Raw genomic sequence first — 57,671 nt, forward strand, 5'->3', positions numbered from 1 at the left:
TATTCGTAACATTTGACCAAAAATACTGCTATACTTGTTCACGGGATGCCTCCTTCAGGTGGTTGTTTTGTTGTTGCAAATAAATCAATTCTACCTGTTGGAGCTCCCTTCCCTTAAAACCTATTTTGGACAGATATGAGAATAAAAGCCGTGTCTTGACGGTGCGTTATTCCTGATGAAGAGTAATTTCACTAGACCTTTATGAATCAGTATATTGAAGCGGGAGGTTTTATAATGGCAAGACGAAAGAAATCACCTAAGCTTATAGATTTTAAGGTACTTATAGAACCCGATGAAACAGGTGGATATGTGGTATCTTGCCCGTCTTTATCCGGTTGTTTTAGCCAGGGCGATACACTGGAAGAAGCGCTTGAGAATATAAAAGAGGCTATTGAGCTTTGCCTTGAAGATATGAAAAAGCATGGTGAGCCCATACCGGCTACATCCCATTTACTGGTTGGTAGTGTCACAGTAGCTATATGAAATCAACTATTTCTAAGATTGAAAGACCAGAGGATTGTTCTATAGCCGTGAAATATGAAGACTCCAATTATCTCTGCCAAAGAAGCAATTAAGGTATTTGAAAAAATCGGCTATAAGGTTGTTCGTCAAAAAGGCAGTCATATTCGGATGCCCAACGAGAATAATCCATAAATACACCAGCCGTTAACGATTTCGGATCATAAAACCTTAAAACCTGGGCTTCTGAGGAAACTGATCCGTCAATCGGGTTTGACCGTTGAAAAATTCACCGAATTATTAAAAAGCTAGAAGACGCTCATAGTCGTTTGCCTCCTAAGAGTTATGAATCATTACTGATAGAATATAACTTCGCCTTTGCTCTAGTATTTAGACATAATGTTTTCGTAAAAGCTGTTATTGACTGAGCCAGGTTATTCAGTATTCCCGATGAGTTGACCTACCAGAACCTCTGCAATGTGCTTGGGTCGTCTTCCTACAAAGTGCTCGACCTGCTGGCGGCAGGAAACACCGGATACGGCGATTACCGTTTCTGGAGATGTCTGCCTAATAGCTGGGAAGAGGCGATCTTCTCCGATTCTCTTCGAGATTTCGTAGTGCTCCTTTTCATAGCCGAAGCTTCCGGCCATTCCGCAGCAACCGGCGCCGCTATCCCTGACCGAACAGCCGGAGAGACGGAGAAGCTCTAATGAGGGTTCACTGCCAATCAATGCCCTCTGATGACAGTGTCCGTGGAAGAAAACCGATTGGCTATTGGATTTCCAAGAGATATTGAGCCGCTTTTTTTTATGTAAATCGAGGAGAAACTCTTCCAATAGAAATGAGCTATCCGCCACAACTCTGACATCGTAGTCTCTAGGTAATAAATCCGGGTATTCATCCCGAAAGGTGAGGATACAGCTAGGCTCGGTACCGATGATTGGTATGCCTTTGCGAGCGTAGGTAGAGAGTAGCTCTACATTTCTGAGTGCACGGGAGCGTGCCGGTTCGACCATCCCTTTACTGAGCATCGGGCGGCCGCAGCACGCACGGTTGGGGACTAATATTACTTCAAATCCGGCGGCTTCGAGCAGCTTCACCGCGGCTTGACCGACTTCCGGATAATAAAAGCTAGTCCAGGTGTCGTGAAAATAGACTACTTTTCCACCAGCAGTTCTGGGTTTGATTGGCTGGCGATTGTAGAACCAATTAGTAAAAGTCTCACCGGCAAAGCGAGGAAATGAACGATTTGGATGAATATTCATCTGAGAAAGTAACCAGGGTGATAGGGAGTTATCTAAGATAAAGTTGGCCAGCGATGCAGAATGAGAGGAAATGCGGCTTATTTCATGAATATAGCCGAAGATACGGTCGCGGATAGTTAGTCCGCGAGCCGAGTGATAATGGGCCAAGAACTCGGTCTTCATCTTGGCTACGTCAACGCCGGAGGGGCATTCCCTCTTACACCCTTTACAGGCAAGACAGAGGTCATATACCTTATACATTTCATCGCTGGCTAATGCTTCTTTAGATAATCTTCCCGAGATAACCGCCCTAAGCGCATTGGCTCGCCCCCTGGTTGTGTCCATTTCATCGCGTGTGGCCATGTATGATGGGCACATTATGCCTTCTCCGATTTTCCTGCAGAGACCTTGACCGTTACACATCTCTACCGCCTGAGTGAATCCTTTATCCTTGGACCAATCCAGGTAAGTACTAATTTCTACTGCTCTGTAGTTTGTGGTGTATCGCAGGTTTTCATCCGGCATCGGAGCATCTACAACCTTGCCCGGATTGAGGAGTCCGCGCCGGTCAAAGGCGGTTTTCAACTCGCGCATTGCTTGATAAAGTGTAGGGCCGAAGAGTTTCTCATTGAGATAGCTTCGTTGTAAACCGTCTCCGTGCTCTCCGCTCATAACACCGCCATACCGTAGAGCTAGCTCGAAAGCCTGCTCTGTTAGCTCCTTCATGAGCGTTACACCCTGGGTTGCTTTCAGGTTGACGAGCGGTCTCACATGAAGGCATCCGGCGCTGGCGTGCCCATAGAACGCCGCTTTGGTTCCCAGCCTGTGGATCACATCAAGTATATTAGCTACATAGTTTGATAAATTTTCAACCGGCACGGACACATCTTCGATGCAGGGAATGGGCTTATAATTGTCTCGTTTACTCATCAGTAAGCCTAATCCTGCCCTCCTTACCCCCCATACATTAGCCTGATATTCCGGAGAAAGGGCGTATGCGCTGGAACATTTGACGTTCCTGCCGTTAAGATAAGAAACCAAGTCATGGGTCTTTTGTTCCACTTCCCTTTCTGTTTGACCATAGAACTCTACGGCCAAGATAGCTTCGGGGTCGCCTTCGACAAACGAGAGCATTGGGGAATATCCGGGGTGTTCTCTGGTAAGGCTGATGAGCATCCGATCGATCAATTCTATCGCCGAAGGATCTTTTTCGAGGATAACCGGCACGGCCTCCATGGCCGAGACCAGTTTGGTAAATTGTAAAAGCGTGAGCCCGGTATGAAGGGGCCTAGGAACCAAATTAAGTGTGAACTCTGTTGCTACGGCTAGCGTTCCTTCAGAGCTGGCAAGAAGTTGAGCTGGGTTGAAGGGACTCTTGAGAAGGTAAGGCAGGCTGTAGCCAGAAGCCCGCCGCCAGTGCTTGGGAAAATCTTTCTTGATGGCTTCGGCATAGCGGTTACGCAATTCAAGAAGATTCTTGTAGAGCCTTCCTTCGGCAGAATTTGTGTTGGCTTTGTTAGAAAAGCTAACCTCGTCTATAGCGTTTAGCCCTATCGTGCTGCTATCCGAGAGAACAACCTGAGCGGCTTTTAAATTATCTCCGGCCATTCCATATAGGATTGAGTGCGTGCCGGTGGCGTTATTTCCTATCACACCGCCCATAGTTGCCACTCTGGCGGTTGCCGGGTCCGGGCCAAACATAAGGTTGTGTCGTTTCAGATATCGATTAAGTTGTTCCAGGTATATACCGGGTTGTACTCGAACTGTGCCAGTCTCCGGGTTTAATTCCAGCACCTCATTCAAATACTTAGAAAAGTCGATCACCAAGGCATGACCCACGGCTTGACCGGCAAGGCTCGTTCCTCCGCCGCGTGGAAGTATAGGCACATTGTACCGGGCAGCGGTTTCTACCGTTCTTGCTACGTCCTCAACTGTTCTCGGAATGACCACACCGACAGGCTCAATCTGATAATTGCTGGCATCGGTACTGTAGAGAAACCGGCTGATGGTATCAAACCGGACTTCACCGTCTAGTTTCGTTTTAAGAGTGACTTCGAGGTCTCGGCGGAGGGAATCAGTGGGCATGATATAGAAAATCAGTATAACTGTCATGAGGAAGGTTAACTATGCTGGGAACATTGGATTCGATACGAGTTTTAGAAGGGGTAAATCAAATTTAGTTTGTGTTTTGTGCCTTATGAAAATTCAGACTAGAGTAGTGAGATTATATTTTTGTAAGGAACGCATGTATGCGTTCCCTACGCTTTATAGAAGCGTTGACCATGCTGAGCTAATATGTACAAGTATTGCAGTGCTTCTGCATTTACTTCTCGGATCAGGAAAAATGAATCGAGGGTTTAGGGTTATAAGTTTCTACGCGGTTTTGTAACCCAAGATGGAATGAGGGGAGTGCAATTGTACGCCCCTACTGCTCAATCCTCTCCTTCTTTGCTGAACGTCATGACCGTGTCATACGTGGTGGTTCTCTGAGCCGGTATGCGTCCGATCTCCCTGGTAAGGCGGCGGAATTCCTCGGGCGGAAAATACTGGCCATGATTTGCCCCGGCAGCGCGGGAGATATGCTCTTCCATCAAGGTGCCGCCGAAATCGTTGGCCCCGGCGGTTAAAGAGAACTGAGCGAACTCCGGCCCCTGTTTCACCCATGATACCTGGATGTTGTTTATCCATCCGCGAAGCATAAGCCTGGATACCCCGTACATCTTCAACTGCTCAAGGTCAGTAGGACCGGCCATTACCTTACCCTTGGATTTTCTAAAAAGCCTGGTGTTCCAGGGAATGAACCTTAGCGGAACAAACTCGGTAAATCCCCCGGTCTCTTTCTGAATATCCCTGAGTATCCCTATGTGTTTGGCCCAGTGGTGGGGCTTATCTAGATGGCCATACATTATGGTCGAGGTTGTCCTCATACCGGCCTTGTGTGCTTTTTTGACGATTCTAATCCAGTCATAGGTGGTAATCTTTCTTGGCGCTATTACCTTCCTCACCTCCTCGTCCAGGACCTCAGCGGCAGTGCCCGGGAAGGTATTGTGGCCGACATCCTTGAGCATCTCGATGAAGTCTTCTTCGGTCACGTTAAGGGTCTTTGCCCCGTAATATATCTCGAACGGGGAGAAGCAGTGTGTGTGCATGTCCGGCACGGCCTTTTTCACTGTTTTTATGAGTTCTATGTAGAATTTCCCGTCTATATCCGGGTGCATGCCTCCCTGCATGCAAACCTCGGTTGCTCCGTTTTCTCTGGCTTCTATCGTTTTTTGGGCAATCTCCTCCATGGTCAGGAAATAGGCCCGTTCATCCCCTTCCGGAGCCATAAAATTGCAAAAACCACACCAGACATCGCAAATATTGGTGAAATTAATATTGCGGTTTATGACATAAGTTATGACGTCTCCAACATCCTCTTTCCTGATTTCATCGGCGGCGATGGCTAGAAGGGAAATCTCGTCCGCATCCTGCATGTTGAAAAGATGCTCACCTTCTTCTACAGAAACCTCCTGTCCCACCAGGGCCTTGTTAACTATCTGAGCCGTTCTCCCGTTCACTCTCGACAGAAGGGAATCAAGACCGAGACTTCTATTTTCTTCTATTTTGTCCACTATCTCCTTAAGCTCTTCCATTTTCCTCTCCTTGGGTCTTAGATGAATTGGCCGGGGATACGTAGCCGTAATCATCCACAAAACCGTTCACCCGCTCCAAAACACTGTTACTCAGGAATTCCTCCCCAATAAATTCCGGATATACCGGTAACCTTTCTTTCAGGATAAAACCAAGCTCCTTAAGCTCCTTCTCCATCCTCTCTACCTGGGGCCAGGGAGCCTCCGGGTTAACGTAATCGATTGTGATAGGTGAAACTCCACCCAGGTCGTTAGCCCCGGCAAAAATAAAAAGAGAAAAGGTCCTTGAATTTAAATTGGGGGGAATCTGTACATTCATTCTTTCCCCGAATAAAAGCCGGGCAATGGCCACGGTTTTGAGCATATCCAGGAATTCCGGGGAGAGATGTCTTTCCATCAATATTCCTGGCTTAGGGCTGAAGTTCTGAATAATTATCTCCTGAATATGGCCGTATTCATCCGAAAGTTTCTTTATAGCGATTAACGAATCCACCCTCTCTTCATGCGTTTCCCCTATGCCCACCAGTATCCCGGAGGTCCAGGGAATCCTCAACTCGCCTGCATATTCGGTTGTCCTGATTCTAAGCTTGGGCACCTTATCCGGCGAACGGTAGTGTGCTTCGCCCTTCTTGAGAAGCCTGGTGCTTATTGTTTCGAGCATCAGTCCCTGGCTTGCATTCCATTCTTTGAGTGCGGCCAATTCGTCCCTATTTGCCACACCCATATTCGTATGGGGAAATATATTTTCCTTGAGACCGGCCTCGGACATCGCTACCAGGTATTCGGCAGTGGTTTTATATCCTATTTTAGATAGGGCGTCGCGATAAACCGGGTATTTAAGCTCCGGCTTGTCGCCGGTCACGAAGAGAAGCTCGGTGCATCCGAGCCTAGCTCCTTCCCTGGCAGTGTCAAGGACCTCCTCCGGAGGTATGAATAGTTCACCCTCTTCCGGTTCAATCTTGAAGGTGCAATAGCCGCAGTGGTCGCGGCAGAGCCGGGTAAGGGGAACAAACACGTTTTTGGAGAAGGTTATAGTATTCCCTTTACCCTTTTCCCTGACCCGGGATGCAGCATAGAGCAAGAAGGGGAATTCCTGGCTATCCAGTTCCAGGAGAAAAAGGGCGTCTTCTTTGTCTATTGTCTCGCCATAAACGGCTTTATCTATTATTTTTTCCAGCCGCGGGGACGGAATCTTTAACGGGTTCGGCGAAATGCCGAATGAGCCGAACGCTCCTCTTAACCTGCCTGAGCCAAGTAAGCCTTCCGTCTCACTTACATAGGTATTCATCATTTTAATTTTTTTTCTCTTCTATATGTGCACTTTAAGCGGTTTTTTTACTGCCTAGATTCACTTATATTCGCATAAGTAGATGGTCTTTGTCAAGTCTTTTGGCTGTTCCAACCTGGCCTTTTTGCCTCGGAATAAGCGTCTGGTTACTTGACATCTATACCACGCTACATTTTACTTAACCGTGGCCAACCAAATTGATTTTCGGGAGCGGTTTCACATTCTATCAAATAAAAAGCGTTTCACTAAAGGAGCAATGAATGGGGTATGAGTTAGAGCGTTCCGTAGCTATGGAGGCGGTGCTCAAGGCATCAAGGTTGTGTCAGTCGGTAAGGGCTTCGCTAGTGTCCGAGGAGACCATAGCCAAGAAGGACAAGTCCCCGGTCACCGTAGCCGATTTCGGTGCTCAGGCGGTAATAAGCCTAGAACTCAGGAGGGCTTTTCCTGACGACCCCATAATGGCGGAGGAAGACGCTGCTACCCTTCAAACGCCTCAGGCGAAGGTCATAATGGAGAAGGTTTTCGAGCATGTGGACGCGGTGATACCCGGTTTGGGGGAAGATGCGGTAGTGTCGGCAATTGACTACGGCAGTCATGCAGGCGGTTCACAGGGTCGATTTTGGACAATTGACCCTATTGACGGAACCAAAGGGTTTTTACGGGGAGAGCAATACGCGGTGGCCCTTGCCCTCATCGAAGACGGAAGGGTGATTCTCGGGGCGCTGGGATGCCCCAACTTTCCTGTAGACCCAAATAATCCGGAAGGGGATAAGGGTTGTCTGTTCATGGCCGTCAAGAATCAGGGAGCGATGATGCGTTCATTAGGTGATTCTATGGAAACTGCAATTAGGGTTACACAAATCGACGATCCCTCCATTGCTTCTTTTTGCGAGTCGGTAGAATCCGCTCACTCTTCTCATAGCGACGCGGCGCTCATCTCACGGATGCTCGGAGTCACTACTCCCCCGATTCGCATAGACAGCCAGTGCAAGTATGCCGCTTTGGCCCGGGGCGACGCATCTATTTACATGAGGCTTCCTACCAGCAATGACTACGTGGAAAAGATTTGGGACCATGCTGCCGGCTGGATTATAGTGAAGGAGGCTGGCGGAGAGGTTACGGATGTCTACGGTAAGCCGCTCGATTTTTCGTTGGGGCGAGAACTACGGCATAACACCGGTGTCCTGGGGACTAACGGCAAGCTTCACCCTAAGGTAGTGGATGCGGTCAGGCGGGTTTTGGAATCTAAGGTGTGAATAAAGTCATAGATTCAAAACTATTCCGGAATAAATTAGCTTATTTTGGAGCGTAACCATCTCTAAACAGGGTGGTCTTCATCCTTGAGTAATTCTTAATGACGTCCAGAAATCACACTTGTCCAAAATAAGGGATTGCATCGCCACAAAAAGAAAGGATAGAATTTCTTGAGGTGTTCGCCCTTCGACTCCGCTCAGGACGAACGGGTCTTTTATTCCTAATTAGCAGCGGATGCGTGCATCCGCTCATTCCTTCCCCGATTTAATCGGGGATCGACTCAGGACAGGCTCTGAGCCCCGTCGAAGGATGCCAATGTACTTATTCGGAACCCTATCCAGCTTGTCGAAGGGATAAATTTCACGACCGACGCAATCCCCCCTTTCTAGGACTAATGTTATCAGGACTTACATAACAAACATAAAGAAGGCAATTTGATTTGAAATTAGGCTTTTTATCCGTCTAAAAGTCTTATTTCACAGGGATGAGTTTTCTGATTATTTTGAACAGTGGTGTTCAAAAAGCCTAATTAAGTTGAGATGGTTTGCAATGTCGTTTATAATAACATTTGCTTAGTTCTGATTCTCCAAACGTTACTTCTCTCAAGCTAGTTCTCCGGGGAATTTCACTATCCTCGCAATAAATAGAAAAAGGAGAGAGATCATGGGTGATTTTCACCAGGCCGAAGTTATTTCCACATTACACAGGCTGAAGAAGGATAACGTCGAAAAATTAGAAGAAGAGTTGAAGGAGGATTCTGAACTCCGTCCGATTGCGCTTGTTCTTCCGTGTCTTTATTCGGAGTTACAGGGGCAGGCTTTAAAAAACATCTTAGAGGATTTGAAGAATGTAGATTATCTTAGTGAAATAGTGATAACCCTAGGAAGGGCGAGCGAGGCGGAGTTCAAGCATGCTAAGGATTTTTTCTCCATCCTTCCTCATAAGGTGAAAATAATATGGGATGACGGCGAAGGGGTACGCTCTCTTTTCCGACTATTAGAGGGAAACGGGCTTTACACCGGTGAACCGGGAAAGGGAAGGGCAGCCTGGATCGCTTATGGATATGTGCTGGCGGAAGAATCCAGTGAGGTCATAGTACTACATGACTGTGACATTATTACCTACAGTAGAGAACTCCTGGCCAGGTTGTGTTATCCGGTTGCAAACTCGAACCTGGATTTTGAATTTTGTAAAGGCTACTATTCAAGGGTAACCGACCGAATGTACGGCCGGGTAACCAGACTCTTTATCACACCGATCGTAAGAGCGTTAAAGAAAATCGTGGGGCACCTCCCATTTCTGGTGTATTTGGACAGCTTCAGATATCCGCTTGCCGGCGAATTCTCGATGAAAGCGGACCTGGCCAGGGTAAACCGTATCCCTTCCGATTGGGGATTGGAAGTGGGGATGCTCGCCGAGGTTTTCAGGAATGTTTCCCCGAAGCGCATATGTCAGGTCGATCTTTGTGACAACTACGAGCATAAACACCAGAGTTTGTCCACCGATGACCCCCAGGGCGGGCTTCTAAAGATGTGCATAGATATATCAAAATCACTTTTCAGGACGCTAGCTGCGGAGGGAGTAGTTTTCTCCGAGGGATTTTTTAACACCTTGGTTGTAACCTATCTGAGAACGGCACAGGATGCTATAAAGGTGTATAGCGACGATGCGGCGATAAACAGCCTCTATTTTGATAGACACGAAGAAGCAGTTGCCGTAGAGACCTTCGTTAAAGGAATAAGGATAGCTAGCAAGAGTTTCTTCGAAGATCCGCTTGGTGCGCCGCTCATACCAAACTGGAACAGGGTAACTTCGGCAATACCCGATTTTCTCGATCAACTAAAACAGGTAGTAGATGAGGATAATGCCCAGTGATTTTCTGGTCTTCACCGATTTGGACGGGACGCTCCTTGATTACAGCTCTTATTCTTTTGAAGCGGCGATACCGGCGCTTCGACTTATCGGCTCAAAAAACATCCCTCTCATAATATGCACCAGCAAGACCAGGGCGGAAATAGAGCTTTATAGGAGTCTACTGGACAATCAAGCACCTTTCATCTCCGAAAACGGCGGGGCTATCTTTATTCCCGACTCATACTTTCCTTACGACTTCGACTATGACAAAGAGGTGGATGGCTACAAGATTATTGAACTTGGAACCCCTCATAACACATTGATCGAGGTTTTAAACTCGATAAAAAAAGACGCGGGAGTCAATCTCAAAGGTTTATCGGAGATGACTATTGAAGAACTTTCGGAGGTCTCCGGACTAAATAAGGAGGAGGCCGGGCTGGCTCGAAAGCGTGAATACGACGAGCCCTTCATCACATACGGAGATGAGGGGGATAAGGAGCGGGTGAAGAAAGAAATAACCAGAAGGGGGTTTAGGCATACGGAGGGTGGGATATTCCAACACATCATGGGTGAGAACGATAAAGGTGGGGCCGTTAAGACTCTCATCGATATTTTCAAGGTAAAGTTCTCCGGGCTAAAAACTATTGGTATAGGGGACAGCCTTAATGACCTCCCTATGCTTGAAGCGGTCGATATTCCTGTGCTCGTCCAGAAGCCCGACGGCCAATATGACCCAAGAATAAAATTGGATAATTTGATCCTTGCAGAAGGAGTGGGACCCGAAGGATGGAACAAGGTTGTTTTAGGTTTATTGGAATGAGCCGGTGATTACTTAGGGCCGGTGACATATACCGTTACCACCAGCCAGTCTAGGTAGTTCATTTAATTAAAGTTCTTATCATTTGGATGCATGGTATTACCGCCCCAGCCAGAGCCTCATTGATTCATCAGTGGCTGATTCGGTTAAATGGGAAGATTGATTTCTTTTCCTGCTTCGGAGGATTTATAAGCCGCGACTATTATCTCCAGTGCGGCACGTGCGTCCCTTCCGGTTATCGCCGGCTCCCTACCTTCGATTATGGACATTATGAATTCATCTATCAGTCTATCCACATCTACCCTCCACCAGTTTACCGATTCGGTTTTTTCCTGGTCGAAGATCTTGAAGTCATGATAGGGTTTATCTACGATCATGGCCTTTTTTGAGCCCAGTATCTCAAACTTGGCATCTAGATGGGTGGGAAAACCCAGGGGATTTACCCAGCCTGCGGAAATCGTCCCGATGATTCCGCCCTCAAACTCAATAAATACGGTGCCGAAATCGTCTACCGGAATTTCTGTGTGGACCTTTCTTCCTATATCTGCATAAACCTTCTTTGCCGGTCTTCCAACCAGCCACATTAACCCGAAGACGGCATGTATTCCGATGTCGGCAAATCCACCAAACCCGGCCTTTTCTTGGTCCAGGAACCAAGAGGTATTGAGCCCCTTTATTACCGTGGGAATTTTACCATACTTGGTAGCGTTCAGGTGGTATATATTTCCAAACTCGCCGCTTTCTATCATCTCCTTCATCCGGATAACGCCCAGTTGATAGGGAGGGTTGAACGGGACCATCAGCTTAACATCGCTGTCTTCGGCGATGGATATTATCTCATCTGCTTCTTCGAGATTTGTGGCAATAGGCTTATCGCACAGGATATCGATACCCCTCGGCGCCACTTTCTTGACGACCTCCAGGTGTCTCGATGGTTCCGTTCCGATATAAACAGCGTTTAATCCTTCTTCCTTGGTAAGCATCTCGTCTAAGTCTTCATAGTATCTGGCCTTAAACCTTTCCGCATCTTTTTTGGATAAATCCCTGTTTATTCCGATCGCCGCTATAGAGTTTAGTGCCACTTCTTTGTGACCGGCGATGGTGGGAGCATAACGAAGGATGTGCGGATGGTCGTAGCCTATTATTCCGAACTTAAGCATGACTAATGCACCTCCATTTAGCCTCGGACTCGGTTTCTCTCTTAGGGGGATAAGAGAGAAACGCCTATAGCCGAGTCTAGTTGATCCTTACTGGCTTTCCCTTTTCTGCAGATTTCAGGGCCGATACGATTACCTTGAGCGCTTTACTGGCATCTTCATCGGTTATTCTGGGTTTTGCGCCGTTCTCTAGGCAGTCGAGAAAATGCTCGATTTCTCTCGTGAAAACGTGGGGCATCGAAGATAACATCGTGGAGAACCGAGGTATGGACACACTATCTCCGACGATTACCGCAGGACTCGAATCCTTGTCGCTGTATTGAATTTTTCCCTTCGTTCCGATTACCTCGGTTGAACAGTAAAAAGGGGCATACTCTTTGGGATGTGCCCAGCTCACTTCTATCACCGCTTGCTTGCCACCCTCAAACTTTACCAGCATGACCCCGAAGTCATAACAACCGTAAGCCCTGGCCTCCTCTCTTAAGCTTTTAAACTTGGAGAAGACCTCGACCGGTTCCTCCTCCAAAAACCACCGGGAGAGGTCGGCGACGTGTATTCCCAGGTCGACTATCACCCCGCCGTTTTCCCTTTTCCAATGCCAGTCACCCTTGGGAAAGCCCACCCAGGAACGTTCGCTTCGCCTCACGCTAATCGGTTCTCCTATTCTTCCGGCAGAAATTGCGTCTTTGATCTGCACCCACCGGTCGTCAAATCGTCTGGTGTGCCCGATGAAGAGCCCTTTTCCGTTTGCCCTAGAAGCTTCGAGCATTCTACTCGAATCGGCCAGTGTCATTGCAATCGGCTTTTCACAGATTACGTGTTTTCCGCTCTCCAGGGATTTAATAGCCATCTCTGCGTGCAGGTGGCTGGGCGTGCATATATCCACTAGGTCGATGTCGCCGTTCTTGAGGAGTTGACGAAAGTCCCGGTAATACTCGTCGGCTCCTAATTCCTCGGATGCCTTTTTGGCCCTTTCTTCGACTATATCGCACGTGGCCACTACATTTGCTCGGCGGATATTCTTCCAGGCGTGTTTATGGGCCAGGTTATAGATATTTCCATTTCCGATGATGCCGACATGAAATTCTTTTTCCATTGTTAATTGGTCCTCCTTTTGGGGGAATTACTGATAAAAATTATCCAACCGCCGTGAAAGAGGGCGTTGATTCTTAGCCGGCTCGAATCTTCCGGGCTCTACAGGTCCTCGTTTTTGGTGGCGAGAAAATCTACCTTGTTTATCCTGGTGATTTCTTCAAGGAGCGCCAACGTTGCCGGGGTAGCGTAATCTTCCTTGAGGTAGCGATAGTTACTTCCGTAGTCGAGGACGTCAACACGGTTAAATTTTTTTCCAGCGAAGTGTTTTTCCGCGATTGACCGGATCATCTCGTGAACGCCGGTGCCGTCCTGAGCTCGGGATTTCTGCCGATAGGCTATTTCTCGGGGAATGCCTTTCCGTAGCGCCAGTTCTCTATGAACAAGCTTTCTGTATTTGTCGTCCGCATCTTTTATCTTTAGATTGGGGGCTATTCTCATGGCCGTTCTGATTACTTCTCTGTCTAAGAAGGGTGCTCTTAACTCGATGGAATGGGCCATGGCCATCCGGTCTTCCCGCTCCAGCGTGTCCAGATATAGCTTTTCGATGTCGTCCCAGAGCCGGTCGTGTAGAGCCAGATGACCCTTCTCTCTCACCACATCGTTGTACCAGGAATATCCGGCGAATAGTTCATCGGCAGCCTGTCCGGTAAACATGACTTTGTGGTTATCTTCTCTGCACATCTTGGCGGCAATGTACATCGGTATGGCCGCTTCAACCTGAATTAGGCCGTTTAACTCGATTGCTTCGATGATCTCCGGTAACAGACTCTCGATGAGTTCCTCGGTAAGATATTCGAGCTTGATGTTCAATCCCAGTTCTTTTGCCGACCTTAATGCCATCTCTACATCTCCGCCCCCTTTTGCCCCGACGGAGTAACAGGTAACCTTGCAGCCGGCTAGTTGAACCGCCCTACTCACCAGTACACTGTCGATGCCGCCGGAGAATAGCACCCCTACTCGGTCAAGCCCGGCTACCCTTTTTTCGACGGCCCGGTCGAATGCCCCCTGATAAGCTTTAAGCGCTTCTTCCATATCATTAATCTCGATGGGAGGTTTCTCTATCTCGTATCCGGTTTCGATCCTTATTCTCTCCGAGACCTCCACTATTTTCCCCGGAGGCAATCTTTTTATGATTCCCGCTCCAGAGGTTATGGCTTTTCTCTCCGAGGCAAAATAGAAGGGAAGGCTGTCCGTAAAGTAGATGGGTTTCTTCCCGACCGGGTCCCTGGCCAATGCCAGGTACTTTCCGTCGGTTACGGCGAAAGCGTACATGCCGTCGAGGAGGGGCATTGCTTTCCTGACTGCATCGAGGAGATTACCCTCATAAAAATATTCTATTAGATGGAGGAGAACTTCGCTATCGCTGTCACTACCCATTTCTCGGTCAGCGAGTAGTCCTCTTAGCTCCCGGTGATTGTATATTTCACCGTTGTGAACTAGGGTGAGTTTATCTCCCTTTATCGGCTGTACGCCTTTCTCACCTCCAACTATCTCCAGCCTCGATTGGCCAAGAGATATAGGTCCTTCATCCCTAACTCCTTTAAGATCATTAATATTCTTGGCCTGCCATATGTTTTCATTGAGATAGACTCCAACTTGGTCGGGACCTCTATGTCGGATCCTGGACAGCATGTCCAATGTAACACTTATCGGTCCGTCTCTATGATCCATAAAACCGCATATGCCACACATTTTTTAATCTCCTTTCATTAGTTTTTTTATCTTATCTGTAACAAAAAAAAGTATTTTCTGAAGAAGGGTTTCTCTTCATGGTCGTGTTCAATCTAGAATATTTGGGCTTTATAAGACTTAGCGAATCTGAGATTTAAGCTATAACTACAGCCATTCTAACAAATAAGCCGAAATAAATCAAGTTTTTGTGGTAAATATCAGCAATAACATATATATAAAATATATAATTATATAAGAGAGGACTGAACAATCTGACGCTAAGCTACCGTCGATAGGTAGTTATGTTTATCTTAAGCCTAGTTCTATCTCAAGTAACTTATAGAATTGTCATTCTGAACCCCTTCGAGTTCCGGGCAGGCTCCGCTGAAGAAACTTTAAATATATTTAGATGCTTCACTCCGTTCAGCATGACAACCTAGGCCTTTTGCCAGAGTTTATTCTTATATTTTGCTTAGCACAGGGTCCGAGGTATTTAGTGACTCGGCCTAATACGAAGGCAAGAAGGATTTCAATTTTGGTTGCAACTTATCACAACAGTCTCCGACTGATCGTCTCGGCTTATACAGTTTAATCTCTTATGCATTAACAGAGGTCAAAAAATTTGTGACCGCTTGGCCCGTTTGTTATAATCTAAGACTATGGAATTAGCGAAATTGCGTAGAGATGCTATCGCTATATTCCACGCTGGTCTCAAGGCTGTAGACCCAGTTGTAGCGGTTAAGCAGCATCTTAACTACCTAGATGGCAGACTAGAAATCCAGGGCCGCACCTACAACATAAACGAATTCGAGCATGTCTATGTAGTTGGAATGGGAAAAGCCTCGGCATCGATGGCCCGGGCAATCGAAGACCTGTTGAGCGAGTGCTGTACGGACGGAATTATCAACGTCAAATATGGTCACTCCGTCCCGCTCGAGATAATCAAAATCAACGAAGCCGGACATCCTATACCCGACCGAGCGGGTTTAATGGGAACGGAACGGATTATCGAGTTGCTCGAGCAGACCGGAGAGAAAGACCTGGTTTTGTGCTTGATCTCCGGAGGAGGCTCGGCGCTTCTCCCCGCTCCGTATGAGGGTTTGACTCTAGAAGACAAACAACAGACGACCAGGGTGCTCTTGGATAGCGGGGCTAATATTCATGAGATTAACGCCTTAAGAAAACACATCTCCCGGGTCAAGGGCGGCCGGTTGGCCGGAATGGCTTATCCCTCCACTTTAATTTCATTGATTTTATCCGACGTGATCGGCGATGACCTGGACAGCATCGCCTCGGGACCGACCGTTCCGGATAGTAGCACATTTGTTGAGTGTTTACACATAATCGACAAATATGGGATAAGAGAGAAGGTTCCCCGCTCCGTGGTCGAGTTTCTGGAGAGGGGATTGCGGGGAGAGATTGAGGAGACCCCTAAAGCGGATGACCCGGTTTTCGCAAAAACCGGTAATTTCATAATTGGAAGTAACATACTCGCGGTCAGGGCGGCCAAGGAGAAGGCGGATGGGCTTGGGTACAACAGCCTCATTCTATCCAGCTTCATCGAAGGGGAGACCAGAGAAGTAGCCAAGGTACACTCGGCCATTGCCAAGGAGATAATCAGTACGGACAACCCGGTGTCCAGGCCGGCCTGTGTAATTTCCGGCGGTGAGACCACGGTTACTATTCGAGGAAAGGGATTGGGGGGACGTAATCAGGAATTTTCTCTGGCGGCAGCGATTGATATCGACGGCCTGGAGAATGTAGTGATATTGAGCGGCGGTACCGATGGAACAGACGGCCCGACTGATGCTGCTGGCGCAATTGCTGATGGAACGTCTTTACGAAGGGCTACAGAGTTAAATCTCAGGGCGGATGATCATCTCCGGGAAAACGACTCCTATCATTTTTTTGGGAAACTGGGAGACCTGCTCATTACCGGACCGACCCGTACCAACGTGATGGACCTCCGCCTGGTTTTGGTGGCTTAGGGTTCGGATATTTGTTAAGTGTAAGGAATGATAATGCCAAGGACTAAGATCGTATGCACCATAGGCCCCGCTTCCAGCTCGCCACAGATTCTAGAGCAGTTGATAAAAGCGGGGATGAACGTAGCCCGATTAAATTTCTCCCATGGAACGAGGTCTGAACATGGGAGGGTAATTCTTCACATTAGAAGGATTGCCCGGAGGCTCGGCTGCCCCGTGGCTATACTTCAAGACCTGGCCGGCCCTAAAATAAGAATCGGGGAAATCGAAAATGGGGTTGTAACACTGGAATCGGGAGGGTTATTTACCCTCACCAACCGTCGGGTGCTTGGAGATGAAAAAGTGGTTTCGATCAACTACCCCAGCCTTCCCAGAGAAATAAAGCCGGGAGACACACTCCTCCTCAGCGACGGGGCTCTGGAACTAAAGGTCTTGCAGACAAACGCCCATGATATCAAGTGCAGGGTGATCGTGGGCGGCCCTCTCAGCTCGAACAAGGGCATCAACCTGCCCACCGGCTCGATCAAAACCCCCATTCTGACCGCCAAGGATAAAGACGACTTGGCTTTCGGAATAGAGCATGAAGTCGATTTTATTGCGTTATCTTTCGTGAGAAATGCTAAAGACGTGGAAGACGTAAGGCGATTCATGAGGAGAGGGAAAGGAAGCGGCATACCGATAATCGCCAAGATAGAGAAGCATGAAGCGCTCAAGAATATAGATGAAATCATAGAGGCAGTCGACGGCGTCATGGTGGCCCGTGGTGACCTGGGGGTGGAGATTCCACTGGAGAAGGTGCCCCGGGTACAAAAGATGCTTATCGAAAAAACAAATAGGCTCGGCACCCCGGTTATTACCGCCACTCAGATGCTCCGTTCGATGGTGGATAGCCGTCGACCTACCCGGGCCGAGGTCACCGATGTGGCAAACGCCATCCTGGACGGCACTGACGCCCTTATGCTTTCCGAAGAAACGGCCATAGGGAATTACCCGGTCGAATCCGTAAGGATGATGGCAAAAATTGCCGAGGACACCGAGGCCGTTTTTCCCTTCGATGCTTGGTCTCGAAAATATCCCGAAGAGGGTCTAAAGTCCGTGCCCGAGGCGGTCAGCCGGCGGGCCTGTGAGCTAGCCGAAGATATAGGGGCAAAATTGATAATAACCTTCACCCAGTCGGGAGCCACGGCCAGGATGGTATCAAAACACCGGCCGAGTCCGGTTATCTTGGCGGCTACACCGGTAAAAGAGACCTACCGCCGTTTGGCGCTGGTGTGGGGTGTAATACCTATTTTGAGCAAGACTATGAAAAGCACAGATCAAATGATCAAAGGGGTAATCGAGGATGCATTAAGCTCGGGCATGGCCAGCCGGGGTGAAAGGGCGGTAATTACTGCAGGCCTTCCCGTCGGTATTTCCGGCAATACTAATTTGATAAAGGCAGAGGTTCTGGACGGTAAAGGAATGTAATCCTAATCATCTGGCAAACTTTCGTTTTTGTGAGCTTTTTCGGGGGAGGCGAGTGGAAGGATGAACAAACCATAGAAAAGGAGGTAATACACCATGGCAACCTTGAGAAAATACTCCTCAGCACTTAGGGAAAATGTGCACATGTGGATAGACAAGATAAAAAGCGTGGACATATTGGTGAGCATTCCCAGCTACAACTGCGAGGACAGCATAGGCTATGTGGTGGAACAGGTAGGGCAGGGATTAGCACAACATTATCCTGGTCTTAAGACTGCGGTTTTCATCAGTGACGGGGGATCTCTAGACGATACACGGGAAAAGGCTTATGGAGCTTTGATTCCCGACGGCGTGGAAAGACGCGTCACCATATACCGCGGATTACCCGGAAAAGGTACATCGCTTCGGGCGGTGTTTGAAGCGGCTACCCTGCTTAATGCCAAAGCTATTGCCATGTTCGATGCAGATCTTAGGAGCATTACCCCGGAATGGGTAAAACTGATGATAGACCCCATACTGAACCAAACGGCTGGGTTCGTAGCCCCGTTATACCGTCGGCATAAGTTTGACGGCACCATCACCAACCACATTGTATATCCCATGACCCGGGCACTTTACGGAGTGGACTTGCGTCAGCCCATCGGGGGGGATTTTGCTTTTTCTCCCGAACTGGCCGAGTTTTACATGAGAGAAGATGTGTGGGATACCGATGTGGCCAAATTTGGGATCGATATTTGGATGTCTACCTCGGCCATAAATGAGGGCTATAAAGTGGTTCAATCCTACCTGGGGACGAAGATCCATGGAGCCAAGGACCCGGGCAGCGACCTGGGACCCATGTTCCATCAGGTTATCAGCACCCTTTTTTATCTCATGGGAAGGTATGAAAACAAATGGCGTCAAGAGGCCACGCTAAAATCAATTCCCATAATCAACTTCAAAGGGGAAATTCTCCAACTGGAACCGGTCAATGTAAATTTGAAGAGGTTGAAGACCGAGTTCATAGAAGGATTTAATCACTTTAAGCCTATGTATAGACACATACTGAGCACCGAGAACATGTCCAGGCTTGAAAGCATCCACCGGAGCTGGGAGTCGGGCAAGGAAGAAGAATTGGACGCCGAGCTGTGGAGTAAGGTTCTCTACGACTTTGCGGTTATATATCAACTCTGGCAGAGAAACAGGCGTCGGCTGGTGGACATTATCACACCGCTTTATTTTGGCCGCACTAAGAGTTACTGCGAGCAGGTGATTGACATGAGCAGTGACGAAGCGGAGGCCGTAGTACAAAAACAGGCCGAAGTATTCGAAAAGAACAAACCATACCTTATAGAGAGGTTTTCCATGTGGGAATAAATAGGCAATTAACCGGATTTAGGTTGAGGCCGCTAAAATTATTGTCTATAATAAAATAACTTTTATTGATAATTATCTCATGCCGGTCCTTTCCCATAGTTAGTTTAGTGACCTTTAACAGCAAGATATATAAGCTAGGACATCCAAAATATTCTTATTCAACAAGGGGAAAATTATATGGAAATTAACCCGGTACTTCTGGTCGTAGATATGCAAAACGGTTTTTGTGGCATCGGGGGTTCATTCGACCAGTTTGGCTTCAACATACAACCCTATAGAGCGATAATACCCAAAGTCAGAAAGATGATTGATTATATGAGAGAAAAAGGAGTGCCGATTTATTACTCAAAGGCGATAAGAGAGGCCTCCGGAATAGACCTTATCGACCGGGTACACAAAATCATCCCGGATAGCCGCCGAGAGAGACTCAAAAAAATGCACCTTTGCATCAGAGATACCTGGGACAGCGAAATCATAGACGAGTTAAAGCCGGAGTCCCACGACTATATAGTGGAGAAAAGGCGGGACTCTGTATTTCAGGACACAGAATTTGAGCTATGGCTTAAGGCCCTTCGAGCGGACACCATAGTTTTCACCGGAATCGACACCTATGTTTGCGTAGAGAGCACGGTGAGGGATGCGTTTAACAAGGGCTATGACGTAATTCTATTGAAGGACTGTGTTGCTTCGAGAAATCCCAAACACCATTCAGACTCCATCGAGCAAATCACTGAGGCCTACGGCCTGGTCTTAGATTCCGATGATTTTATGAAGATGATAGAGAATAAGCAAATAATTCTAATTACGGAAAATAACCCACAATAAAATCAATGGAGGGAGTATGGCGCCTAAGAAAGGAAAAAAGACGCTCAACATTCTGGACATTGATGATGAAGCTAAGAGAAAGGTAGAAGAGATTGAGCATGCAGACATAGTGGTTGGGATTCCCAGTTTCAACAACGAAAAGACCATCGGCCATGTGGTTAAAGCCGCGGAATACGGACTGGCCAAGTATTTCCCAAACATGAAAGCGGTTTTGGTGAATTCCGACGGCGGTTCAAAGGATAAAACGAAGGATGTAGTAAGGGATACGGGGGTGTATCACAGCCTCAATACCATCCTGGTAGACCACCCGATCTCCCCGGCGGCGCAGGTAATCGCCACTTATAATGGGATTCCGGGAAAAGGGAGTGCCCTGAAGGCCATATTCGAGGTTTCGGACAGGCTGGGGGCTAAGGCCTGTGTCCTGCTAGACTCCGACTTGCGAAGCGTCACTCCGGAGTGGATAGAGCTACTGGCCAGGCCGATTATAAGAAGAGGGTACGACTACGTTTCGCCATTTTACTCGCGCCACAAATATGACGGCACCATTACGAATATGGTGGTGTATCCGCTCACCAGGGCGCTTTATGGGAAAAGGGTGAGGCAGCCGATAGGAGGCGATTTTGGCATCTCTAAAAAGTTGATTAAAAACTATCTGGATAAGGCCGTCTGGGGAACGGATGTAGCCAGATACGGTATTGACATCTGGATGACTACGGTGGCCATAAGCGAGGATTTCAAGATTTGCCAGTCTTTTTTGGGGGCCAAGATCCATGATGCAAAAGACCCTGGTAAATCGCTGGGCCCGATGTTTAGGCAGGTCGTAGCCACCGTTTTTAGGCTGATGAAAGACTATGAAGGCGATTGGAAAGAGATAAAAGAGAGCATCCCCACGGCGATGTACGGTTTTGTGTCCGAGGTCTACCCGGAACCGATAGAAGTAACCCTGGAGCCGATGATAGAAAATTTTAACTCGGGGCTTCGGGAACACGCCGAGTTTTGGAAGAAGTTCCTGCCGGATGAACGGTTGTATGAATTAAATCAAATAGCTTCACTCGGTATAAACGAGTTTCGTTTTCCTCCTGAAGTTTGGGTGAAAGCAGTCTATGATTTTGCGGCGGGATTCAACAAAGCCAAGGGTGCGGATAAGGAGAGAATCGTGGAATCGATGACCTCTCTCTATTTCGGACGGGTAGCGTCGTTTGTAATCGAGAGTAAAGACCTGAAGACCTATGATGCAGAGCTTCTCATAGAAACCCAGGCTCTCAAGTTTGAGGAGCTAAAACCCTATCTCCTGGAAAGATGGGGATAGAGATAGGCCCCAGCCAATGGTATTATAAATAAGATAGTGAATCTTATTGGAAATAACACCTCGGACTATTTAAAAGGGAATAGAAGAAAGAGGTCTATTCTTCCCTTTATAGCTTTATCCATTCTCTTTCACCTGTTTCTTGTCCTACTCTATCTCCTGCTCTATCCGCCGGACAGGCAGGCGGTAAAGCCAAAGGAAAAGCCGGAGTTTATAGAGATAACCCAGGTTCCAATACCTAAGGAAAAAGAGACCGAGCCTCCGGAAGAGACGAAACGCCTTGCGGAAAGGTCTCATCAGGCCCCTGAGGAAAAAACAAAGGATGATTTTACCAAGGAAGGGGCGGTAAGTGCACTACCTCAGCCCAAACAGCCCAGCCAAACCAAGAAGACCGAGGAGAAGACCCAACCCTCCAAACAGTCTAAAGAGGTAAAAACGGCGAAGAAGGAGCCAAGGAAAGAAGTAAGTACGGATAAGTCCCGCCAGGTTGCCTCTATCCCAAAAGTGGAAAAGGACTCGGAGTTGGCCAGAAAACAGTTGGAGGAGAGAAGACCCCCCGACCTCAGTAAAGAAGACCTTTTTAGCGCTGTTCCCCGTCAACCTTCCCAGGAACAACAGGCTTCTCAAGGGTTTCTGGGGGCCAGGAATATAGAGAAGAAAGAAGATACGGTTGATTTCAACACAACTGAATTCAAGTACATCTCGTATTTCAACAAGCTTAAAAGGCAGATAGAAGGGGTATGGAATTATCCGGAGTTGTCTCGTTTGAGGGGGGAACAGGGTGAGCTTTTTCTTATATTTACGATTAGAAGAGACGGGCAACTGGAGGATGTTAAGTTGATAAACTCTTCTGGATACGCTCGTCTTGATGATGAAGCAATCCGGGCAATCGATGTCGCCGCTCCATTTCCTCCTTTCCCCAGTCAATGGGGGAGCCTGGAGAGGCTCAATGTAAGGGCTGTATTCAGGTATCAGATAAGCTACGGATGGCAGATAAGGTAGTTGATAATAATTAATAATGTAGGGAACGCATATCCTTCGACCTTGCTCAGGACGGGTATGCGTTCCTTACCAAATTTTCGTGGACTTTTCACTTTATTATAACCTTCTCCTCTCCCCTTTTTCTCCTTCTCACCTCCCCGATAACCCTGGCCTTTTCTCCAAGCCTCCTGAGCTTTCTCAAAACGGCGTCTGCCTCTTGATCGGCCGTAACCACGGTCATTCCTATCCCGCAGTTGAATGTCCTGAACATCTCCTTTCTGTCCAGCCGGCCGGCGAGCTTGATTAATTTTATAAGAGGGGGAATTTCCCAAAGTGAGGCGTCCAGGACAACATTAAACTTTTTAGGAATTACCCGCGGTATGTTCTCTAAGAGTCCTCCGCCTGTGATATGGGCCAAGGCGTTCAGGTGGAATTCCTTTTGGAGCGAGAGTATTGTTTTTACATAAATGCGTGTTGGCTCCAGAAGCTCTTCTCCAAGTGGGCGGCTGAGCGGGCTGGGAATGTCCGAGAGACTCAATTTTAGTTTTTCAAAAAGGACCTTTCTGGCAAGAGAATATCCGTTAGAATGAAGCCCGCTTGAGGAAATGCCGATTACCAAATCCCCGGGCTTGACCTTAGAGCCGTCGATGATTTTGTCTCTATCTACGATCCCGACCACAAAGCCGGCCAGGTCAAATTCTCCCTTGTTATAAAAACCGGGCATCTCCGCCGTTTCGCCCCCCAGGAGTGCACATCCCGCTTTTTTACATCCCCGTACTATCCCCTTGATTATTTCTACCCCTTCTCCGGGTTTTAGCTTTGAAGTGGCCAGGTAGTCGAGAAAGAATAGGGGTTCTGCGCCGCAGGTGATTATGTCGTTCACGTTCATAGCCACCAGGTCAATGCCTATGGTGTCCAGTCTCCCGGCCATGAATGCTATTTTGAGCTTGGTTCCCACTCCGTCAGTAGAGGCGACGAGAATGGGTTTCCGGTATTTATCTATAGGGGGAGAGAAGCAACCGGCGAACCCTCCGATCTTTCCTATTACGCATTTATTATGGGTAGATTTGGCCAGGGGTTTTATAAGCTCGACGAAAAGATTTCCGGCACTAACATCCACACCGGCACTTTTATAAGTGATCTTTTTAGCCACGAACTTGAAGGATACCTGAGAGATGTTTCTATTAACAATACCTGTTGAATACCCGTAGTCATACTACAGGGATGAAAACGGGTTACCCGAAGGGCAGAAAAGTGTATATGACATCGATAGAATAAAGTAAGAAGAATCTTTGAACTCCTAATATAGTCGGTAGGAGCGGCTTCCAGCCGCGATATGAGAAATCACCACAAGCCTGTCCTGAGCTGGTTCCCGATTTAATTGGGGAAGGGATGGCGCTCTTATAAATAAATTGATAGGTGGGTACACAGAGTATTATAGTAAAGGGAATCAGCTTTTTATTTTAGATGCGCCGTGGTTCTAACACGGGAGTTTCACTATTTGAATGTTTGTTCTTTTAGCAAGGTACTACTTTTGCTTCCCAGCAGAGGAAGCAAAAGTAGCTTGGTTGCTTAATTGATTTTAATCTGTTTTGGTTTTGCCTGCTCGGTCTTGGGGAGGGTAAGCGTGAGCACACCGTCTTTGTAATTGGCCTTTATCCCATCGGCATCTACGGTTTGAGGAAGCGTAAAGCTGCGGACGAAGGTTCCATACGCACGCTCGATTCTCACGTAATTGTCTCTTTTTACATCCTCCACGAATTTCTTCTCCCCCTTGATGGTGAGTGTGCTATCCCTCAGGTCAATTTGTATATCCTCTTTGTTCATTCCAGGCAGGTCAGCGCTGACCACATAGCTGTTCTCAGTCTCGTAGATGTCCACCGCCGGTGCCCACATTCCTTTCTCTAAATCCTCCCTGTCTCCCGCGAAAAAACCCCTCAGGGTCTCCTCGAACAACCTGTTTATTCTGTCTTGAAGTGAACCAAAATCTCTCATTGGATCCAACCTCATGATCGCCATTTTCGCTCACCTCCTATTTGAATTTGAATTTCTTTCTGACAAAAAATAAATTAATCATTGTCTTAAAACCGTCAAGGGTGTTTTTGGCTGATAATGCTGGAGAAATCCGCTACTCCTTCGTTGCCATAATGCATCCTTACTTAAGCTAATTGGTAACGCCTAATTTTTCAAAATGAGAGATTGCCTTGCCGGAAGTCAGAGAGAAGAGTTGACATTCGCTAGGTGTCATTGCAAGGGGAAAGAAACAATTCTCTCAGGCCTGTCATTGCGAGGACACTGAGCAAAGCGAAGGGGACGAAGCAATCCATCTCAAATGTCATTCCGACCCTTGTCCCGAATCCTTCGGCTTCGCTCAGGATAAACTCCTGTGAGGGAGGTTGGGAGGAATCTTGATAGATCCTTCGCTAGTCCTTCGCTTCCGCTCAAGACATGGCTCAGGATGACACTTCGTGTCAGATTGCCACGCCGCCAAAAGACGGCGGCTCGCAATGACATGGTAGGAGGACAGGAATTCCTTCGGCAGGTTCGGAGCCTGTCCATAGCTAGTCCCCGATTTAATCGGGGAAGGGATAAATTCGATAACCGAAGCAATCCCGTCTCTAGAAGCTTATGTTAACAAGACCTTCAAATATGATTTGAGCGTATGTAATTTGGATAGCATTTACCTAACGAACATAAAAGGACAACCTGATTTAAAAAAAATATTCTTATCTGTTTAAAAAGCTTCTTTTACAGGAGCAGATTTATTATTTTCTGATTATCTTGGACAGCAAAAGCAAAAAAGGGATCCTGGTAATTGTTTCTTTACACATCGGGCGAAGTTATTTGAAAGTTAAACTATTTTTGGGTATAAATTCCAGCTTTAATAGATGATGTTGCGAACACTATACTTCTTGTCATCCCCGTCCCCCGGTTAAACCGGGGGATCGATCGGGGATCCATCTTTTTGAAAAGCTGGATTCCCACTCCCCGCCTGCGCGGGGACAAGCTTCGTGGGAATGACCAATCAGCGGATCGCCGCTTAAGCCTATGCCTGTCCTTCGGTTAAACCGTGGGATTAATAGGGTAAGTTACAGGAATAACAGCTTCGAGTTAAGTAGGATTAACGATGCGTAACATGAATCGACAGAATTTAGGGGGAAGTGAAGTATGAATTTCAATCATCTGGCTAAGGAAATATCATCTCGTTCTCGTATTAAGGTTTCAATCAAGGACGTAGAGAGGTTTTTGGGAGCGCTTCGCAAGACCAAGATGCCGTGGGAGCTGGCTGACCTATCCGATTTCCCCGTTCCGGCTGTTTTCGAGTCCATGAAGGTTTTAAAGGAGAAGGAACTGATTGCAATATCTGACGGCGGCATTCGGCTTACCGCCAAGGGAAAAAAGATTGCCAGGGATCTACACCCGGTGGAAGATATATCCTGCCCCAAGTGCGAGGGCAGGGGGATAAGTTTAGAAAAATTCAAAGAACTGGAGGAGAGGTTTCTCAAGATTCAGAGGAGACGACCCAAACCGGTAAGGCGTTACGACCAGGGATATGTAACCCCAAAAACCACGCTGTCCCGTTTTGCCCTGGCATACGAGAGGGGGGATATCGCCGGGAAAGAAATAATAGTGTTGGGCGATGACGATTTGATGAGCATAGTTTTGGGACTTTCCAGTCTTGCAAAAAGGATCACCGTCGTAGAGATCGATAAGAGGTTAACGGACTTCATCGAGGGGACGGCGGAAAAAGAGGGATTTCAAGTTAACGTACAGACCTTTGACCTGAGGCATCCACTTCCCCAGGACCACATTAAAAAATATGATGCCTTTTTCACCGACCCGCCGGAAACCTTGAAAGCGGCCGACGCCTTCATAGGGCGCGGAATATCCGCACTGCGTGCCCCCGGTTCGGCCGGGTATTTCGGGTTAACCAGGAGGGAAGCTTCTCTCACTAAGTGGTACGGTGTTCAAAAATTGCTTCTTAAATATAGAATCGTATTTACCGACATAATCCACAATTTCAACGAGTACGTAAACTGGGGCTACGAAGAGGAGACCAGGGCCTGGAGGCTGTCGCCGCTAAAGGTTAGACCCCGGAAGAACTGGTACAGGTCTGCACTCTACCGGTTCGAGACTCTCGACGGCTTCAGGGGGAACTTCAAGGATTACGGTAAAGAAAATATATATGAAGATGTGGAAAGCTCGACGACCTGAATACCGTTTCTATTTTAGCCACGAATGGGCACGAATGAACACGAAAGATTCAAAATATCTTATTCGTGTAAATTCGTGTTAATTTGTGGCAAAACCAAATAATTTTTTTAATGCCAAAGCGAACCGATATAAAAAAGATATTACTGGTAGGCTCGGGGCCGATCATAATCGGCCAGGCCTGCGAATTCGATTATTCCGGAACCCAGGCCTGCAAAGCCTTAAAGGAGGAGGGCTACCAGATCGTGCTGGTGAATAGCAACCCGGCTACAATCATGACCGACCCGGCCTTCGCCGATAAGACCTATATCGAGCCTCTCATTCCGGAGATAGTGGCAAAGGTGATCGAGAAAGAGCGCCCTCAGGCGCTTCTTCCCACACTGGGCGGACAGACCGCACTAAATATAGCCGTTTCGCTTGCCGAATCCGGGGTCCTGGATAAATTCGGGGTCGAGCTTATCGGGGCTAAGCTTCACGCCATAAAGAAAGCGGAGGACAGGAAGCTTTTTAAGGAAGCCATGCTCAGGATCGGTCTTAATGTTCCCCGGAGCGGAATTGCCCACTCCATGGAAGAGGCCTGGAAGGTTGTAGATGAAATCGGATTCCCGGTGATAATTAGGCCCGCATTCACACTCGGAGGGACCGGCGGTAGCGTAGCCTATAACCGGGAAGAATTCGAGGAGTTTGCTAAAGTAGGACTGGATTCAAGCCCGGTCAGGGAAATCCTCATAGAGGAATCGGTCTTGGGCTGGAAGGAATTCGAGCTTGAGGTGATGAGGGACGGAAAGGATAACGTGGTCATAATATGCTCCATCGAAAACTTCGACCCCATGGGTGTTCACACCGGTGACAGCATAACCGTAGCCCCGGCGCAGACCCTCACCGACAAGGAATACCAGAGGATGAGGGACGCAGCCATCGCCATAATCAGGGAGATAGGCGTCGATACCGGTGGTTCCAACATTCAGTTTGGGGTCAACCCCAAAGACGGAAAGATGGTAGTGATCGAGATGAACCCCCGGGTGTCCAGAAGCTCCGCCCTGGCCTCAAAAGCTACTGGTTTCCCGATCGCCAAAATCGCTGCAAAACTGGCCGTGGGGTATACACTTGACGAAATTCCAAACGATATCACCCGCTACACCCCTGCCTCGTTCGAGCCGACGATAGATTACGTGGTAGTAAAGATTCCCCGGTTCGCCTTCGAGAAATTCCCCCAAACCGAGCCGGTGCTCACAACCCAGATGAAATCCGTGGGCGAGGTCATGGCCATCGGGAGGACCTTCAAGGAATCACTTCAAAAGGCCATGCGCTCCCTGGAGATTGACTCCTACGGCTTTGAGCCTCGGTCTCAAGACGTGGAATTGATCCGAGAAAAGTTGAGGGTTCCTAGCCCGGAAAGGCTCTGGTATCTGGCCGACGCGTTTAGATGCGGTATGAAGATTGACGAGCTATATGCTCTTACCGGTATAGACCCCTGGTTTCTTGAGAATATAAGACAGGTCGTGAAGATGGAGGAAGAGATAAAAAGCCCGGATAAAGATGCAATGCTTCCTGACGTCATCAAGCGGGCTAAGGAGTTTGGGTTTTCGGATATGCGGCTGGCCGAGCTTTTAGAACTGGCGGACAGTCAAGTTGAGGAGAGGAGAAGGGATCAGGGCCTTCGAGCCGTTTACAAGATGGTAGATACGTGCGCCGCAGAATTTGAAGCCTATACACCTTACCTCTATTCGACATACGAGCGAGAGGACGAGGCGCTTCCCACCGCCAATAGGAAAATGGTGATCCTGGGCAGCGGCCCTAACCGGATTGGGCAGGGAATAGAATTTGACTACTGCTGTGTTCATGCCTCCTTCGCCCTCAAGGAAGAGGGCTTTGAGACGATAATGGTCAACTGTAACCCGGAGACGGTGAGCACGGATTACGACACATCTGACCGCCTCTATTTTGAACCCCTCACCCTAGAGGATACTATGTCCATAATCGAGAGGGAAAAGCCGGAGGGGGTGATAGTCCATCTGGGCGGACAAACCCCACTAAAACTGGCGATTCCGCTGGAGAAGAAGGGCGCAAAAATAATCGGCACCTCTCCGGAGAGTATTGACCTAGCCGAGGACCGGGAGAGGTTCCGTGATTTAATACTTCAGCTTGGACTTACCCAGCCTAAGAGCGGCATTGCCCGGAGCGGGGATGGGGCACTCGCCGTGGCCAAGGAAATCGGATATCCGGTCGTGGTAAGGCCTTCTTACGTGCTAGGCGGACGGGCGATGGAAATCGTTTACACCGAGGAATCCTTAAAACGCTACATCAGAGAAGCGGTAAAGGTTTCTCCCAACCATCCTATTTTAATCGACGAGTTTTTAAAGGACGCAATAGAAGTCGACGTTGATGCCGTTTCCGACGGAAAGACCGTGGTGATAGGCGGAGTTCTCGAACACATAGAAGAAGCCGGCGTACATTCCGGCGATAGCGCCATGGTTCTTCCGCCCTTTTCCATAGGTCAATATCTGATTGACGAGATAAAGCGCCAGACCCGGGAGCTTGCCCTGGCGTTAAAGGTGGTTGGGCTGGTGAACGTTCAGTTCGCCATTAAAAACAGGGATGTCTACGTGCTCGAGGTAAATCCCCGGGCCAGCCGTACCGTTCCATTTGTCAGTAAAGCTATCGGAGTTCCTCTGGCAAAGATAGGAGCCAAGGTTATGGTTGGTAAGACTCTCGGACAGCTCGGGTTCACCGATGAGATTATCCCGGAGCATATTTGCGTGAAGGAATCCGTCTTTCCCTTCATAAAATTCCCCGGTGTGGATACGATATTGGGACCGGAGATGAAATCCACGGGAGAGGTCATGGGTATTGATAACGAATTAAGACGCGCCTTTGCCAAGGCTCAGCTTGCCGCCGGTACTAATCTGCCCCTTTCCGGAACTGCATTCGTAAGCGTAAAGGACGACGACAAGCCCCGAATCGTCAGTATAGTGAGAAAGCTTCAGGAACTGGGGTTTGGACTCATGGCCACCCGGGGGACCGCTTCGTATCTAGAGAATCTCAAAATACATTGCCGGATGGTCAACAAGGTTATCGAAGGAAGACCCCACGTCGTCGACCACATGAAAAACGGAGAGGTCCAGCTAGTGATAAACACCACATTCGGAGAGAAAGAGGTTGCCCAGTCCTATTCCATTAGAAGGACGGCTCTGGTTCATAATGTTCCATACTATACTACTATCTCCGGTGCGAAGGCCGCCGTCGGGGCAATAGAGGTTTTGAAAAAAGAGGGGCTTGACGTAAGGGCCCTTCAGGATTATTACAAAGAAGGTATACTGAGTAGGTATAATTAATTTTTCGTAGACCTGTAACGTAATAATAAAGAACAACGTGACAGCGAGGCAACTAGTAGGGGCGACCCGCCGGGTCGCCCCTACAATTTCTATTCAGTTTTGGCACTGCCCGATTTAAGGAGGGAAAAATGTCAACGGAGAGAGTTCCAATTACACCCGAAGGATACAAGAGGCTTCAAGACGAGCTACAGAGGCTTAAAACAGTGGAGCGGCCTCAGGTCATAAAGATGATTGAATACGCCAGGTCCCTCGGAGACCTCTCTGAAAATGCGGAGTACGAGACGGCAAAACAGAGACAGAGCTTTGTCGAGGGAAGGATTCAAGAGCTTGAGAATAAGATTGCCCGGGCGGAGGTTATAGACCCATCAACCCTTCCTAATAAAGATAGGGTTATGTTTGGAGTGCATGTGACAATTGAAGAAATAGAAACCGGTAACACCATAACCTATCAACTGGTCGGGCCGGACGAATCCGAGCCGGAGAACGGAAAAATCTCCGTAACCTCTCCCATAGGTCGGGCGCTTCTGGGAAAGCGTGAAGACGACGAAGCCCGCGTCCAAACCCCTTCGGGGATAAGGGAGTTTGTGGTGTTGAAGATTGAGTAGGGACAACCCTTGCGGAGCCCATTCCACCATCAAGGTATATCAATTGGGCTAAGTACCGCCAGTCCTCCACACTCAGAACGTGCGTGTAAATCATTGTGGTCTTAACATCCTTGTGCCCCAATAACTCTTGCACGGTCCGAATGTCATAACCGTTTTGAAGCAGGTGCGTGGCGAAACTGTGGCGAAGTGTGTGGCTAGTAACGCGCTTGATAATACCAGGGCGTTTAGCCGCCGCTCTAACGGCTCGTTGCAGACTCGTCTCATGCAAGTAATGGCGGCGCATGATGCCCGTGCGCGGGTCTCTGGATAAGACGTCGGAAGTAAATACATATTGCCAGACCCACTCACGATCAGCATTTGGGTACTTGCGTCCAAGGGCAAAAGGCAGATAAACCGAGCCGTAACCTTTTGCCAAATCCTCTTCATGTAAGCGCTTGAACCGCCTGAGATGTTCCTGCAAGGGTTCGATAAGACTATTGGGCAGCATAGTTACGCGGTCTGTCATTCCTTTGCTGTCCCGTACCATAATTTGGTGTTGACCAAAGTCAATATCTTTCACGCGTAGTTGCACACACTCCATCAACCGCAATCCACTGCCGTAGAGCAGTTTCGCCATTAACTGATGCGTGCGCTTCATCAAGCCGATCACTTTTTGCGCTTCTTCTCTGGTCAGTACGGTTAGCAAACGCCTGGGTTTTTGCGCGCGTACGGAATTAGTTATTAGTGCCAACTCCTGCTTTAGCACCTAACGGTAGAGGAACAGCAATGCGCTGTGTGCCTGATTTTGAGTGGAGGCGGCGACATTCTCTTTCAACGCTAAATGAGTCAGACAAGCCTCGATTTCAGGTGTGCTCATATCCTTTGGGTGACGTTTATTATGAAAGAATATATATCACCTAATCCAGTAAACGTAACTCTCTCCGGTGCGGTCGGAATAGTGTTTGAGCTATACAGCGTCTCGGACCTGGTCAAGGAGCTTCTTGGACTTCTCTTCCGTATTCGAGGGATTCATCGTGATCCTTGACATCTTACTCTGTTTAGCTTAAGTTGGTTTTACTGGTAATTATACAGCGTTTCTGCTGTATAAGATGCCCAATAGAGGTGATTAGGCAGCAGAACCGTCAGTCTAATTTTGTGCTGTCTAATGTATAGTTAGCCCCCAAAGAATGTAAACCAGTACGTTTATGAATAGTCAGTTTAAATCCAAACGGCGCGTCGCCAATTACGGCGAGGTCTTCACCAGCCCAGAAATCGTGAATGCCATGCTCGACCTGGTGAAACAGGAAACCGAGCGGATTGATTCTCGCTTTTTGGAACCCGCCTGCGGAACAGGAAATTTTTTGGCGGAAATCCTGCGCCGCAAATTGGACCAGGTGGAGAAAACCTACCGGCGCAGTCAGTTGGACTTTGAGCGCAATCTGGTGCTGGCGGTATCGTCTATTTACGGCATTGACATTCTAGAAGACAATGTCATCGCCTGCCGGGAGTGGCTGTTTGAGATAGCCAACGAGCGTTATACCGCTTTGTTCAAGAGCAAAGCCAAAGAACCACCCTGCCGCCGCTCCTTGCGCTACATCCTGGGGAAAAACATCATTTGGGGCGACGCGCTCAGTTTGACCACCGTTGACGCGAACCCGCATCAGATCATCTTTGCCGAATGGTCTTTTCCCCTGCACAACAGCCTGATTAAGCGCCGCGACTTTGTTTTTGCCGAGTTACTGCCCGGCGATATAGACAAACAGCCCACTTTATTCTCGAAAAACGTTCACGTTTCCGATTTGGGCGAGCAGGTCTTCCTGCCCACGGAAACACGCAGTTATCCCTTGGTGCATTTTCTGAAGGTGGCCGAAGCCTATGACAATTAGCAATTACAACCCCGATGTGCTTTCCTGCTTGGCGAATTTGAGCAGCGACGAGGTCTTTACCCCGCCCGCCATAGTCAACCAGATGTTGGATTTGCTGCCCGCAGAAATCTGGCGTGACCCAAAGGTGACCTTTCTCGACCCGGCCTGCAAAACCGGCGTTTTCCTGCGCGAAATTGCCAAGAGGCTGCTGGTGGGACTGGAAAAAGCCATCCCCGACCGGCAAAAGCGCATCAACCATATCTTCACCAGGCAACTTTTCGGCATCGCCATCACCGAGATCACCGCCCTGCTTTCGCGGCGCAGCGTGTACTGTTCCAAGACGGCCAACGGGAAGTATTCGGTGGTGGAATGGTTTGGCGATGCGCAGGGCAACATCCGTTTCCGGCGTATAGAGCACACTTGGGAAAATGGCCGCTGCCGCTGGTGCGGCGCCAGCCAGTGCGAATACGACCGCGGCCCGGATTTGGAAACCCACGCCTATGAATTCATTCACACGGATAAACCGGAGGAGGTTTTTAAGATGCAATTCGATGTCATTATCGGCAATCCGCCGTATCAATTAAGTGATAGCGGGCATGGTGTAAGCGCAGGGCCATTGTTCCATTTTTTTGTTCAACAAGCAAAAAAAATGCAACCCACTTATCTTTTGATGATTATTCCTGCTCGTTGGTATGCTGGCGGAAAAGGTCTGGATGAATTTAGGGATGAGATGTTAAATGACAGAAGAATGAAAATTTTAGTAGATTACGAATCTAGTAAAGATTGTTTTGAAGGTGTCAATATTGCGGGGGGAATTTGCTATTTTCTATGGGAAAAAAACTATAATGGTGACTGCGAGGTCATCAATATGCGACCCACACAACAAGTAAAGGCAAGGCGAGCATTAAACCAATTTCCGATTTTTATTCGAGCAAACCAAGCAATTTCTATTGTCAATAAAGTACTTGCAATCACAATTGATACTTGGGATAAGCATAATTATCCAAGAAATCCCTTTGGCTTTAGCACAAAGGAAAGAGGCAAACCTGAACCTTTTGAAGGTTCAATTACATTATTAAGTAGTCGGGGCTTCGGGTATGTAAGTATGGATAAAGTTACAAAAAATGCAAATCTTATAGACAAATATAAAGTTATTATTGGGCGTCTAGTACCAAGTAATGGTGAGTTAGATGTAAATCCGGCTGATGGGTATCGCGTTATAACCAATACAAAAATACTAAAACCTGGTGAAATTCACACTGAGTCTTACTTGCTAATTGGTGCTTTTGACACTCTTGAAGAAGCTCTAAATTTTGATTCGTTTATAAAGTTAAAGTTTCCTCGCTTTTTACTTAGGCAAGCCATTTCATCGGTAAATGTTACAAAAGAATGTTTTAGGTTTGTCCCCAGCGAAGATTTTACGCAAAAATGGACAGATGAAAATCTCTACAAAAAATATGGTTTGAATAGAGATGAAATTGACTTTGTAGAATCAACAATCCGCCCCATGACCAACGGAGAGGAAAACGATGCCTAACGACTTCTTCCCGCCCCGCCTGACGTGGGTTGAGGCAGGGCTTGAAACCCTGTCTGGGTGCATGGAAGCCCCGCGGGCTGGTGATGCAGCTCCGGCAGAGGTTTGCAGGGAATAAGTGAAAGGAAAGGATATGACCTATTGGCGCCTCCACTATCATCTCATTTGGTCAACCTATGACCGCCAGCCAACTTTGACCGGTGAACGCGAGAAGATGTTCTATGGCGTGTTGTACCGCAAAGCAGAAGAACTGGGCTTAAAAATCCATGCTGCCGGAAATGTAGATGACCATGTGCATATAGTGGTGTCCATACCACCCAAAGTATCGGTATCAGAATGCGTGCGGCAAATTAAAGGCGCCAGCTCTTATGCCATCAATCATATGCTGGTAGTGACGGTCAATTTCAGTGGCAGAGCGGTTATGGCGCGCTGACCATTGGCGAAAGGTCGTTGGAAACCGTTATGGCCTATGCCGCAAAACAGAAAGAACATCATCGGGATAAAACATTGCTTGGCATTTACGAGATAAGCGATGACGAAGAATAAAATTGCTTTGTTTTGGCTAGTTTTGCGCAACATAGACATCCCGCCGAAATATATCGACGCAAGATTTATCCCGCCAAAACCAGGATACGGAGATACCCTCAATGCCTAACGAATTCTTCCCCCAACGTCCGGCGGCGGCGCCCAAAATCTACGCCTACGAAGATACGCACCCGCAATACGCGGGGTTGCTGAAAATCGGCTACACCACCAAAGACGTGCGCGAGCGGGTGGCAGCGCAATATCCCACCGCCCGCCCCGGCGAGCCGCCCTATCGCATCGTGGTGGAAGAATCGGCCATGCGTAGCGACGGCACGGTCTTTACCGATCACGAGGTGCATCGCTATCTGCGTAGTCGGGGCATCCCGAATCCGCAGGGCGAGTGGTTTCAATGCACCGCCCAGGATGTGCGCGCTGCCATCCTGGCCATTCAGCGGGGAGAACTGAACGAAGAGCAGCGCACCCTCGATTTTCCTATACGGCCGGAACAACAGCGGGCCGTCGAAAGGACAGCCGCCTATTTCCGGCAGTTCAACCCGAAAACCACCGGCAAGCCTTCCCATTTCTTGTGGAACGCCAAGATGCGGTTTGGCAAGACCTTTGCCGCCTATCAGTTAGCCAAGGAAATGGGCTGGAAGAAGGTGCTGGTGCTCACCTTCAAGCCCGCTGTGCAAAGCGCCTGGGAGTCGGACTTGAAAAGCCATGTGGATTTTACCGGCTGGCAGTTCATCTCCAATAGGGATTTGCCGGCAGACGGATTGCCACGCTACAACAAAAGCCGCCCCCTCGTTTGTTTTGGCTCATTTCAAGATTACCTGGGCAAGAATCCCAGCACGGGCGGCATCAAAACCAAGAATGAATGGGTGCATACCACCAACTGGGACTGCGTCATCCTGGATGAATACCACTACGGTGCCTGGCGCGAAAAAGCCAAAGACTTGTTCGAGGGCGAAGAGGAGGAAGAAATCCGCTTTGCCCAAGGCGAGGCAGCGGAATTTCTGAAAGAAGCCGATGAAGAACTGGAAGATTTTCTGCCCATCACCAGCGACCATTATCTCTATCTCTCCGGCACGCCCTTTCGCGCCATCGCCTCGGGCGAGTTCATCGAAGAGCAGATTTTCAACTGGACCTATTCAGACGAACAACAAGCGAAAGAGGGTTGGAATGGCCCAGATAACCCCTATGCTATGCTGCCGCGCATGGTGCTGCTCACCTACCAACTGCCGGATGAAATCCGCGAAATTGCCTTGCAAGGCGAGTTCGATGAGTTCGACCTCAACACCTTCTTTTCCGCCACCGGTCACGGTCCCTTTGCCCGCTTCAAATATGAAGACGAAGTCCAGAAATGGCTGGATTTAATCCGCGGTGCCTTTCTGCCTACCACAGTGGATAACCTGAAACTTGGCAAAGAACGGCGGCCGCCCCTGCCGTTTTCCGACCGGCGGCTGCTCAACGTCCTGACGCATACGTTATGGTTTTTGCCCAGTGTTGCCGCCTGTCATGCGATGAAAAACCTGTTAGAAGAGCGGCAAAACAGGTTCTATCACGACTACAAAGTCATCGTTGCCGCAGGCGCGGAGGCTGGCATCGGCGTGGCTGCCCTGGAACCAGTGCTGCGGGCGATGGGCGACCCCCTTAAGACCAAAACCATTACCCTGACGTGCGGCAAGTTGACCACTGGCGTCACGGTCAGACCCTGGACGGGCATCTTTATGCTGCGCAACTCCTCCAGCCCCGAGACCTACTTTCAGGCGGCCTTCCGCGTGCAATCACCGTGGACGATCAAAAATCCCGATGGGCAACACCCTAACCAGGAGGAGATTCTCAAACAGGAATGCTACATCTTTGACTTCGCCCCCGACCGCGCTCTGCGCCAGATCGCAGAATACGCCAGCCGCCTGAACGTGGACGAAACCGCCAGCCCGGAAGTCAAAGTGGCTGAGTTTATTCGCTTCCTGCCGGTGCTGGCGTACGACGGCAGTTCAATGAAACAGATTGACGCAGCAGGGATTCTGGACATGGCGATGAGCGGCACTACCGCTACCCTACTAGCCCGCCGCTGGGAAAGCGCCCTGCTGGTCAATGTGGACAACGAAACCCTGGCGCGCCTGATGGCAAATGAGAGGGCTATGGCTGCCTTGATGAGCATTGAAGGCTTCCGGAATCTGAATCAGGATATTGAGACCATCATCAACCGTTCCGAGGCGGTCAAAAAGGCAAAACGCGAGGCCAACGACCGGCAACTGACCAGAGAAGAAAAGCGGGAACTGAGCGGAGCCGAGAAGGAATACAAGAGCAAGCGCAAGATGATTCAGGAAAAACTCATCAAGTTTGCCACCCGTATTCCCATTTTCATGTATCTCACCGACTACCGAGAACATACCCTCCGTGATGTAATCACCAAACTCGAACCAGGGCTTTTCAAGCGCGTGACTGGCCTGAATGTCGAAGATTTTGAGCTTCTGGTTAGCCTCAATGTCTTTAACAGTGCCCTGATGAACGATGCGGTGTATAAATTCAAACGCTACGAAGATTCAAGCCTGGTCTATACCGGCGTCAACAGACACGATGAAGAATACATAGGTTTGTACGACACTGTCTTGAGCCGCCAAGAGTATGAGGCGACATTCGTCAATGAACCCTCGGAGAGTTATGAGCAAAAATAGAAAAACCTCGGGCCTAACAACATCATGCAGCGGACGGTGCTGCGCGCCGCCGCTAATGCGGAGCGTTAGGATGCGGTAGGATGCCAATTGGCTGGGCAATGATCGAGGGGGAAGCGGCCACCGGCTAGGCTCTAAAGAGAGCTTGGTTAACCTTAAAGGAGAACACCAAATGCAAAACGACAAACAACACGACATAGACGTACTCAAACAACTCGTGACTTATCAGCGTTATCGGACCGGAGCTCGCATTTCGGCGAGCCGATCGAACATCGATCGATAACCGGGCGGCTTTCCTAAAGTTATGAAACGTTTACTGTTTTCATGCCTGTTTACCAGTCTAATACAAATGCCGGTGATGGCCCAGGAATTACGAGGCTTTGCGGACATTCACAACCATCAGTTCGCGAATCTTGCATTTGGGGGCAACATCAGGAAGTCCAGGGTCAGGTCTTGGTTGTGAATTCAGGCTTGACGAAGAAAAGGTCCGCTCCCCTTTTTTGAAGAACGCTTTCCATGGGTAGTTAGTGGCCTGAGAGACAAAAATTTCTTTTTGGGCTGTTTCCGTTTTCTCTTCTTGACCCGAAACCAGGTTCTTTGTATTCTGAGTACTAATTAGATTAAGCAATGACTTGCAGTGATTTGCAGAATAACACCCCTAGTAGAGAATTATGCTGCATTTTTGCAGTCTAATTATTAGTTAGGCCGCTTCAGGAGCACATCATGCGACCCCTTCGGTATTCCATCAATATCACCTTGGACGGGTGCTGCGATCATCGTGCAGGTTTCACGGACGAAGAATTGCATCGTTACTGGGCCGAGAGCCTCGCGCGGGCCGACGCCCTCCTCTTTGGCCGGGTGACTTACGAAATGATGGAAGCAGCGTGGCGGGCGCCGGCGCGGACAGGAGTGAGGCCTGATTGGATGACACCCTGGATGGAACCCTTCGCCCGGACGATCGACGCGGCGAAGAAGTACGTCGTGTCGAGCACTCTGGAGCGGGTCGATTGGAACGCAGAGCTCGTGCGCGGGGATCTGAGACAGGCTGTTCAGCAGCTCAAGCGGGAGCCGGGCAAGTGACTGTTCACGGGAGGCGTGAAGCTCCCGCTGGCGCTGGCGGAGCTGGGATTGATCGATGAGTACGAGTTCGTCGTGCATCCCAGGCTGGCGGGCCATGGGCCGACGTTGTTCGCGGGGCTATCGAAGCATCTCGACTTGAAGCTCGTGAGTCGGCTGGAGTTTGCCTCGGGAGCGGTGGCGATGCGGTATGAGCCGAGAAGGTGGCCTTCCCTGCAGGACTCGGTCGGGTCGCAATCGTCTGACAATGGCGCGGCCTAACAAAACGCTGAGCTTGGTCGTTAGGCCGCGCGAAGAACTCTGGGGGTCAGGTCTTGGTTGTGAATTCAACTTAAAGAAGAAAAAGGTACTTCCCCTTTTTCCTTGAAGAACGCTTTCCATGGGTAATTAGCGAGTTGGGGAAGCCCAAAATTTCTTTTTAGCTTTTCCCGTTTTCTCTTCTTGACCTGAACTTGGTTTTTTCTATTCCTGCTAATCATGTTACCCTGATCAAATTTATAGGTACCGATTGACCGTTGAATACTATCAAAACATACTAAAGCATATAATAATGCATATTGCTGAAAGGAGATTCCATGAGGACAACACTAAACATAAACGATGAATTGCTTAAAAGGGCGTCGGAATTGACCGGCATTAAGGGGAAATGGTTGTTGGTTAATATGGGCTTGGAAATCTTAATCGCAAGGGAAAGTAGTAAAAAACTGGCCAAATTGGGTGGGGCGGAAAAAGAATTGACCAAGATACCTCTTAGAAGAACGAGGAACTGAGAAAATGGTCCTTTTTGACACCTGCGGTACGGTTAATAGTCGGCCACGATTTTAAGTTGTAATAATCAAGACTTAATTTGCCAAACGCCTTCTGAACAGGTTATATTCTCTCATTAAATTTATACTACTGTTGTCATTCTGAGATGCGAAGCGGCGAAGAATCTAATATTAAGATGCTTAACTTCGTTCAGCATGATAACTGGGGCCTTTGCGGAGTCTATTATGAATGTAATGAACGGCATAGAGTGACATTTAGAAAAGTAAAATCGTTCTATCAGACGCCACTTGCAAGGCGCAGTCTGTTTGATTGAACCCTGACTATTACATTTCAGTCATTATACCGCTTACATAGCTTATCAATCACGATGCATCCGATCATTCAAATTGCCGGGGTAATTGACAAGGAGGAGGCCGCTCTCCTTTGTAAAGCCGGGGTTACGCACATTGGTTTTCCTCTTCGTATTTCTGGCGGCCGTGAAGACCTGTCGGAATCAGAAGCTAAATCGATCATAAGCTCAATAGGCTCAAGCGTAGCAACTGTACTTATTACATATCTCGACGATAGCGATGAGGTCGTTGATTTCTCCGATTATCTCGGCGTGGGAGGGGTTCAACTCCATGGCCCAATATCAGAAACCAATTTAGAAAATATTCGGAATCGGAGACCACATTTGTTCATCATTAAGAGCCTTATAGTCCGGATGAATAATTTGAGTGAACTGGAGAAAGAGGTTTCCCGGTTCCATCATTTTGTTGATGCGTTTATTACCGACACCTACGACCCGAATACTGGCCGAACAGGTGCCACCGGTAAAACCCATGATTGGGCGGTAAGCCGTCGTCTGGTGGAGCTTTCCCCGAAGCCGGTCATCCTGGCCGGAGGACTGACTCCTGAGAACGTCCGGGCTGCAATCACCAAGGTTCGCCCTGCCGGTGTTGACGCACATACCGGAGTAGAGGATCCTGATGGTCGTAAAGACCTGGCACTTGTCACTAAATTCATTTCCGAGGCGCAAAAAGCATTTGGACTTATTGAGTAGGGAGTAGCGGCTTATCAAAAATAAGGGGTTAATTATCAGAGTTCGCCTGATAGTAATCAAAGATTTTCAATTGCTCATAAAGAATAAGTACCCCTCTTTAATTCTCCCCTTGTTAATGGGAGAAACACGTCCTAACACCTTAATTCCTTCCCCCCAATGTGGGGGAAGGTTAGGATGGGGGGAAAAATGAATACACCCCCACCTTAGTCCCCCATCAAGGGGGAGGAAATAAAGGGCTTTAAAAGCTATTTACACAAATAGGATTATGGCCTCGTTTTACCAGGATGGTTTTTTAGTCTCTGATTATTTTTGGAGCTGTAAGGGAACAGTATGAATCATCCAAATGAGCTTGCTTTAGCACTACAACGGGTATTACCAGGTGATTCCCCATTTCTCTGATTGACATGAAATTAGACTTGTTGTAGCATCAGGCAAAAGAGCTATTTGAGGAGGCTCACATGAGTGATGCGGAGAACCGTACTACGGTTGAGGCGCTGATAGCGGCGATAAACGGTAACGACCGCCCGGCGCTCGACAATGTATTTGCCGAAGATGCCGTGATAGAATGGCCGCAGTCCGGCGAGCGGATAAACGGCGGGCAAAACCGGCGTGAAATCTATAACCGCTTTCCCTCTCTACCCAAGGTTACACCCCGGCGTATTACCGGCAGGGGAGACCTCTGGGTGCTCGAAGCGAGCCTTGATTACGGCGACGGAGAGCCGTACCAGTGCGTGTTCATTTTCGAAATGAGAGACGGCAAGATTGCCAGGGAGGTCGGATACTGGTCAAAGCCGTTTCCGGCGCCCGATTGGCGCGCCCCTTGGGTCGAGCGAATGTAGAGATAGGATGGTTAGAAAAGAAAATGTGAAAGTCTATATTTGATCTGACGGACAATGTCAATACAAGTTAAATCGGTATACACCACGAAATAATTTCGATGCTTACCCGTAAATTTGTCAACTTGGTCGTTTGTTCAAACTCGGACTAAACTCTTTGAATAATATGGTTGTCATGCTGAACCCTTCGCCATGCTCGGAGCTTGTCCTGAGTGAAATGAAGGAATAAACTCAGTGAAGCGTCTAATAATATTCAGATTCTTCGCTGCTTTGCGGCTCCAGAATGAATGGGCATTTTTATTTCTCTTTACCAGCGGATAAACCACCGCTCATGCTTGTCGAAGCATCATACTGAGCCTGGTCGAAGTATGAATTTAGAACCTAAGGAGTTCGTCCTTCCCCCGGTTAAACCGGGGGACCAGCTCAGGACGAACGGGATTATTGACAAGCTCACCGCTCAGAACGAGGGGGTGTGTTATTGACTTAGTCATGGCATTCAGAATGACGGGCTGAGAATCACCGCTCTTTATCTACGTAACTTTTGTTGACACTATCGGTAATATCTAATGTTGGTGTCTAATGTTGGTGTTTACATTTTTTTTGACGTGGTAGGTTTGCCCCCTACACAATTATCCTCTTCCTGATCCTCACTACCGCGTAGATAAACGTCAGCATTCCAAAAACTATAAGCCAGAGTACATTTTCAACCATTCCCGGTTTTAGCTCTCCCATTACCAGCCCGCGCACAAGCTCTGTAGAGTGGTATAGAGGTGTAAACCAGGCGACCGTACTTACCCAGTCCGGCAGTGTGGAGAGTGGAAAGAAAATACCGGAAAGAAAAAAGAGCGGGGCGATAAGAAGCGTGAAATAATAACTGAAGAAATCCCAGGATTGAGAAAACGACGTGAAAAGCATGGCCATTGAGGCAAAGGCGAAGCCGGTAAGGAGAATGACAAAGGGGACGAGTATAGCGGTTGGAGAGGGGATGAGTTTGAAAAGGAAAAGTACAATTATCATAGCCAGACTTGAGAAAACCGCTTTGGTCGTAGCAAAGAGAATCTCCCCGGCAACCACTTCGTCGATATCTACCGGGGTTGATATTATGGCATCGTATGTTTTTTGAGCGACCATTCGGGCATACGCTCCGAATGTGCACTCGTAGCTAGCGGCATTCATCGCTGTGTAGGATATTAATCCCGAAGCGATGAACTGCATGTAGCTCATGCCGTTTACATCCGGGATCAACGGTGCAAACCCGTAGCCTAGGGCGATAAGATAAAGAACAGGCTCGCCGATGTTGGCAACTAGGCTAGACTTATAAAACTTGGTCCAGACGATTAGATTCCTGTACCATACCCATCGGCACCGGTAGGTAATGTTAGGAAGAACCTCAGTTATATTCATCTTTTATCCAATCAACCATCATATTCTCGCCCACACCCCCCCCACGCCCATTCTCCCATACGCTCACACACCCATACACCCTCATTCCCTAAGATACTAAAATCTTAAAACGGCTTGTCAACATTAAAATATGACCGATGGTACTGCTGTCTAAAATAACTAGAAACAAGAGGTCCATACTAGTAAAACAAGGCCTTTAGGTAGATAAAAACGTCTTTGTAAAGTCAGGTCATCCCCTTTTATGTTTGCTATGCAAGTGCCATCCTAATCCGATTTGTTGAAATAGCTTTTTAACCCTCCTCACCCTTCGCCTCCGCTCAGGGTGAAGGCATGGCATTGCCGGGAGTTTTAGACCTGCCTTCATGGTGAGCGGAGTCGAACCATGAATCCTTGGTCAAGACTAGGGCAGACTCTACCCACAATGGGGAAGGAGATAATTGCTTTTATACTATTATTGTGAGTCGCCCTCTTTTAGCGACAACCAATCTCTTATTTTGGACAAGCTCAGACCGATGCCTTTCTGGAAATGGCAAGAAATGATAAGGTATAGACCCAAACCAAAACCTGAGGGGTAAAGTTTAATGGAACAAGCACTGATAAAAACACTCTCCGACATAAGCGGCTTCGTATGGGGTTTGCCTCTTATTGTGCTCCTTCTGGGAACGGGGATATACCTGACCATAATCTTAAGGGGCATTCAGTTCCGCGCGCTGATTCCTTCATTATATATTGCATTGATAAAAAGAAAGGAAGAAAGGGAATCGGAAGGGGACATCTCTCATTTCCAGGCTTTGATGACTGCGCTTTCCGCAACGGTGGGAGTCGGGAACATCGCCGGGGTGGCAACGGCAATTGCTACCGGCGGCCCGGGGGCGGTGTTCTGGATGTGGATTACCGGCCTCTTCGGCATGGCCACAAAATATTCGGAGGCAGTACTCGCCGTTAAATATAGAGAGGTTGATAAGTTCGGTACGATGAGCGGCGGGCCCATGTACTACATCTCAAAAGGGCTCGGGTTAAAGTGGCTCGGAGTTCTATTTGCGGTATTTGCTTCCATTGCCGCATTTGGTATCGGAAACATGGTTCAGTCGAACTCCGTTGCCGATGCTATTAATTCAACCTTTGGTGTACCCCATTGGATTTCAGGAGTGGTCATGTGTATTGCCACCGGGCTTGTAATCATCGGTGGAATCAAGAGCATCGCCAAGGCCGCAAGTGTGATCGTTCCTTTCATGATAGTTTTCTATATGTTTGGTGCAACCATATCCATTATTATTCACTGGGATAATGTGTTCGATGCCTTTCGCTTGATTTTCTATCACGCATTTACGCCGACCGCTGCCGCCGGCGGATTCATGGGGGCGGCAATAAAGGAAACGGTGAGGATGGGGGTTGCCAGAGGGATCTTCTCGAATGAATCGGGCCTTGGAAGCTCGCCGATAGCCGCGGCCGCCGCACAGACCAGGAATCCGGTGAGGCAGGCACTGGTCTCTATGACTCAGACATTTATAGATACAATCGTCGTCTGCACGTTTACCGGTGTTGTTATAATAGCAAGCGGTGTGTGGACTAGCGGTCAGACCGGAGCCTCCCTATCCACGCTGGCATTCGAACAGGGAATCCCCAAGCAGATTGGTGACGATATTGTAGCTATAAGCCTAGCCTCTTTTGCCTATTCCACCATTATCGGATGGTGTTACTACGGAGAAAAAGCTATAGAGTACCTTTTCAAAGAGCCGGCGGTAAAACCCTACAGAGTTGTTTTCACTATTATGGTATTGGTTGGAGCAACAGTTGAATTGGACCTGGTGTGGACCTTTGCCGATATTATGAACGGCCTCATGGCCTTTCCGAACCTCATCGGCCTCCTCGGCCTCTCCAGGGTTGTAGTGGAGGAGACGAAGAAGTATTTGGAGATGGAGATAAAGGGGAGGTAGGTTTTTATAAAAATATATTTATCTCAGTCGCTTTCTTAATATTGGTTCCATAAGTTTTAGCATTCTCTTTGCTTGATCTTCGTCTATTTCGTCATTTATATACTTCTCATATACATTGACTACCTCTGGAGGCATAGAACTCTTTTTAATGATGCCGCATGCACCTTTGCGTTCCCACTCCATAAACTTATTAACTAGTTCCTTGACAATTCTAAAGCCTTTCTCTTGATAAGAAATAGCGTAGATTCTTCGGAAACTCCAGTAAAATGGTATATGAAGATATTAGAATCAATGAAGACTGTTTCTCCTGTTTTAATCTGGTTAAGTTTCATAAAAAGACTCTTCCTCTAAAATTGCTTTTACTACATCTGGAGATGCTGGAATTGCTCCTCTGGTCCGCTCAACCGTTTTTCCCCGCTTTCTCTGCAGGTATTGTATCAGTGCTTCTTCAATAACATCGGATAACTTCCTTTTTTCTTTTGCAGCGATTACCTTAAGTGCCGTAATAACTTTTTCATCTAAAGCGGTTCCGACCTTTCGTCTCATTTTCACGTTGCTCCTTTTGATTTATTAAATAAAGCATGGTTGTTTTCAGTAAGAAATCAAGATTTTGGTCTAGATTTCTATTTACTATTCAAAAGCTGCTGGTTCAAGATTAATATGGCTTTCTGCACTTCATATTCAGCGGATACGTATCCGCTCATTCCTTCGTGGAATTTACACTGAGTTTATCGAACGTGCTCAAGACAGGCTCGAAAGATGGAATGTATTTAAACTTAAAAGGTACGTCCTTCGGCAAGCTCGTCAAAAAAACAATGAAAAAAACTACTTGACTTAGTTTACTAAAGTTGATAGAGTGTGAAATATAGTAGACGGAATATTGGTCTCGGCGGATATGTCCGAATTTATATTCAAGATTGCAGAAAATGACAAAGAATTGGAAGAATATTTCCGTATTCGTCATGAGGTTTTTGTGAATGAGCAGAAGATATTCCCGGAAACTGACGTAGATGAGTACGACAAAGAGGCGATACATATAGTGGCGATCGAGAAATCCACGGGAAAGACGGTAGGAGCGGTGAGGTGTTACAGAAAGGAAGGCGATACCTGGATAGGAGGACGGCTAAGCGCCGCTCCTGGATTTCGAAATGGCGTGGTCGGCTCGAATCTGGTGAGATTTGCGGTGAAAACCGTAAAGTCCAGGGATTGTAAGAAGTTCCTGGCCTATGTACAGCCTCAGAACGTGAGATTCTTCGAAAGGCTTGGATGGAAGACCATTGGAGAACCGATTACCTATCATGGCCTTCCTCATCAGTTGATGGAAGCCGATCTGGATTCGGGTTAGGAAGATTTTTGGCCACGAATGAACACGAATTATCACAAATAAAATAACTTAAGATTGTTTGTTTTTTATTCGAGTTCATTTGTGTCAATTCGTGGCTAAAGATAAAGGAGATTAGATGCGAGAGCTAATTTCGGCCTTACGTTCCTCTCCCCGATTAAGCCAGAAAGGCCAACTGAGAAATCTATGGCACTTATTCCCTCAAGTTTGCAAAGTTGACGGCAATGACGTGATTCTCGGCGACGACGCCGCCGCCATAAAAACCCCGGACGGTTATCTCCTTCTTGCCGCAGAAGGCGTTTATCCACCCCTACTAAAATCCAATCCCTACCTTTCCGGGCGTACGTCGGTACTTACTAACGTAAACGACATTTACGCCATGGGGGGGAGACCTCTAGCCATACTGGATGTTCTTTTTGCTTCAGATTCTGACGAAATTAACGAGGCGCTTCGAGGAATAAATGATAACGCATCCCGTTACCGGGTTCCGGTGGTGGGAGGACACCTGACCGAAGAGAAGGATTTCTCCTCGCTATCCGTTTTTATATTGGGCAAGGCTAAAAGCTTAATCTCCGGTTTTTCGGCCAAAGAGGATGACGATTTAATATTTGCTTTTAGTCCTAATGGGAAGTTTTATTCCGGGTTTAACTTCTGGGATTCTTCGAGCAACTTGAGCGGCGAGGAAGCGTTAATGCAGTTGGAACTCCTTCCCCAAATCGCGGAGGAGGGATTAGCCGATGCCGGGAAGGATGTGAGCATGGCCGGGCTTATCGGCTCGGTCCTGATGCTTCTTGAATGTTCGGGAAAGGGTGCGGACATCTACATTGATAAAATCCCCGCCCCTTTAGAAGTGCCTTTAAAGGATTGGTTGCTCACATTTCCCAGTTTCGGATTCATCTTATCGTTGAGACCCCAGAATACCGACAAAGTAGAAGAGAGATTCAAACAATTGGGACTGGCGTTTGAGAGGATAGGAAAAGTGACTACCGATCACCAGGTTTTCCTCCTTAGTGATGCCGGTGAGAGGAATCTTTTCTGGGATTTTGGTAGAGAGCCTTTGATTGGATTTGCCGATAGTCCAACCACTAAGGCACGAAGGTCCAAAGGAGGAATATAAGTAGAGACACAAATTTTGTGTCTCTACATTATCAGGGAGATAAATGGACGAAGAAAAAAATCACGTAGACCGCATCATACTGAAACTGGGAGAAAAGATAAAAACGCTCCGCATGGAAAAAGGCTGGTCCCTGCAAGATTTAGCGGAGAAATCGGGTATCTCCGCAGCGGGGATTCATAAGATTGAATCAAACGGCATAATCCCGACCATAACCACGATGATGAAGATTGCCGATGCGCTGGGAAAGAAGGTCAGCTACTTCATAGAAGAGGAAAGGGAAGACAAGGATGTTGTCTTTGTCCCCGCTAGGAGACGGGAGGCTATTTTCACATTCAAGAAGGGACTAGATTTACAGGGTATTTCCGCCAAGAAATATGGAGATTTCATGATGACTGCCGCTTACTCGGTGGTCGAAGTAGGTGCATCGAGCGGGAGAAAACCGATGAGCCATCGCGGAGAGGAACTGGTTTATTGTCTCCAGGGAAAAATGGAATTCAAGGTGAAAGATAAAACTTATATTTTAACTCCAGGCGACAGCCTGCATTTCCGGACGCATCAGGAGCATAGCTGGAAAAACGTGGGCAATGTTCAAGCAAAGTTATTATGGGTGTTGGCTGTACCGCCGTCGTAACCTGTCTTATTTGATGTGCAGTGTACATCAAATGGAAATAAAAGGTTAGGATGGGGTAAATATAAATTAACCCCCACCTTACTCCCCCGTAAAGGGGGAAGGAGTAAAGGGTATCAAGCCAATGAAATATCTGGGTGAAAGGATAAACGAGGCCAATAAGATTGCGGTAGAGAGGATTCTTTCCGTCGAACCTGTCTTTATAGACGTTGACACCGCAATCAAGGTAATTCCGGGTATGACTCCGAATACCGTGCTTCACGCCGGACCGCCGGTTGAGTGGGAGAGGATGTGCGACCCGATGAAAAGAGCGGTAAGAGGCGCTCTTATATTTGAGGGCTTAGCGTCTGATGACCGGCAGGCTGAGGATTTGATGAGGACAAAAAAGGTAAAGCTTTCTCCTAACCATCACCACGATGCCGTAGGCCCGATGACCGGAATCATCTCTCCGTCCATGCCGGTGATCGTCACAAAAGATTTGACGTTTGGAAAAACGGCTTACTCCACCTTCAACGAGGGTGGAGGTAAGGTTCTGTGGTTTGGCGCCGTGGGGAAGGAGACTATTGACCGCCTCAAGTGGATGCGAGATGTATTCGCCCCAGCGATGAAAAAGACAGTGGCTAAAACGGGAGGCATTCCTATCTGGAATATCCTCGCCCAAGGAATTCAGATGGGGGACGAGTGTCATAATCGCCACGCCGCCTCTACTAATATTTTTCTTAAAAACATTGTCGAACCTCTCATCTCCATAGATTCGCCGACGGAAGTTTTAATTCAGACCTATCGTTTTATCGCCGGAAACAGCCATTTCTTCCTCAATTTAACCATGACCGGGTGCAAGCTGGCCATGGATGCCGCTCGCGATATAAAAGACTCTACGGTCGTAACTGCCATGTCTCGAAATGGCACTGACTTCGGGATAAGGGTAAGCGGCTTGGGAGATACCTGGTTCACGGCTTCGGCCCCATTTCTTTTGGATGCACTTTACAATCCCGGATACGGGCCGGACGACGGCGCCCCGGATATCGGAGATAGCTCGATCATAGAAACCATGGGACTGGGCGGGTTTGCCATCGCCGCTGCGCCGGCCATGGCTTCTTTTGCCGGTGGCGGTTTTCAAGAGGCGGTGGAGATAACGAAACAGATGGACCGGATAACCATTGCCAGAAACCCTAAATTTGCCATACCGGTTTTGGATTTTGAGGGAACCCGTACCGGTATTGATATTCGGAAGGTGGTAGAGACAGGCGTTCTCCCTAGCATAAATAGCGCAGTGGTTCATAAGAGTTCAGGAACGGGACAAATCGGTGCTGGGATTGTTAAGGCTCCTTATGAATGTTTTACCAAGGCAATTATGGCTTTCGGAGAAAAATACAATTTAGCAGCATAGTTTTAATTGGCCACGAATGAACACAAATGCTCACGAATTATTTATCTTCTAAATGATTTTTCATTAGTGTTAATCCGTGTTAATTCGTGGCTAAATCTAAAATGGAATAAGAAATTGGCAATAGTCAGCACGGTCAAGAAAAACTACTACCAGGATTCGATGAAGCTTATGCAGATAAGCCAGAAGCTCGGTGCCATACCCGGTGTAATAAAGGCCTCCGCCATCATGGCGACGGAAGCTAACCTGAGGATGCTTATGGACGCTGGTCTAATCAAGGAACCCCCGAACTCGGCTAACGCAAACGATATGATTGTGGCGATTGAGGCCGATTCCGAAAGCAGTGCGAAAGAGGCGATGGAGAAGCTGGATTCCCTTCTCGCTCCGGCTATGGCCGGCATCGCCGCAAAAAGAGAATACAAAAACTTTGACTCCGCTTTGAGCGCCCTGCCCCAGGCAAATCTGGCGATCATCTCCCTTCCCGGTCAATACGCAAAGCTGGAAGTGACAAAAGCAATCGAAAGAGGGCTTCATACCTTCCTCTTCAGCGATAACCTGACTGTGGAAGAGGAAATCGAACTAAAGGAAAGAGCCAGGAAGCGCGGCCTCATGGTGATGGGACCGGGGTGTGGCACGGCAATAATAAACGGAGCCGGGCTTGGGTTTGCCAATGTGGTGAGGAGAGGCCCGGTGGGAGTAATTGCAGCCGCGGGAACCGGTATGCAGGAAGTTACGAGCCTGGTGCATAACTGGGGCTCGGGCATCTCTCACGCAATCGGCTTGGGCGGAAGAGATCTATCGGAGAAGGTCGGCGGAATCATGGCAATAGAAGCTATAAAGATGCTCCAGAGTGATGAAAGCACCGAGGTTCTTCTTCTTGTGTCCAAGCCGCCGTCCGAGAGGATAGCTAAAAAGGTGCTGGATGTAGTTGGGCAAGGCGAGAAACGCGCAGTAGTTTGTTTTATTGGAGAAAAAACTAAAAGAGAGGCAGGTTCAAAAATTCTTTATGCTTCCACCCTTGAACAGGCGGCACTGGAAGCGTCGAAATTAGTGAAAGGAAACGGAAAGGGGCTTGAAATTGCTAAAGATGGAAGTTTTAAGAAGACGGCAGAAAAGCTGATGAAATCTTTAGATGCAAAACAACGCTATCTTCGCGGCCTGTTCTCCGGTGGCACTTTGTGCTATGAAGCTCAACAGGTTCTTACTCCCATACTGGGAAGGATTTACTCGAATGCCCCTCTCCATAAGGAAAACAAGCTTGAGGATTCCAATCGTAGTAAGAAACACACCTGCGTTGATTTGGGAGAAGAGGAATTTACCCAAGGGCGTCCCCATCCGATGATAGATGCTACACAGAGAAATGAGCGAATATTAAAAGAAGCATCTGACCCAAACACTGCGGTAATACTTTTGGACGTGGTGCTGGGATACGTGGCCAGCTCCGACCCGGCAGGTGACCTTCTCCCGGCTATTAAAGAGGCTAAAAAGATAGCAAGGAACAAAGGACGCTCGATAGCGTTTGTAGCCCATGTCTGCGGAACCGAAGAAGACCCACAGAATTTGAAGTCACAGGAGGAAAAACTGAAAAGTGCTGGAGTGTTGGTCTTGCCGACTAATGCTCTTGCCTCCAGGTTTGCCGGTTGGATTGTAACCAGGGGAAAGAAGGGGTTAGAGGTTTAAAAGTAGGGGCGACCCGGCCGGTCGCCCCTACAAAAGGGAGAAAATAGATGAAGGTGGCGGTAGTGGCGTTTGGCGGAAATGCTCTCATGGATTTTAGCGGCAAGAGTAGCTATGCCGAGCAGATGATGAAAGCCGACAAGATGTGCAGGGAAATCCTCAGCCTATTCAATCGGGGTTATACGGTCGTTATCACACACGGAAACGGCCCGCAAGTCGGAAATTTGCTCATGCAGCAGGAGTCCCTGGCTGACAATATTCCACCGATGCCTCTGGATGTTTGTGATGCTATGACCCAGGGGCAAATAGGCTATATGATCGAGCAGAGCCTGAGGAACATGTTCACCAAGAACGGAATAAAAAAATCGGTTGTCTCTCTGGTGACTCAGGTAGTGGTATCGGAGGATGATCCCGCTTTTAAAAATCCTACCAAGTTTATCGGACCTTTTTTTAATAAGGATGAGATAGAAGAACTGGAGAGGGGAAGAGGGTGGCAGGTAAGGGAGGACTCCGGAAGGGGCTGGAGACGGGTTGTGCCCTCCCCAAAACCGGTGGATATAGTGGAGAAAGACGAAATCAGGGAGATGATAATGAAAAATTTTGTGGTGATATCATGCGGCGGCGGCGGAATCCCGGTACTTCGGGATAAGAAGGGTGTGTTGAAAGGGGTATCCGCTGTGATCGATAAGGATTTTGCTGCGGAGAGGCTGGCCAGCTTAATTGATGCCGAGATACTCCTTTTGATCACATCGGTCAGCCAAGTTTCTATTTTTTACGGAACACCTAAACAAAAGACACTAGGTAGAATCACGCTCGATGAAGCCAAGCGATATTGGGAGGAAGGACATTTCCCTCCGGGCAGCATGGGGCCTAAAATAGAGGCGGCTATAAGGTTTCTCGATTCAGGCGGGAAGAAAACAATCATAACTTCGCTTGAGGGTATCGAAGCGGCAATAAAAGGAGAGGGAGGAACGGAGATTGTGGCGTGATGAAAACATATGGACGGGGGAGGGTATGGGCGTATGGGAGTGTGGGCGATGAACGGATAAAATGAAAAAATGTCTATTTTTAAAACAATGTGCCTAGAAATTGGGCAGGTGTTGAATGAAGCTTCAGGGAAGAGGGTTGTTAAAGTGAAACCGAGGTTTGGATTTTTCAGGCGCACGGCAAGAATTCTCGGCCTTTGGTGCACTAGTCTTTATACCGATGGGCGGGGTTTTCTAAACCTGTGTAAGAAGTCAGGTTGATTTAACACGGTATCGGCAAAGTGGTATGTAGTTTGCCGATACACATTTTAAGAAAGGGAGGTGATTAAAAGGAGAGAAATGGCAAGTACATGATTGCCCTTTCGTTGCTTTTATACTAAGATAAGAGCGACAGGGGTTACAGCAGTAAAATACGGCAGTTGGGAGGTGATACCAGTGAAAGTAAACAGAAAAGTGTTTGATGCTCATTCCCATGTTGGCGAACTGGCCGCATACAAGTTCTATGACCTTAAGGAACCAGTAAAACCTACTGTAATCGAATACCCAACTTCGAAAGAATACGTAAAACACATGGATGAATACGGGATAGACCGGGCAATGGTTATCTCCAATTACGGCGTGCCCGATTCCGCGCAACCTTTTACTCTCAATCCTCTGGTGATTGACAGTGTTCATAAGGCGGATCGTCTTGTCGGCGCCATATGGGTTTCCGGTATGGCCAAGGACAAGGAGCGAACCGAGGAGGCTTTAAAGCATGTGAAAGAAAAGGGCATTGTGGCTTTAAAAGCCACCTGCCTTCTCGGCGGGACCTACAAACCGAGCGAATGGGATGAGACGGTTAGGGGAATATGGGAAGGCATCGTCAAAGCCGCTGAGGAGAATAACCTTGTCCTGCATATTCATACCAGTCCCGGCGGGGGCTCGGATGTGGGAAATGCCTTTGAGTTTGTGAAGGAATATGGAAAGCGAATCAAGGTCCATATAGTTCACATGGGTGGCGGGGTAAGCGGCCACATAAGGCTCGTCCCAAAATTCATAGAGCTTGTCCAGGATGGCTATCAGGTTTACACGGATACCACTTGGGCTATCGGCTTCGGCTCGCGCTGGTTGCTATATGAGGTAGAACGCACCGGTATTGGCACGGATAATGTGCTTTTTGCTTCCGACACCCCCTGGGGGGATTTCCCCTCGGAGTACTGGAAGGTCGAGGGAGCGAAGATTTCGGAAGAATTAAAAAACAAGATCTTCTGGGAAAACGCCCAGAAGCTTTATTCTAGGTAAGAGGTTTTTGTTTAGCCAGTAGCCAGGAATTGACACAGATGAGCACGAATGAAAAAAGCTTGTGCAAAAAACTCATGAAGATAATGTTTTCTATTCGTGTAAATTCGTGTTCATTAGTGGCAAAATTTTGAGAAAACAAAAAAGGAGGTAATGCAAAATGGCTGTAGAGCGAGTAAAAGGAGAGAAACCCCAAAAGGGAAAGGCGATTGTTAATTATGAGGAGAAGGTATTCCCGGATTACAAAGCAAACCCGGGAGAGAAGGCATTATTTCTCGTCCATACGGTTCCGTATGAGGGATCGGTAGCCGGCATCAATATGCTTACGGCTATAAGGTGTAAGAGAAAAGGTTACGATGTGAGCGTCGTTTTCTACGGCCCGGCATCCGCTATCCCGGTTTACCGGGGCTGGCCCAACATCGGAGACGACGGTTATGGTGCGGGTATTCAGCTCTATCCCAATCTGGTTCAAAGGATGATCAGTGAGGGAATAAAGGTTTATGCCTGCCGTTTCTCTGCCGCCTGTCTTATCGGCGTGAGGGAAGAGGATATGCTCGAGGGTGTTAGACCAATACATCCGACCGACATCCTGGACATAACCATCGAACATGCCAGAGCGGGCGCGATGATTTTCAGCACCTGGACTGTTTAGTTATACTGATTGTGGATATAAAGGCTTTTTCTGGCCACAGAGGACACAGAGAAAAGTAAGAACTTTACTATTCTCTTCATCCTCTGTGCACTCTGTGGCTGATAATGTATCTCACGATCTGCAATCGTCAATCTGCAACTGAAGGAGGGGACTATGGATTCGAAGACCCTGAAAGTGGAGCTACAGAGTTATGGTCTTAAGATTCCGGATACCAGGGACATAAGGAGAGGGGGAGCGGGACCAACCGGAGGGATTCATCTAAAAATCCTTCCTGACTGTGAGGCCAATATCCCGGTAGTAGGCGATTTTCTTGATACTTCTCCATATCACCTCGACCAGATAAACGGTGAATATTGGATATTCCGGGACGAGGTCGCCCTGGCCCAGGTTGAACTGATGGGTGCGGCCAGGTTCTACCAGCACAAAACATCGAGTGGAATACCGATGCAGCGTATGGGACTCCTTCATTGCCCAACCACTTTTGCGACGACGCTCCTTCAGACCTGCGATTTCTGGCAAGACTGGAGGAGATGCCAGTTTTGCGGAATCGAGCTTACACTCCAGGATAGAAGCACGGTCGGGTTTAAGAATGCTAAGAGTCTGGTCGAGACTATATTGCTAGCCAAGGAGCTGGACGGAATCTCCAATATAGTCTTTACCTCGGGAGTGGCTAAAGATGAAGAGAAGGCTCTGGCCAAATATGCGGAAATATGCTCGGAGGTGAAGAGGGCAACCGGGCTTCCCATTCAGCTTCAAATAATTCCGCCGGAAGACCTGTCCTGGCTAAGGCGTTTGAAGGATTCAGGTGTGGACGCTTTGGGAGTCCACATAGAAACATTTGACCCCGATGTCTTCGAGAAGGTAACGCCGGGGAAGGCGAAGATCGGGTTCAACCGTTATGTGGAAACATGGAAGGAGGCGGTTAGCGTCTTTGGCCGATGGCAGGTGAGCACTTATATTCTAGTCGGATTGGGAGAGAGACTGGAGACAGTTACACAGGGTGTCGCTCTGTGCGCTGAAATTGGGGTCTATCCGTTCATAGTTCCGTTTCGTCCGATTGCCGGCACGCCGATGGAGAATGTAAAGCCTCCCAAGCCGGAGGTGATGGAGTATGTTTACACCGAAGCAGCGAAGATACTTTCTAAATACGATGGACGCTCGAAGAGCAGCAAGGCCGGATGTGTAAGCTGCGGTGAATGCTCGGCGCTTCCCGATTTCGAAAAGGCTTTGAACCCGGGCAACGTGAGGTTTAAGAAATTCGCAAGGACTATAAATGTGAGTTGAATTATTTGAATATAGGTTAATTTGCTTCTTTCCGTATATTATCGGAAGGCGTGTGAATTATAGGAAAGAAAAGGTGCTATGTAGGATTAATAACCCATTCATCCTGAGCCTGTCGAAGGATGGAAAGTATTCTCTCTAGCTTATGAAGGCGCCCTTCGACGAGCTCAGGACGAGCGGAGATATATATATCCGCAATATCCACTTTACTAAATGAGTTTACTCTTGGGTGGGAGGGAGTATAAAAGTAATTTCTAATGTGAGTGAGGAGAAATGAACATGGCACAAAACAATCTTCGCATAATCGTAATAGGTGGCGGGGCTGGCGGAATTTCTGCCGCCTCGACGGCAAAGAACGTCAACCCGGACGCCTCCGTTACTCTATTTACCGAATATGAGGACGTAGCTTACAGCCCTTGCGGCATTCCTTTCGTTCACGGTAGGGAGATTCCCAGCTTTGAGAGCCTCTTTCTTCAAACCTCGGAGCATTACGCTCAGATAGGAATCGATTTGAGGCTGCAAACCACGGTTACCGGGATCGACATTAATAAACGCACGGTAAGCGTCGGCTCTCAAGAGTTCCCATGGGACCGGCTGGTGATAGCCACCGGGTTTGAATATGAGAAACCGGAAATCCCTGGTGTTGATTTAGAGGGGATTCATTATGTTAAAAACATCCGTCGAGCGATGGAGTTTGATAAGATTCTCGACCAGATTAAGAAGGTAGTTGTGGTAGCGGCTACGCCATTGGGGATCGAAATGGCCGGAAATCTGGCCCATAGAGGGCTTGAAACCCATCTTGTGGACGAAGGCCCCTGGCTTATGTCTAAGGTCGCCGACCCGGACATCATGGAGCCGGTGCAGAAATCTTTAGAAGAGCTTGGGGTGAAGATCCATTTCGGGACCAAGGTTCTTGAATTCAGGGGTTCAGACGGAAGGGTAAAATCCGTTGTTACCACTGATGGTGATATAGATTGCGATGTGGTTGTGGTTGCCACGAATAAAAAGCCGAATAACCGGCTTTCACGGGAGGCGGGGTTGAAGATCGGCTCGACCGGTGGGGTGGTGGTGGATGACCACATGCGGACGTCGGTGAAGGATGTTTACGCCGTCGGAGACTGTGCTGAGGTTATCCACGGTGTTACCGACCTTCCTATTCAGGGTCTTTCCGGAAGTCACGCTTATTCACAGGGAAGGGTGGCCGGAGCGAATGCGGCTGGAGAGGAGCGTGCCTACGACCCGGTTTACGTGCCCTGGGGAATGGTTGGTGGAAAGGTGCAGATGGGTGGGGTCTCTATGGGGGAGACGTTGCATAAGGCTCTGGGTATACCTCATTTTGTCGCAGTAGCCGTAGGAATTTCAAGAGCTAGATACTACCCGGGTGTGAGCAGGATACGGGTGAAGCTGATTGCCGACCCTAAAACACTTCGGGTGATGGGCGCTCAGATGTCCGGTGGAGAGGGGATCAAAGAAAGGGCTGACTTTCTGGCATTTACCATAAAGCGTGGGGCTACGCTACACGACTACGCCTGGATGGAGAATGTGTATTCCCCTCCGATTGGAGCGCTGATGGAGCCTATTGCCCTGGCCGCCCAGGCCGGGCTGGCGGAGTTGAAGAAGGGAAACAAGTAAAGGTTTAACCACGAATTTAGAGAGATTAACTCGACTGAAAACAAACAAGATACAAGATGCAGATTCAGAGTTATGTAAAAAATTCTCATGAATTATTCATCATCATTAATGCATCATTTTATTAGTGTGAATTCGTGCTCATTTGTGGCTAAATTATTACCAAGGAACTAAAATGATAGAACAAAAATCATTCGGTGAATGGCTTAGAAAAAATGCTGAAAAATACTTGCTCGAGGCCGCCACCGACGAGATGGCGGCCCGTTACCCCGAATTCTGCGCGAAGCCTTATCGTGAAAGCGGCCTGGGTCCCTTTTTCTGGAGAAACATCTTTGTCCCGATTTATTCTAAGATTCCCTGGGGTATCCGCCGGAGGTTAATTCTCCTTAGCTCGTACCCTTCGGGCCAGCGCCCGCATTGGAAAAGATGGGGCTGATTCGTTTTGAAACTATTTCTAACCACAACCGCACGACGACACCAAGAAATGTTTCCAGAGTTTTACTTTGTGCCGTTGTGTGGTAGTGGTTATTAACGTGGATGATTTGATAATAGAAGCTGAATTCGTCGGCCATAGAGCGGCAAAAGCACTGCGCGGTTCTAGAAAGACAGCCAGGGTGCATAGCGTCTTTGACCGGGGATTCTATATCCAAATCGGCAGAAATCTGATTAGCGTGATCAAAAATGAAGACTTTATCAGTCCTACCTCGATAGTCATCGGTGATCCCTATGAGAGAGGGTTCAGGTCAATAGGTATAGAAGAAGGAATGAAAATCGAGATTAATGGGGATAGTCTGGTTTTTGAGGACAAAGCGCTCACCATCAGATTCGGGAAATCTGCCAATTCGTTTTCCCCACCGGTTCCCAAGCGGAGTGCCCTTTTGGACTTAATCAAGATCAGTCTCAATCTTAGAATCTTGAGAGACGTGATATACACCTGTCCAAGCCGGGAAGGGCTTGTTCCTCTCTTGGAGAATGTGGAGTTATATGGACCAGCACAAGTTTTTCTTAGACCTCAAATGCCAATCCTTTCGGAAAAAGCGAGGCCCAATATCGAGACGCTCATGTGGGGACTATTTAGCGGTGATCACAATATGATATTAGCCAGAGCCTCGGAAATACTTGGGCTTGGACCAGGGCTCACTCCTTCTGGTGACGATTTTCTTGCCGGATTAATACTCAGTTTGGTAATAGGGGGAAAGGCACTTCGGAAAAATGGCACAAAAGAGTTGATTTTCTACCAGAAGCTGTCTAGAGACATCTGTAAATTGGCCAAGGAAAAGACTACGATTTACAGCCAAATCTTTCTAAATCAAGCACGAAGGGGTGAAGGCCCCAAAGCTGTGGTTGAGTTGATTCATGCTCTTCTGACAAAAGACCCGAACCAGGTCGCCTCCTCCGCCAAGACGGTCATAGGCATGGGGGAAACATCCGGGGCCGATATTGCCATCGGCATCTACTACGGCATCCGCTTTTTGATCTCGAGGCTGGAGAGGCTAGAAGACATGT

The 57,671-nt window shown here is 48.1% G+C and carries 44 protein-coding genes and 2 pseudogenes (1 of these 46 running past the window's edge); 35 read left to right on the plus strand and 11 right to left on the minus strand.

Features of this window, described 5'->3' with window-relative positions; genetic code table 11:
* The first annotated feature begins 234 nt into the window (after positions 1-234).
* Positions 235-483 carry a type II toxin-antitoxin system HicB family antitoxin gene (locus VNN20_12840; GenBank protein HWP93073.1) on the plus strand — a complete coding sequence of 83 codons (249 nt, stop codon included), beginning with the start codon at positions 235-237 and terminating at the stop codon, positions 481-483.
* A 54-nt stretch (positions 484-537) separates the two neighbouring features.
* Complete coding sequence (locus VNN20_12845) at positions 538-654, plus strand: type II toxin-antitoxin system HicA family toxin (protein ID HWP93074.1); 117 nt, start codon at positions 538-540, stop codon at positions 652-654.
* Positions 655-893: 239 nt separating this feature from the next.
* Here the strand turns inward: VNN20_12845 and VNN20_12850 are convergent, their stop codons facing one another.
* From VNN20_12850 to cofG, 3 genes are all read right to left on the minus strand, one after another.
* Complete coding sequence (locus VNN20_12850) at positions 894-3,788, minus strand: FAD-linked oxidase C-terminal domain-containing protein (GenBank protein ID HWP93075.1); 2,895 nt, start codon at positions 3,786-3,788, stop codon at positions 894-896.
* Positions 3,789-4,135: 347 nt separating this feature from the next.
* Positions 4,136-5,338 (minus strand): 5-amino-6-(D-ribitylamino)uracil--L-tyrosine 4-hydroxyphenyl transferase CofH, encoded by a 1,203-nt coding sequence (gene cofH, locus VNN20_12855; GenBank protein ID HWP93076.1) that lies wholly within the window; start codon positions 5,336-5,338, stop codon positions 4,136-4,138.
* Positions 5,325-6,626 (minus strand): 7,8-didemethyl-8-hydroxy-5-deazariboflavin synthase CofG, encoded by a 1,302-nt coding sequence (gene cofG, locus VNN20_12860; GenBank protein ID HWP93077.1) that lies wholly within the window; start codon positions 6,624-6,626, stop codon positions 5,325-5,327. The genes cofH and cofG overlap by 14 nt, the downstream gene beginning before the upstream one ends.
* Positions 6,627-6,883: 257 nt before the next feature.
* Here cofG and VNN20_12865 point away from each other — a divergent pair, with 257 nt between their 5' ends.
* From VNN20_12865 to VNN20_12875, 3 genes are all read left to right on the plus strand, one after another.
* Entirely contained in the window at positions 6,884-7,879 is a 996-nt protein-coding gene (locus VNN20_12865) for a 3'(2'),5'-bisphosphate nucleotidase (protein HWP93078.1), read from the plus strand.
* A gap of 661 nt (positions 7,880-8,540) precedes the next feature.
* The gene (locus VNN20_12870; GenBank protein ID HWP93079.1) at positions 8,541-9,752 is read left to right on the plus strand and encodes a glycosyl transferase; all 1,212 of its coding nucleotides are present in this window, start codon (positions 8,541-8,543) and stop codon (positions 9,750-9,752) included.
* Positions 9,742-10,551 (plus strand): HAD-IIB family hydrolase, encoded by an 810-nt coding sequence (locus VNN20_12875; protein ID HWP93080.1) that lies wholly within the window; start codon positions 9,742-9,744, stop codon positions 10,549-10,551. Before VNN20_12870 ends, VNN20_12875 begins: the two co-directional genes overlap by 11 nt.
* Before the next feature lie 143 nt (positions 10,552-10,694).
* Here VNN20_12875 and VNN20_12880 read toward each other — a convergent pair whose 3' ends face one another.
* From VNN20_12880 to VNN20_12890, 3 genes are all read right to left on the minus strand, one after another.
* Positions 10,695-11,708: a Gfo/Idh/MocA family oxidoreductase gene (locus VNN20_12880; protein ID HWP93081.1), complete on the minus strand. Its 1,014-nt coding sequence runs from the start codon at positions 11,706-11,708 to the stop codon at positions 10,695-10,697.
* A gap of 76 nt (positions 11,709-11,784) precedes the next feature.
* A complete protein-coding gene (locus VNN20_12885; protein HWP93082.1) occupies positions 11,785-12,801 on the minus strand; it encodes a Gfo/Idh/MocA family oxidoreductase in 1,017 nt (338 codons plus the stop codon).
* Positions 12,802-12,899: 98 nt separating this feature from the next.
* Positions 12,900-14,492 carry an asparagine synthase-related protein gene (locus VNN20_12890; protein HWP93083.1) on the minus strand — a complete coding sequence of 531 codons (1,593 nt, stop codon included), beginning with the start codon at positions 14,490-14,492 and terminating at the stop codon, positions 12,900-12,902.
* 653 nt (positions 14,493-15,145) lie between these two features.
* Between VNN20_12890 and VNN20_12895 the strand changes: the two genes are divergently transcribed.
* The 6 genes from VNN20_12895 to VNN20_12920 all read left to right on the plus strand — a co-directional run bounded on the left by VNN20_12895 (position 15,146) and on the right by VNN20_12920 (position 22,409).
* Positions 15,146-16,459 (plus strand): glycerate kinase, encoded by a 1,314-nt coding sequence (locus VNN20_12895; GenBank protein ID HWP93084.1) that lies wholly within the window; start codon positions 15,146-15,148, stop codon positions 16,457-16,459.
* Positions 16,460-16,492: 33 nt separating this feature from the next.
* On the plus strand, positions 16,493-17,923 hold the full coding sequence (gene pyk / locus VNN20_12900) for a pyruvate kinase (protein ID HWP93085.1): 1,431 nt from the start codon (positions 16,493-16,495) through the stop codon (positions 17,921-17,923).
* Between the two features lie 93 nt (positions 17,924-18,016).
* Positions 18,017-19,276, plus strand: coding sequence for a glycosyltransferase (locus tag VNN20_12905; GenBank protein ID HWP93086.1), 1,260 nt, complete (start codon positions 18,017-18,019; stop codon positions 19,274-19,276).
* Between the two features lie 177 nt (positions 19,277-19,453).
* The gene (locus VNN20_12910; GenBank protein HWP93087.1) at positions 19,454-20,101 is read left to right on the plus strand and encodes an isochorismatase family cysteine hydrolase; all 648 of its coding nucleotides are present in this window, start codon (positions 19,454-19,456) and stop codon (positions 20,099-20,101) included.
* 16 nt (positions 20,102-20,117) lie between these two features.
* Positions 20,118-21,410: a glycosyl transferase family 2 gene (locus tag VNN20_12915; protein ID HWP93088.1), complete on the plus strand. Its 1,293-nt coding sequence runs from the start codon at positions 20,118-20,120 to the stop codon at positions 21,408-21,410.
* A gap of 36 nt (positions 21,411-21,446) precedes the next feature.
* Positions 21,447-22,409 carry an energy transducer TonB gene (locus tag VNN20_12920; GenBank protein ID HWP93089.1) on the plus strand — a complete coding sequence of 321 codons (963 nt, stop codon included), beginning with the start codon at positions 21,447-21,449 and terminating at the stop codon, positions 22,407-22,409.
* Positions 22,410-22,497: 88 nt separating this feature from the next.
* On the opposite strand, the gene purM is transcribed toward VNN20_12920, so the two are convergent.
* Both purM and VNN20_12930 read right to left on the minus strand, forming a co-directional pair.
* Positions 22,498-23,541, minus strand: a complete 1,044-nt coding sequence (purM, locus tag VNN20_12925) for a phosphoribosylformylglycinamidine cyclo-ligase (protein HWP93090.1) — start codon at positions 23,539-23,541, stop codon at positions 22,498-22,500.
* Between the two features lie 419 nt (positions 23,542-23,960).
* A complete protein-coding gene (locus VNN20_12930; protein HWP93091.1) occupies positions 23,961-24,407 on the minus strand; it encodes an Hsp20/alpha crystallin family protein in 447 nt (148 codons plus the stop codon).
* 1,149 nt (positions 24,408-25,556) lie between these two features.
* Between VNN20_12930 and VNN20_12935 the strand changes: the two genes are divergently transcribed.
* The 3 genes from VNN20_12935 to greA all read left to right on the plus strand — a co-directional run bounded on the left by VNN20_12935 (position 25,557) and on the right by greA (position 30,540).
* The gene (locus VNN20_12935; GenBank protein HWP93092.1) at positions 25,557-26,603 is read left to right on the plus strand and encodes a bis-aminopropyl spermidine synthase family protein; all 1,047 of its coding nucleotides are present in this window, start codon (positions 25,557-25,559) and stop codon (positions 26,601-26,603) included.
* Positions 26,604-26,713: 110 nt separating this feature from the next.
* On the plus strand, positions 26,714-29,935 hold the full coding sequence (carB, locus tag VNN20_12940) for a carbamoyl-phosphate synthase large subunit (protein ID HWP93093.1): 3,222 nt from the start codon (positions 26,714-26,716) through the stop codon (positions 29,933-29,935).
* Positions 29,936-30,063: 128 nt separating this feature from the next.
* The gene (greA, locus tag VNN20_12945; GenBank protein ID HWP93094.1) at positions 30,064-30,540 is read left to right on the plus strand and encodes a transcription elongation factor GreA; all 477 of its coding nucleotides are present in this window, start codon (positions 30,064-30,066) and stop codon (positions 30,538-30,540) included.
* A gap of 29 nt (positions 30,541-30,569) precedes the next feature.
* On the opposite strand, the pseudogene VNN20_12950 reads toward greA, so the two are convergent.
* A pseudogene (locus VNN20_12950) lies at positions 30,570-31,552 on the minus strand (integron integrase).
* 172 nt (positions 31,553-31,724) lie between these two features.
* Here VNN20_12950 and VNN20_12955 point away from each other — a divergent pair.
* The 8 genes and pseudogenes from VNN20_12955 (at position 31,725) to VNN20_12990 (ending at position 40,850) form a co-directional block, all read left to right on the plus strand.
* Entirely contained in the window at positions 31,725-32,405 is a 681-nt protein-coding gene (locus tag VNN20_12955; GenBank protein ID HWP93095.1) for an SAM-dependent DNA methyltransferase, read from the plus strand.
* Complete coding sequence (locus VNN20_12960; GenBank protein HWP93096.1) at positions 32,395-33,921, plus strand: Eco57I restriction-modification methylase domain-containing protein; 1,527 nt, start codon at positions 32,395-32,397, stop codon at positions 33,919-33,921. Before VNN20_12955 ends, VNN20_12960 begins: the two co-directional genes overlap by 11 nt.
* A gap of 115 nt (positions 33,922-34,036) precedes the next feature.
* Entirely contained in the window at positions 34,037-34,351 is a 315-nt protein-coding gene (gene tnpA / locus VNN20_12965; GenBank protein HWP93097.1) for an IS200/IS605 family transposase, read from the plus strand.
* Between the two features lie 214 nt (positions 34,352-34,565).
* Positions 34,566-37,127, plus strand: coding sequence for a GIY-YIG nuclease family protein (locus VNN20_12970; protein HWP93098.1), 2,562 nt, complete (start codon positions 34,566-34,568; stop codon positions 37,125-37,127).
* A gap of 720 nt (positions 37,128-37,847) precedes the next feature.
* A pseudogene (locus tag VNN20_12975) lies at positions 37,848-38,462 on the plus strand (dihydrofolate reductase family protein).
* Between the two features lie 314 nt (positions 38,463-38,776).
* A complete protein-coding gene (locus VNN20_12980; GenBank protein ID HWP93099.1) occupies positions 38,777-38,971 on the plus strand; it encodes a type II toxin-antitoxin system VapB family antitoxin in 195 nt (64 codons plus the stop codon).
* Positions 38,972-39,336: 365 nt separating this feature from the next.
* Positions 39,337-40,011, plus strand: coding sequence for a phosphoribosylanthranilate isomerase (locus tag VNN20_12985; protein ID HWP93100.1), 675 nt, complete (start codon positions 39,337-39,339; stop codon positions 40,009-40,011).
* A gap of 458 nt (positions 40,012-40,469) precedes the next feature.
* Positions 40,470-40,850, plus strand: coding sequence for a nuclear transport factor 2 family protein (locus VNN20_12990; protein ID HWP93101.1), 381 nt, complete (start codon positions 40,470-40,472; stop codon positions 40,848-40,850).
* Between the two features lie 618 nt (positions 40,851-41,468).
* Here VNN20_12990 and VNN20_12995 read toward each other — a convergent pair.
* Entirely contained in the window at positions 41,469-42,251 is a 783-nt protein-coding gene (locus VNN20_12995) for an ABC transporter permease (protein ID HWP93102.1), read from the minus strand.
* Positions 42,252-42,832: 581 nt separating this feature from the next.
* Here VNN20_12995 and VNN20_13000 point away from each other — a divergent pair.
* A complete protein-coding gene (locus tag VNN20_13000; GenBank protein ID HWP93103.1) occupies positions 42,833-44,188 on the plus strand; it encodes a sodium:alanine symporter family protein in 1,356 nt (451 codons plus the stop codon).
* Positions 44,189-44,509: 321 nt separating this feature from the next.
* Here the strand turns inward: VNN20_13000 and VNN20_13005 are convergent, their stop codons facing one another.
* Positions 44,510-44,734: a hypothetical protein gene (locus tag VNN20_13005; GenBank protein ID HWP93104.1), complete on the minus strand. Its 225-nt coding sequence runs from the start codon at positions 44,732-44,734 to the stop codon at positions 44,510-44,512.
* A gap of 349 nt (positions 44,735-45,083) precedes the next feature.
* On the opposite strand from VNN20_13005, the gene VNN20_13010 reads away from it, so the two are divergent.
* The 12 genes from VNN20_13010 to VNN20_13065 all read left to right on the plus strand — a co-directional run.
* Complete coding sequence (locus VNN20_13010; protein ID HWP93105.1) at positions 45,084-45,533, plus strand: MSMEG_0567/Sll0786 family nitrogen starvation N-acetyltransferase; 450 nt, start codon at positions 45,084-45,086, stop codon at positions 45,531-45,533.
* A gap of 115 nt (positions 45,534-45,648) precedes the next feature.
* On the plus strand, positions 45,649-46,647 hold the full coding sequence (locus VNN20_13015; protein ID HWP93106.1) for a sll0787 family AIR synthase-like protein: 999 nt from the start codon (positions 45,649-45,651) through the stop codon (positions 46,645-46,647).
* 43 nt (positions 46,648-46,690) lie between these two features.
* Complete coding sequence (locus VNN20_13020; GenBank protein ID HWP93107.1) at positions 46,691-47,278, plus strand: XRE family transcriptional regulator; 588 nt, start codon at positions 46,691-46,693, stop codon at positions 47,276-47,278.
* A gap of 121 nt (positions 47,279-47,399) precedes the next feature.
* Entirely contained in the window at positions 47,400-48,665 is a 1,266-nt protein-coding gene (locus VNN20_13025; GenBank protein HWP93108.1) for a DUF1116 domain-containing protein, read from the plus strand.
* A 114-nt stretch (positions 48,666-48,779) separates the two neighbouring features.
* Positions 48,780-50,342 (plus strand): acyl-CoA synthetase FdrA, encoded by a 1,563-nt coding sequence (fdrA, locus tag VNN20_13030; GenBank protein ID HWP93109.1) that lies wholly within the window; start codon positions 48,780-48,782, stop codon positions 50,340-50,342.
* A gap of 47 nt (positions 50,343-50,389) precedes the next feature.
* Positions 50,390-51,328 (plus strand): carbamate kinase, encoded by a 939-nt coding sequence (gene arcC, locus VNN20_13035; GenBank protein HWP93110.1) that lies wholly within the window; start codon positions 50,390-50,392, stop codon positions 51,326-51,328.
* 432 nt (positions 51,329-51,760) lie between these two features.
* Positions 51,761-52,606, plus strand: coding sequence for an amidohydrolase family protein (locus VNN20_13040; GenBank protein HWP93111.1), 846 nt, complete (start codon positions 51,761-51,763; stop codon positions 52,604-52,606).
* A 157-nt stretch (positions 52,607-52,763) separates the two neighbouring features.
* Positions 52,764-53,255, plus strand: coding sequence for an MSMEG_0572/Sll0783 family nitrogen starvation response protein (locus tag VNN20_13045; GenBank protein HWP93112.1), 492 nt, complete (start codon positions 52,764-52,766; stop codon positions 53,253-53,255).
* A gap of 153 nt (positions 53,256-53,408) precedes the next feature.
* Entirely contained in the window at positions 53,409-54,539 is a 1,131-nt protein-coding gene (locus tag VNN20_13050; GenBank protein ID HWP93113.1) for an MSMEG_0568 family radical SAM protein, read from the plus strand.
* A 276-nt stretch (positions 54,540-54,815) separates the two neighbouring features.
* On the plus strand, positions 54,816-56,168 hold the full coding sequence (locus VNN20_13055) for an FAD-dependent oxidoreductase (protein ID HWP93114.1): 1,353 nt from the start codon (positions 54,816-54,818) through the stop codon (positions 56,166-56,168).
* Between the two features lie 172 nt (positions 56,169-56,340).
* Positions 56,341-56,601, plus strand: a complete 261-nt coding sequence (locus VNN20_13060) for a hypothetical protein (protein HWP93115.1) — start codon at positions 56,341-56,343, stop codon at positions 56,599-56,601.
* Between the two features lie 79 nt (positions 56,602-56,680).
* Positions 56,681-57,671: the 5' portion of a DUF2877 domain-containing protein gene (locus VNN20_13065; protein ID HWP93116.1), read on the plus strand. It continues 14 nt past the right edge of the window; the window shows 991 of its 1,005 coding nt (coding positions 1-991); the start codon lies at positions 56,681-56,683; the stop codon falls past the right edge of the window.

This window comes from Thermodesulfobacteriota bacterium (genome assembly GCA_035559815.1).
Lineage (GTDB): Bacteria > Desulfobacterota_D > UBA1144 > Nemesobacterales > CSP1-2 > DATMAT01.

Bases quoted from the DNA above. Each gene is read 5' to 3' on its own strand.
- VNN20_12980 (HWP93099.1), top strand. From the start codon at position 38,777: ATGAGGACAACACTAAACATAAACGATGAATTGCTTAAAAGGGCGTCG.
- arcC (HWP93110.1), top strand. From the start codon at position 50,390: ATGAAGGTGGCGGTAGTGGCGTTTGGCGGAAATGCTCTCATGGATTTT.
- VNN20_12990 (HWP93101.1), top strand. From the start codon at position 40,470: ATGAGTGATGCGGAGAACCGTACTACGGTTGAGGCGCTGATAGCGGCG.
- VNN20_12845 (HWP93074.1), top strand. From the start codon at position 538: ATGAAGACTCCAATTATCTCTGCCAAAGAAGCAATTAAGGTATTTGAA.
- VNN20_13025 (HWP93108.1), top strand. From the start codon at position 47,400: ATGAAATATCTGGGTGAAAGGATAAACGAGGCCAATAAGATTGCGGTA.
- VNN20_13015 (HWP93106.1), top strand. From the start codon at position 45,649: ATGCGAGAGCTAATTTCGGCCTTACGTTCCTCTCCCCGATTAAGCCAG.
- VNN20_12915 (HWP93088.1), top strand. From the start codon at position 20,118: ATGGCGCCTAAGAAAGGAAAAAAGACGCTCAACATTCTGGACATTGAT.
- VNN20_12930 (HWP93091.1), bottom strand. From the start codon at position 24,407: ATGGCGATCATGAGGTTGGATCCAATGAGAGATTTTGGTTCACTTCAA.
- greA (HWP93094.1), top strand. From the start codon at position 30,064: ATGTCAACGGAGAGAGTTCCAATTACACCCGAAGGATACAAGAGGCTT.
- pyk (HWP93085.1), top strand. From the start codon at position 16,493: ATGCCAAGGACTAAGATCGTATGCACCATAGGCCCCGCTTCCAGCTCG.
- VNN20_12840 (HWP93073.1), top strand. From the start codon at position 235: ATGGCAAGACGAAAGAAATCACCTAAGCTTATAGATTTTAAGGTACTT.
- VNN20_12875 (HWP93080.1), top strand. From the start codon at position 9,742: ATGCCCAGTGATTTTCTGGTCTTCACCGATTTGGACGGGACGCTCCTT.
- VNN20_12960 (HWP93096.1), top strand. From the start codon at position 32,395: ATGACAATTAGCAATTACAACCCCGATGTGCTTTCCTGCTTGGCGAAT.
- VNN20_13010 (HWP93105.1), top strand. From the start codon at position 45,084: ATGTCCGAATTTATATTCAAGATTGCAGAAAATGACAAAGAATTGGAA.
- VNN20_12905 (HWP93086.1), top strand. From the start codon at position 18,017: ATGGCAACCTTGAGAAAATACTCCTCAGCACTTAGGGAAAATGTGCAC.
- VNN20_12890 (HWP93083.1), bottom strand. From the start codon at position 14,492: ATGTGTGGCATATGCGGTTTTATGGATCATAGAGACGGACCGATAAGT.
- VNN20_13055 (HWP93114.1), top strand. From the start codon at position 54,816: ATGGCACAAAACAATCTTCGCATAATCGTAATAGGTGGCGGGGCTGGC.
- VNN20_12995 (HWP93102.1), bottom strand. From the start codon at position 42,251: ATGAATATAACTGAGGTTCTTCCTAACATTACCTACCGGTGCCGATGG.
- VNN20_13045 (HWP93112.1), top strand. From the start codon at position 52,764: ATGGCTGTAGAGCGAGTAAAAGGAGAGAAACCCCAAAAGGGAAAGGCG.
- VNN20_12985 (HWP93100.1), top strand. From the start codon at position 39,337: ATGCATCCGATCATTCAAATTGCCGGGGTAATTGACAAGGAGGAGGCC.
- cofG (HWP93077.1), bottom strand. From the start codon at position 6,626: ATGATGAATACCTATGTAAGTGAGACGGAAGGCTTACTTGGCTCAGGC.
- VNN20_12865 (HWP93078.1), top strand. From the start codon at position 6,884: ATGGGGTATGAGTTAGAGCGTTCCGTAGCTATGGAGGCGGTGCTCAAG.
- VNN20_13005 (HWP93104.1), bottom strand. From the start codon at position 44,734: ATGAGACGAAAGGTCGGAACCGCTTTAGATGAAAAAGTTATTACGGCA.
- VNN20_12885 (HWP93082.1), bottom strand. From the start codon at position 12,801: ATGGAAAAAGAATTTCATGTCGGCATCATCGGAAATGGAAATATCTAT.
- VNN20_13050 (HWP93113.1), top strand. From the start codon at position 53,409: ATGGATTCGAAGACCCTGAAAGTGGAGCTACAGAGTTATGGTCTTAAG.
- VNN20_13060 (HWP93115.1), top strand. From the start codon at position 56,341: ATGATAGAACAAAAATCATTCGGTGAATGGCTTAGAAAAAATGCTGAA.
- cofH (HWP93076.1), bottom strand. From the start codon at position 5,338: ATGGAAGAGCTTAAGGAGATAGTGGACAAAATAGAAGAAAATAGAAGT.
- VNN20_12910 (HWP93087.1), top strand. From the start codon at position 19,454: ATGGAAATTAACCCGGTACTTCTGGTCGTAGATATGCAAAACGGTTTT.
- VNN20_13000 (HWP93103.1), top strand. From the start codon at position 42,833: ATGGAACAAGCACTGATAAAAACACTCTCCGACATAAGCGGCTTCGTA.
- carB (HWP93093.1), top strand. From the start codon at position 26,714: ATGCCAAAGCGAACCGATATAAAAAAGATATTACTGGTAGGCTCGGGG.
- VNN20_12880 (HWP93081.1), bottom strand. From the start codon at position 11,708: ATGCTTAAGTTCGGAATAATAGGCTACGACCATCCGCACATCCTTCGT.
- VNN20_12850 (HWP93075.1), bottom strand. From the start codon at position 3,788: ATGCCCACTGATTCCCTCCGCCGAGACCTCGAAGTCACTCTTAAAACG.
- VNN20_12955 (HWP93095.1), top strand. From the start codon at position 31,725: ATGAATAGTCAGTTTAAATCCAAACGGCGCGTCGCCAATTACGGCGAG.
- VNN20_12870 (HWP93079.1), top strand. From the start codon at position 8,541: ATGGGTGATTTTCACCAGGCCGAAGTTATTTCCACATTACACAGGCTG.
- VNN20_12935 (HWP93092.1), top strand. From the start codon at position 25,557: ATGAATTTCAATCATCTGGCTAAGGAAATATCATCTCGTTCTCGTATT.
- VNN20_12970 (HWP93098.1), top strand. From the start codon at position 34,566: ATGCCTAACGAATTCTTCCCCCAACGTCCGGCGGCGGCGCCCAAAATC.
- VNN20_13020 (HWP93107.1), top strand. From the start codon at position 46,691: ATGGACGAAGAAAAAAATCACGTAGACCGCATCATACTGAAACTGGGA.